Consider the following 57,671-nt stretch of genomic DNA (forward strand, 5'->3'; position numbering starts at 1 on the left):
AGACCGTATTTCGTTTTATGATCAGCGTGTTACCGAAGCGATTGCACATCTGGCCACTGAGTTACCGGCACAATGCTTAAACGAAACACTGTGGCAACAGGTAAAACAGCACTATATGGAATTTCTGGCGTTTCACCCCCAGGCTGAACTGGCAGAAACCTTTTACAACTCAGTGTTTTGTCAGTTATTTGAGCGTAAGTATTTTCATAATAAGAACATCTTTATTGAGTCTACGCTGAGCAAACAACATTTACCTGCGCCGGTGGCCTCGGTATACGACAGCTACTTTCCGGCCCAGGATGGCTTAAAACAAACTATCCGCAATATTGTCTCCGGCTTTGGTTTTATTACGCCCTTTATTAACCTGGACCGTGATATCCGCCTGATTGTAAAAAGCTTTATGGCGCAGTCCAGCCATGGCCGCCATCCGGTGTACCAAATTCGCTTTGATATTTTAAGATCAGTGTTTTACCGCAATAAAGCGGCTTATATTGTTGGCCGCGCGGTAACGCCGGATGGCCAGCAGCCGTTTATTATTCCGCTGCTGCACCGCGAAGGCGCCGGCTTGTATATCGATACCCTGGTAACAGATGCCAAACAGATGACGATTATTTTCGGCTTCTCGCGCGCTTATTTTATGGTGGCTACCCAGGTGCCATCAGCATTGGTGCATTTTTTACGCGAGTTACTGTCGCATAAAACCCTGGCCGAGCTATATGCCAGTATTGGCTTACACAAACAGGGCAAAACCGAATTTTACCGCGAGCTGCTGGGCCACCTGGACAACAGCAATGATCAGTTTGTCGCCGCACCGGGTATTCGCGGCATGGTAATGATGGTGTTTACCCTGCCATCGTTTCCTTATGTGTTTAAAGTTATTCGCGATAAGTTTGCTCCCAGCAAAGAGTTTGGCCGCGACACGGTAAAAGCGCGCTACCTGCTGGTAAAAAAACATGACCGGGTTGGCCGCATGGCCGATACGCTGGAATACTCTTATGTCGCCTTGCCGAAAAAGCGTTTTTCGGCTGAATTACTCGAAGAGTTACAGCAGGTTATTGGCGACTCACTGAGCTTTGAAGACGAGCTGGTGGTAATTAAACACCTGTATATTGAACGGCGGATGATCCCGCTGAATATCTATCTGGAAACCGCCTCGCTGGCGGAAAAAAGCCATATTATGGACGACTATGGCCAGGCGATTAAACAAATGCTGGCCGCCAATATTTTCCCGGGCGATATGCTGCTGAAAAACTTTGGTGTAACACGGCATAAACGCGTAGTGTTTTATGACTACGACGAAGTGCAGTATATGCTGGATGTTAATTTCCGAAGCTTTCCGAAAACCGATAACTATGAAGATGCGCTGTTTGCCGAAGGCACAGTGTGCGCCGCACCGGGTGATGTATTCCCCGAGCAGATGGCCACCTTTGTTACGCCGCAGCCGCAAATCCGCGAGTTGCTGTTTGGCAAACACCCTGAACTGCTTGATGCTGCCTACTGGCGGCAGAAACAACAAAACATCCGCAATGGCGTGGTAGAAGATATTTTCCCCTACCCCGACAGTATTCGTTTTTATCATCAGTATCAGGATGACAGCAGCGCCCAGACAAACTAGGGTTATGCTATGAAGTCAGCCAGATGAATTGATACAGTATGAGCAGCAACATTCAAACCGTCGATGCACATTGGGTAAAACGTTTACTGCCAGCCAGACCGGCCCAGGCTCACAAAGGTTACTTTGGCCATGTGCTGGTGATAGGTGGCGATTATGGCTACGGTGGCGCTGCGATTATGGCGGCGCAAAGCGCTGCGCACTGTGGTGCTGGCTTGGTCAGTTTATACACCCGCCAAGAACATATCAGCGCCATGTTAAGCCGCCAGCCAGAAGTAATGGCCAACCATCAGCACTTTACCGAGATGCTAAACCGCGCCACGGTTGTGCTGGCAGGCCCAGGGCTTGGCCTGAGCAGTTGGGGCAAAGCCCTGCTGGTACAAGTACTCAGTTGCGACAAACCGCTGCTGCTTGACGCCGATGCGCTGAATTATCTGGCATCACTGCCAGCAACTGATCAGCAGCGCATGCAGCGTGATAACCGGGTGTTGACACCTCACCCGGGAGAAGCTGCTCGTTTACTCGGCTGCACAACGCCTGCAATAGAGCACGACAGAATAGCGGCCGTGCAGCAGTTGCAGCTGCAATTTGGCGGCACGGTATTATTAAAAGGCCTTGCCAGCCTGATAGCCGGGCCAAAGCAGCAACTGGCGCGCCTTAACTGCGGCAACCCTGGCATGGCCAGCGCTGGCATGGGCGATGTGTTGTCCGGTATTATTGCCGCCTTATTGGCACAGGGACTAAGCAGCTTTCATGCTGCGGCACTGGGCGGTTGGCTGCACGGTAGCGCCGCTGATGCAGTAGCCGCTAAACGGGGTGAGCGCGGTCTGCTGGCAACTGCTATACTGCCGCCGCTGCAAAAACTGCTAAACGGAAAGCCTGTTAAATGAAAATATACGTGGATGCCGACGCCTGCCCGGTAGTGATTAAAGACATTATCTTTCGTGCCGCTGAGCGCAAAAACATTATCACTTTACTGGTCGCCAACCAGCTAATCAGAGTGCCGCCGTCGAAGTTTATCTCGGCTATTACGGTGTCCAGCGGCTTTGATGAAGCCGATAACGAAATAGTACGCCGCTGCGAAGCCGGTGATTTAGTTGTCACCGCAGATATTCCACTAGCCGCCGATGTGCTGGCCAAAGGCGGCTATGCACTAAACCCACGCGGCGAGCTATATAGCCACGATACAATTAAACAAAAGCTAACAATGCGCGATTTTATGGACACGCTGCGCGGCAGTGGCGTGCATACCGGTGGGCCGCCGCCGCTGAGTCAAAGCGACCGACAGGCCTTTGCTAACCAGCTGGATACCCTGTTACAGCGCAATACTACACCTTAAAACGGCCTACCTGATTGTTGACCACCTGTACCAGCTGCCGCACCCGGTTGCCGTCATTGCCGGTGTCCCGGGCTAAATCTGACAGTTCTATCGCATTCTGGCTGATACCATTCACTGTTTGATTAACGTGCTCAGCGACAGTTGACTGCTGTTCGGTTGCGGCGGCGATCTGGATTGCCATATCATTGATGCTGGCAATGCCCGACACGATACTGTCCAGAAACTGACAGGCCGATTCAGCATGCTGCTCGGTTTCTGATACCTGCGATTTTGCATTACTCATCGCACTTACGGCACTGCTGACACCATTTTGCAACCGCGTAATCATTTCGTGGATGTCTTTTGTCGACTGCTGAGTACGCGAAGCCAGTGTCCTGACTTCGTCGGCAACCACAGCAAAGCCGCGGCCGGCATCCCCGGCACGGGCGGCTTCAATGGCAGCATTAAGCGCCAGTAAGTTAGTTTGGTCAGCAATACCACCAATCACTTCCAGCACCGACACTATATTACGGCTCTCGGTTTCCAGATTACTAATGGCCTGCACCACCTGATCAATATCGCGCGCCAGCACGCTGATTTCACTCATCGATTGGCGGATCACCTTGCCAGAACTGTCAGCGGCAGTGTTGGCTCGTTCTGTAGCACCACTGGTTTGTGCAGCATTACCGGCGATTTCCTGCACTGCATGTTGCATCTGATGAATAGCGGTCAACACCTGATCAATATGCATAGTTTGCTCGCCGGCTTTTACGCTGGTCTGGTCTGTTTTGCTGGCAATGTTGGCTGACGCTTTCTCCAGATCTGCAAGGTGTCGCTGCACCTCTTGCATCATCGCCTGCAAAGTAGTGATAAATTCATTAGTCTTTACGGCGACATCGCCAATTTCATTGTCACTGCTAACCGGCAACCGCCGGGTTAAATCGCCGCCGACACTGGCCAGCTCGCTGACCATATTTTTCAACTGCTCCAGAGGCTTTACAATCAGGTTGGGGCTGAACAGCACGGTAATTCCCGCAATCGCCACAGCAATGATCACCAGTACGATAGTTAACGACTTTTGTTTATCAACATAGTGCGATAACTCCTGCCCCAGCGTTAGCATACGCTGATCAATACGCTCTCCCAAGCCGTTATATTCTTCACGCAAAGATGCAAACGCCGCCCCCTCAGCGCCTTTTATCAGCGCCCGTGCCTGTAAGGTGTCGTTTTGCTGTGCCAGCTGAATAACCTGCTCGGCTAAGTGGAACCACTGGTTAAATATGCCGGAAAATTCTGCTGTCGACATTGCCTGTACCCCAAAACCCCGTACCAGGCCACTGGCGGTTTCCATCCGCTCAAAAGCCTGGCGCACATTGTCATCGAAGTCTTTGCGCACGTCAGCCACTGGCTGACCTGCAGCGGTCAGCACAACAAATTCACGCAGTGCCAGCTCTGCCTGATATAGATCGCGGTCAGCATTTAGCACAGCTGTAGTAGCCGGGCTTAAATTATTAATAGCAATATCAGTACGGTCGACTACGCCGTTGACCATAATCAGGCTTTTCCCCCCCACCACTGCAATCAGTATCGCCAAAATTAAGATGGGTAATGCAATTTGCATTTTAACAGACAGGTTTTTCAGTGTATTCATGACGGCTCTCACATCCAGTAACGTACGGTAAGCCAGAGATGGCTAAGTGATATACCCACTTAGCATAGTTGAGTTTATCAGTAACATAATTGAATTTTATCAGTATCCTAGCGAATTATTGCCATACAAGCTGTGTTATTGCCAAGTGCTTCACGGCGCAGTGCCCGGCAACACCTTAAGACTAAAGCCTGAGCTAAACTGTAGCAGTTTATTGCTATCCGGTTGAATAAAGCCCAGGCTGGCAGCCAGTAACTGCAGTGGTTTATCAAACTGCGGTGGCTGCTTGGGCAGTAACTCAGGATAGTATTTATCATGCAATATTGGCATACCAAGACTAAGCATGTGCAGCCGCAGCTGATGGGTTTTACCACTGTGCGGGCTAAGCTGAAACAGACCGATGTCGCCGGCTTTGACGACCAGACTGATATCTGACACCGCATTCACCGGCCCTGGGACTATGGCATTGAGGAATCGCGGCTGGCTTTTTTCAATTCGATTGGCGATGTGCCAGTGCCGGGGCAATGCACAGTGCTGTGCTTCTGCGCTTAGCTTTGCTACCGCCTGATACTGCTTTTGTACCCTACCTTCGCTAAACAGCTGATAATACTGCGCCCGACTGGCCGCATTTAGTGAAAACAGCACTATGCCCGCGGTTTCCCGGTCCAGCCGGTGTACCGGTACAATATCACTAATGCCGGTTTCGCGTTGTAAGCGCGCCAGTAAGCACTCATTAACGTATTCACCACCTGGCGTAACCGGCAAAAAATGCGGCTTGTCAGCCACCAATATATGCTCGTCCTGATAGACAATTTGGTGCGCAAACGGGATAACCGGCTCGGCTGTTACTTCACGGTAGTAGCACAACCGTTTGCTGGGCGAAAAAGGGGTATGTTCGGTAATCGACTCGCCGTTAAACCAATACACCTTGCCTGTAGCAATACGCTGACGCCAGATAGCCTCGCTGATAAACGGAAACTGGCTGCAAAGAAACTGCAGCACAGTATGCCAGCCGTTATTGACAGCAGGCAGGGTAATTTCAGAGGCTTGGCGGGCTATCGACACGGTAGATTCCGGCAGAAAAATCAGCGCGCAGTGTAGCATAAAAGCGGCTACAATAGCCGCCCGTTGCCGTTCAGATGCTGTTGGAACCTGCATGTCGCATATTAATTCTGTCCTTAACCTACGCACACAGGAGCTGGCAAAAGCTACCCGGGTGTTTAACGCACGCGGCAGCAAAGTTAAACGCTGCGAGCAGTGCCTGCTGCCGGCCACCGACTGCATCTGCGCCAGCAAACCCAATGTCAGCAGTAGCAGCGCCTTTTGTTTTATTATGTATACCGGCGAGTGCTATAAACCCAGCAACACCGGCCGCATTATTGCCGATGTTATCGCCGACAACCATGCCTATGTTTGGGACAGAACCCGGCCCGATGCCAACATGCTGGCACTGCTGGCCGACGCACGTTATGCACCTGTAGTGGTATTTCCGCAGCAATATGCTGAAGCTGAGCGTTGTATCAACAGCCCGCTTGAACTTAGCGCCGTGCAAAACGGCAAAATACCGCTGTTTATTATGCTGGACGGCACCTGGCGCGAAGCGAAGAAAATGTTTAGAAGCCCTTATTTAGCCAACTTGCCGGTGCTGGGTATTCAACCAGAGCAGGGCTCAAGTTATCAGCTGCGCGAAGCAGCGCATCTGCACCAGCTGTGCACCGCCGAAGTGGCGGTTGAAGTACTGACTCTGGCGAACGATAACGTAGCCGCTGTAGCGTTGGCCGAATACTTTGCTGTATTTCGCCGCGCTTATATTGTCGGCAAACCCCACCTTAATTTTACTGAATCAGCAGAGTAATCTGCCAAGGATCTGATATGCGTGATGTAATACTGAGTAAACCCGCAGTTGAACTGTATAAAATACTGAAATTTGAAGGCCTGCTCAGCAGTGGCGGCGAAGCAAAAGCCGCAATAGACAGCGGTTTAGTGAAAGTGAACGGCGAAGTAGAAACCCGTAAACGCCGCCAGATTAACGCCGGCGATATTATTGAAATTGGCAGCGAAAAGCTGCAAATGCGCTTAGAATAATGCCGCAACTACACCGTTTGCAGAAAAGCAGCCAACTGCGCAACCAGCCAGTTGGCGTCATCTAACGGCACATCATGTCCGGCCCAGGGGTGCTGAATATGTGCCGCCTGCCAGTAGCGGGCTAAATCGGCTGAACATTGCGGGCTAACCAGCGTATCACCCAGGCTGCTAAGCAATAATGCAGGGCATTGCGGTGCGGGTGTTACCACAAAACGACTGGCCGCCCATAATTGGCGCAGGGCATTTAATTTACTTACCGGTCTTTGCTGCTGCCATAACTGCCAACTGCCAAGTATATCGGTATGTTCTGCAGGCCTGGCGCTGGTTAACTGCAAAATAGCCTGTTCGCGCTGTGCGGCCCCCAAGACGATACTGCGCAAAATAGCCGGATAGTTACGCCAGCACAAACGGCGGTAAAACGGCGACAACGGCTTGGCACTGCTGTTAATCAGCGTGACTGAGGCCACTTCATGCGGATATTGCGCTGCCCAGTCGGCTGCTAACATAGCCCCCAGTGAAATAGCCAGCAGATGCACCCTGCCGTTGTATTGTGGCGCCTGCAACCATTGCTGGCGCACCGACTGGCACAGGCCTCTGATGCTGCCAGGCGAACGCTGCTGGTACAGCTGGCCCGAGCCGGCAAAATCAAAGCTCAGCACAGGGTTGGTTACAGCCTCAGCCAGTAAAGGTTTGAATTCACCCCAATGGCGCTGCTCACGGGTTAAACCGCGGATCAGCAGTACCGGTGTAGCCTCGGCTAATACCATAAGGTTTTGGCCTGAACCTGTAACTGCTCGCGGTTAACCTGCGGCAACCAGTTTTGATATGACATGGTGCTGTTAATAAGAAAGTTAATCAGAATAAGGTGACTGCGCAGCACCCTTTTTACACGGTGCGGCTTTACCGGATGAAACATGCCCAGGCTGGATAACAGCTGAAACGGGTTTTTCCGCACCCAGTTCCACGAGCCCATTTCCAATGTTAACGGCAACATAGTGGTGTTATGCGCCAGCGATAAATCGTAAAGGTAGTCCCATAAATCACCATGGCACAGGTAATGCTGCGATTGCGGCTCAAAAATATAATTCTGGTGTGGGTAGGTTTGAAACAACAGTTCACGCAGCCGGTACATTTCGGCCAGATGCGCAATCGGCTCGCGGCGGCTTTTCGCATAAGGGAACCACAACCGATCAGTAGTGCCGAAGCCGGAGTGGCAATCCAACACCAGCGAAAAGGGCCGGTTAAACAGCTCACGCTGAATAAAATCGGCTACGGCCTGGCTTTCTGTTTCCATTTTGTCGGTGCGACCGCGATGCCATGGAATGGTGCGGCTGATACGCTGGCCGCCAACCAGCCAGGCGGCGCCTTCGGCGCACTCCACCGGCGCATTGCGCATTAAATCAACACTGTTGCCATTAGCGCGCCAACCATTGGCCATGCCGGCCGGGTTAACCAGCGGGATAAAATAAATACAACAATGTGCCAGCGTATGTTGCAGGCAAAGATCCCAGGGTAAGCGGTTTAGTAAAGTTTGCAAATAAGCCAGCACCACTTGTGTGCCAATACGCTCCAGACCGTGAATCCCTCCCACCAGCACGACTGCCGGGGCTGAAGCGTTGCGGTTGCCAAGAGTCAGACCATATAACGGCAGGCGCTCTGCCATATGCGGTATGCTGGCCAGTAATTCAACCTGTAATTGTGGCGGGGCCGTATCAATTAACTGTTGCAGCTGAGCCAGCTCGGGCAGCATGGTATCAGTATCAACCAACAGCTCACTCCGTTAGTGAAAGTTATATGACAGCATACCCGATGCCCGCCAGACAAAAATGGCAGTTTTATGAAGATTAAGTAAAACGCCGCCAAAGCGGCGGCGTGGTTAGCTTAGCAAAAGCTAAGTTTAGTTGGCGGCTGTATCAAGCGGAGCAAAACTTTTTACTAAGTCATCTACTGCTTTCATTTGCAGTAAATAATCTTCCAGCTTGGCCAGCGGCAAGGCACAGGGGCCGTCACATTTAGCCTGGTTTGGGTCCGGGTGCGCTTCAATAAACAATCCCGCCAGCCCCAACGCCATGCCAGAGCGCGCTAGCTGTGCTGCCTGGGCACGACGACCGTCGGCCGAGCTTTCGCGGCCACCTGGTTTTTGTAATGCGTGGGTGGCATCAAAAATAACCGGTCCGTAGTTTTTCATTTCATCCATACCCAGCATGTCTACCACCAGGTTATTGTAACCGAAACAACTGCCTCGCTCGCACAGGATCACCTGTTCATTACCGGCTTCTTTAAACTTGGTAATAATATGGCGCATTTCATGCGGCGCTAAAAATTGCGGTTTTTTTACATTAATTACCGCGCCGGTTTTCGCCATTGCCACCACTAAATCGGTTTGCCGCGCCAAAAACGCCGGTAACTGGATCACATCTACCACTTCTGCCACCGGTGCGGCCTGATATGGCTCGTGTACATCGGTAATTAAAGGCACGTTAAAAGTACGCTTAATTTCTTCAAAAATTCTTAAGCCCTCCTCCATGCCCGGGCCCCGGTAAGAATGCACAGACGAGCGGTTAGCTTTGTCAAACGAGGCTTTAAATACATAGGGAATGCCCAGCTTAGTGGTGACTTCCACATAGTGCTCGGCAATACGCATGGCTAAATCGCGTGATTCCAGCACATTCATGCCGCCAAACAGCACGAAAGGTAAATGGTTAGCCACTTGCGTGCTGCCAACCCGAATAATTTGCGCAGTCATAGTTTTTCCTAAAAACACAGGCACAACGCCTGTGATGCTCTTATCAGAATGCAGTTAAAAACACCGGCTGTTTGGTCATGGCTACCCGCAGTACCAGGCCCAGCCAGCCCAGCGCACCTAAAAAGCAAATCCAGCGGATGGCAGCAGTGCGGCCTTTAAATGCCATTACACCCAGCCCGATATAGGCCAGCACGGCAAGAAATTTTTCTGTCAGCCAGGCATGCACAAACGGATATTGCTGTAGTGTGATCATTAGCAGCACCGCACTTACCAGCAACAGCGTATCAATAACATGTGGTGCTATTTTAAAAAATTTAGTTTGTAACATTGCAGCCGGCTTTAGGCTCATGGCATAACGCACTAACAGAAAACTAACACTGAGCACCACCATTAACAGGTGAAAATGCTTATAAGCCATATACATAACGCTTGTCCTTCCTTTATTAATAAAACAGCCAGCGTAAGCTGGCTGCAGTTACTCGTAGCTGTCCGGGTATTTTTGCAGTATTGCTTCCAGTTTGTCGACCCGGCTTTTAAATATTTCTACCAGTTTGGGGTCAAATTGCTTGCCGGCTTCTGCTTCTATTGTTGCCATTACCTGATCCAGTGGCCAGGCTGACTTATAACAGCGCCGGTGGCGTAATGCATCATAAACATCGGCCAGAGCGGCAATACGACCGTAAATATGAATATCTTCGCCTTTTTTACCAGTCGGGTAGCCTGTGCCATCCCATTTTTCGTGGTGATCCTGTGCAATCACCGCACCGGCCTGAATAATGCTGCGTTTAGAGTTTTTCAGTATCTCATAGCCGATGCTGGTATGGGTTTTCATCACTTCCCACTCTTGCGCCTGCAGCTTTGCCGGTTTATTTAAAATACCATCCGGAATACCTACTTTGCCAACATCGTGCAAGGGCGCGGCAAACATTAAACGTTCAGCTTCCTCTTCAGGCATGCCATAAGCTTTGGCCAAATCATAACAAATAAAGGCCATCCGTTTCACATGGTTACCGCTTTCAATTGAGCGATGCTCTACTGCCTCGCTTAGGCGATAAACAATTTCGCGCTGGGTGTCTTCTACTTCATGCTGCAGTTGCACATTTTCATAGGCTATTTGCACATTTTGGGAAAATAACTCAATCAGCTTTTTCTGATTCTCGGTAATGGCGCCCGGCAAACCAGAGATATACAACAAAGAGCCATGGGTAAATTTACTGGTGCAGTAGGCCACCAGGTAATTATCGCGGTACACAATACCGCGTGATTTAAGGGCGGTATCAAAGGCGTCCATTAACTCTGGAGCCAATACCTCCTGCACCGGTTTACCTTCTTTGCTTTCAAACTCGCCCTGGCCGGCAAATACCACTAAGTTATGTGGCTCAGTTACTTCACCGGCAACATTACCCGCCACCAGCGATGAGCTGACCAGCAAAGCGTCTTCATTACAGCCCAGAATAGAGGTGAGTTGCTGTAAAACGCCATCGATAAACTGCTCCATCGAGTGCGATGAAAATAAGTCGGCCGAGGCGTTAATGATTTTTTCCAAACCCTGACGGCTTTGCTCCAGTGACATAATATCGCGGTAGGAACGCAGGCTGGACATAATAACGGTAAACAGTTTTTGTGCGGTAAGCTCGGTTTTAGATTTATAGTCGTTGATGTCGTAGTTAATAATCACCTGTCGCTCGGGCGCCTGCCCCGGCTGGCCGGTGCGTAAAATAATGCGCACATGTTCATTGTGCAGCTCTTCACGGATATAACGCGCTACCAGCAAACCGGCATCGTCGGTTTCCATGACTACATCCAGCAAAATAATAGCGGTGTCGGGGTGTTGTTTAATCAGTTCTTTAGCTTCGCGGCCAGAGTAGGCACTGAAAAAGGTCAGATTTTTACTTTGAAAGGTAAAATCACTCAACGCTAGTTTGGTAACAGCATGCACTTCAGGCTCATCGTCAACAATCAATACTTTCCAACTGCCGTTAAGCACTGCAATTATCGGTTCCGGCTCTTCGGCAAATAAAAAATCATCGCTCATCCGCTTTTCCTTTAGCTTGATTTAGTCTGAATAGTTGCTGAATTAGTTATATGCCCTATCCAGAGCAGGGTCAAAGGAAATGGATAAAAACAACTCTTAATCTGGCAAACAACCGCCACTGATACGCCAGTTATTACCATAATCGCGCTTTGACTCAACCTGGGTAAAACCGGCTTGTTGCAGCAATAACCGCACAGCACCAGCCTGATTATAACCATGTTCCAGATAAAGCCAGCCATTGGCATTCAAGTGCTGCGGCGCCTGGCGTACTATCTGCTCAATATCAGCCAATCCCTGCTGTTCAGCAGTCAGCGCAGTTATCGGCTCATATTGCAGGCTGGCTAAATGCGGGTCTTGCGGATCAATATATGGAGGATTGCTGACAATCAGATCAAACTTTGCGCCGCCCAGTGCGCTAAACCAGTTACTTTGTACCACGCTGCAGTTTTTTATCTGCAGTTTTTTCCGGTTACGTTCCGCCAGTGCAGCAGCTTCGGCAATATAGTCTACCGCTGTTAGCTGCCACTGCGGTTTATTGTGCGCCAACGCCAGGGCAATAGCGCCGGTGCCGGTGCCTAAATCCAACACTGTTGCCTGTGCTGGTAGCGGCAGCGCCAAGGCTTGCTCTACCAGCAGTTCGGTATCTGGCCGCGGGATCAAGGTGCTGGGAGCGACTTCAAGCTGTAAGTCAAAAAAGTGCCAGTAACCAAACAAATAAGCCAGTGGCTGGCCCTGCAGGCGCGCGCTTAGCAGCTCAGTTAGCTTTGCCAGCTCTGCACTGTTAAGTTCGCGCTCGGGGTAGCTGTATAAATAGCCGCTGCTAACATTCAGCACATGACACAGGCATAACCGGGCTTCAATATCCGCCGTTGGGCTAATTGCTACCAGTTGTTGCTGCGCCTGTTTTTGCCACTGTGTCAGTGTTTGTTGCACTTTTTGCCGCACTTAGCGGTTCTCGTCGGCCAACGCGGCTAACAAGTCTGCCTGATGTTCGTGTTTCAGCGGCTCTAATACCTGATCTAAATCACCTTCCATCACTTCGTTTAAACGGTAAATGGTAAGGTTAATCCGGTGATCGGTTAAACGGCCCTGCGGGAAGTTATAGGTGCGGATACGCTCGGAGCGATCGCCACTGCCCACTAACGAGCGGCGGGTAGATTCTTCCACGAGACGACGTTTCTCGTCTTCTGCCGCCTGAATACGCGATTGCAGCACGCTCATGGCCCGGGCGCGGTTTTTATGTTGCGAGCGTTCGTCCTGACACTCCACAACTATGCCGGTAGGTAAGTGGGTAATGCGAATGGCAGAATCAGTGCGGTTAACGTGCTGGCCACCAGCACCGGAGGCACGGAAAGTATCCACTTTTAAATCGGCCGGATTAATTTCTATCGCTTCGCTTTCCGGCACTTCCGGCATAATAGCCACGGTACAGGCCGAGGTATGCACCCGGCCCTGAGATTCAGTGGCCGGTACACGCTGCACACGGTGGCCGCCTGATTCAAACTTCAGCGTACCGTAAGCCCCCTCGCCCTGCACACTGGCGATGATTTCTTTATAGCCGCCATGCTCACCATCACTGGCGCTGACAACTTCGAGCTTCCAGCGGCGTTTTTCGGCAAAACGACTGTACATACGAAATACATCACCGGCAAAAATAGCCGCTTCATCGCCACCGGCACCGGCACGAATTTCTAAAAAGCAGCTGTTGTTGTCGTTCGGGTCTTTGGGCAGCAATAAAATTTGCAGGTGCTGATCCAGTTGCTCAATGCGTTCTTTGGCTGCTTTATATTCTTCCTGCGCCATTTCACGCATATCAGGATCGCTGTCTTTCTGCATGTCTTCAGCCGAGGCTAAATCCTGCTGCGCCTGCTGATAGTCGGCAAAAGCTTTGCTGATATCTTCCAGTTGGCTGTACTCTTTTGACAGCTCGCGAAATTTGCTTTGATCACTTATTACGCCTGCATCACTTAATAATGCCTGCACTTCTTCGTAGCGCTCAGCCAGGCCTTCCAGCTTGCGGTATACCGATTCTTTCATGGTGTTTTATTTGCCTGATTACAGATCTAACAAAGTGTTGATCAAGGTTTGTTTATTCAGTTCGTCGTCTTGCACTAACTGGCGGATGGCTTTGGTTGGGCTGTGCATCAGCCGGTTACTCAGTTTAGTTGACAGCTCAGCAAGCACTTTTTCGGCATCTTGTCCGGCGGCCAACTGGTTTGCAGCTTTGGCCAGTAATTCTGTACGCACCTGCTCGCAGCGCTGGCGGTAATCGCGCACCCAGTCAACACTGCCTTGCAGCGTTAACCACTGTGCAAACTCAGCTGCGCCAACTGATATCATTTGCTTGGCCTGCTCAGCAGCCTGCAGGCGGTTATTCAGGTTTTGCGCCACTATCGACTGTAAATCATCTACTGTATACAGGTAAGCATCCTCCAGCTCTGCCACTTGCTGCTCAATATCGCGCGGCACGGCTAAATCAACCAGAAACATCGGCTTGTGCTTTCGCTGCTTTAGCGCTTGCTCTACCATACCTTTACCAACAATGGGCAAAGTGCTGGCGGTAGAGCTGATCACAATATCTGCATCAGCCAGAGTTGACGGCACCTGTGCCAGCGTAATGGCAGAGGCACTGAATTGCCCGGCCAGATGTACCGCGCGCTCATAAGTGCGGTTAGCTACCGTTAGCTGCCCGGCGCCCTGTTCTTGCAAATGCTTAGCTACCAATTCAATGGTTTCACCGGCGCCAATCAGCAGCACCCGTACTTTGGCCAGGTTACCGAAAATTTGCTTGGCCAAGCTTACCGCGGCAAAGGCGACAGATACCGCATTGGCACCAATATCAGTCTCGGTGCGCACCTGTTTGGCTACTGCGAAAGTTTTTTGAAATAAGCGTTCAAACTGCGGGTTAACGGTACCAGCACTGCGGGCCTGATTATAAGCCTGTTTTACCTGACCGAGAATTTGCGGCTCGCCCAGCACTAATGAGTCCAAGCCGGACGCCACTTGCATCAGATGCTCGGCAGCCGCATTGTCCTGATGTAAATACAAATGCGGTTGCAATTCACTGCCCTCAATCGCATGAAATTGTGCCAGCCAGGCAATTACCTGTTCCGCTTGGGTAGCAGTACCGTTAAAATACAACTCGGTGCGGTTACAGGTAGATAAAATCACCGCATCGGAAATACTGGTTAAGGTAGTCAGTTCGCGCAAGGCTTCAGGCAACTGCTCAGGCGCAAAAGCAACTTGTTCGCGCAGGGCAACCGGTGCCGTTTTATGATTAATGCCGAGTGCGAAAATGGCTGTCACCTGTATCATCAGAATTGTCAGGGGCGAATTGTACAAAAAGCCCCAACTTAATAAAAGCGAAGAAAGCTCAGTGAAGGACTTTAGTGTGGTACATCCGTTTATTCGTCCGTTATTTATCAGTATTGTTATTCTATTGCTAAGTGCCTGTACTATATTTCAGCGCCCGGCGCCGGCTGAAACGCCGCTTAGCACCAACGAGCGTGAACAACAAATACTGGCTATGCAGCAATTTTCGATACAGGCCAGTGTCGGCATTAAAACGCCGGACGAGTCACTTAGCGGTAATTTACACTGGCAGCAGGACAGCGCAACTTATAACGCCCGTTTAAGTAATTTTCTTGGCATTAGCCTGTTTGAGCTGAGCGAAACTGAACAAGGCAGCGCTATTACTGTTAAAGGTGAAACCTACCGCGCCGTAGATACCAGTACCTTATTACTGCAACTATCAGGCTGGTCAATGCCGTTGCATGATATGCCGCTATGGCTACGAGGCTTACCCGGCAGTAAAGGCCGCGACATAAAGCGCGACGAATTTGGTCGGGTGACGGCGTTTAATTTAACTGACAGCACCGGTATCGTCTGGCGGCTGGAATACCAGGGCTTTTTCCCCGACAGTCTGGCGCTGCCCAGACGCATGCTGCTGCAAAGCAGCGACAGTCAAATTAAAATTGTTATCCGGAGCTGGCAATGAAGTGCCTTACCTTGCCAGCAGTGGCAAAACTGAATTTATTTTTGCATATTACCAGCCGCCGGCCTGATGGCTATCATAACCTGCAAACCTTGTTTCAATTGCTGGACGTGGGCGATGAACTGACATTTACGCTGCGCCAGGACGATGAAATCCGGCTTGATTGCAATAACAGCGAACTAATCAACGAACAAAACCTGGTACTGCGTGCTGCCCGCCTGCTGCAGCAATACAGCAACTGTGCACAAGGCTGCGATATTTATCTGGATAAACGCCTGCCAATGGGCGGCGGTTTAGGTGGTGGCTCATCTGATGCCGCCACTACGTTGCTGGGGTTAAATAAATTATGGCAACTTAATTTAACCAACGATACGCTGGCCGGGCTGGGGTTGAAACTGGGCGCCGATGTTCCGTTGTTTGTCCGCGGTTATACTGCTTTTGCTGAAGGCGTAGGGGAAAAATTACAACCACTGCTCATGGCTGAGAAAGTTTACCTGGTGGTTACACCAGATTGTCATATCAGTACGGCAGAAATATTCCAACACGCTGATTTAATACGTAATACACCATCTATAGGCTTTGAACAGGTGTTAACAGCATCCTGGCACAATGACTGCCAGCCATTGGTAGAACAGCTCTACCCTATTGTTGCAATAACCTTACAGTGGTTGGTAGAATACGCGCCGTGTCAAATGACGGGTACTGGCGCCAGTGTGTTCGCCGCATTCCCGGACCAGACCAGTGCTCAGCATGCTCTTGCGCAATTACCGCCGTCCTGGCGTGGTTTTATTGCCAAAGGGGTCAACCAGTCGCCTGTATGGGCTGCGTTGGCAGATACCGAATAAGTAACCGCAGCGGTGTTGTTGCCGCTGTTAATTGATGAACCGGACTCACCACCGCCCTGAGGATCCTACCGTGCCTGACATGAAGGTTTTCGCTGGTAACGCCATACCAGAACTCGCAAGTAAAATCGCCAGCCGTCTGTATATTAAACTTGGAGATGCAGAAGTCGGCCGTTTCAGTGATGGGGAAGTTAGTGTCCAAATCAATGAAAACGTGCGTGGTTCTGATGTATTTATCATCCAATCTACCTGCGCTCCGACTAACGATAACCTGATGGAACTGATTGTAATGGTCGACGCCCTGCGTCGTGCCTCAGCTGGCCGTATTACTGCAGTAATGCCGTACTTTGGTTATGCCCGTCAGGATCGCCGTGTACGTTCAGCCCGGGTGCCGATTACCGCCAAAGTCGTCGCCGACTTCTTATCCAGCGTAGGTGTAGACCGTGTATTAACGGTAGATTTGCACGCCGAGCAAATTCAGGGTTTCTTCGATGTACCGGTAGATAACGTGTTCGCAAGCCCGGTGCTGCTGGACGATATGCGCAAAAAAGGCTTTACCTCGCCGGTAGTGGTATCACCGGATATCGGTGGTGTGGTACGTGCTCGTGCTATTGCCAAATTGCTGAACGACGCCGACTTAGCCATTATCGACAAACGCCGGCCAAAAGCTAACGTTGCCCAGGTAATGCATATTATCGGTGACGTAAAAGACCGCGACTGTATTATTGTTGATGACATGATCGACACCGGCGGCACTTTATGTAAAGCCGCTGAAGCCTTAAAAGAACAAGGCGCCAAGCGTGTATTTGCTTACGCTACCCACCCGGTATTCTCCGGTGGCGCGGCAGAAAATATTGCCAATTCTGTCATCGATGAGCTGATTATTACCGACACCATTCCGCTAAGTGCTGAAATGAGAGCAGTGTCTAAAGTACGCCAACTGACGTTGAGCGAAATGCTGGCCGAGTGTATACGCCGTATCAGCAATGAAGAATCTATCTCTTCGATGTTCGACTAAGCGCTAAGCTATACGTTTAAAAGGCGCTGCGGCGCCTTTTTTGTTTGCTCAGGCTGTTAATTTCCGCGCTGTTTTCGTTTGCAGCTTCAGCGACCCGGTGGTAATATGTCGCGCCCCTGAAAAGGGCATCCAGCCTGAGACTGGTCGCGAGTCTTGGGAAACCTTAATTTTTGGAGTACACCATGTCTGATGCAATTTTTACATTAAATGCAGAAGTCCGTACTGACGCGGGGAAAGGTGCGAGCCGCCGCCTGCGTCACGAAGACAAAGTACCAGCTATCATTTACGGTGGTAGCAAAGCCCCGGTTTCTATCACTTTAGAGCATTCTAAACTGTTAAAAGCTCAAAGCTTCGAAGCGTTTTACTCTCACATTCTGACTATCAAAGTCGGTAAAGAAGACGTAAAAGCTATCGTTAAAGCTATGCAACGTCACCCGTACAAGCCAAAAATCATGCACGTTGACTTCCAACGCGTTGAAGCTGGCCACGAGCTGCACACTATTGTTCCTGTTCACTTCTTAAACGAAGATGCACCGGTCAAGAAAGGCGGCGTAGTAGTACACGGTGCTAACGAAATCGAAATCTCTTGTCTGCCAAAAGACTTACCAGAGTTTATCGAAGTTGACATGAGCAACGTTGAAGTAGGCACTACCCTGCACTTATCTGATCTGAAAGCGCCTAAAGGTGTTACTTTCGTTCAGTTAACTAAAGGTGCCGGCCACGACTTAGCCGTTGTATCTGTGAACAAACCAGCTGGTAAATCAGCTGATGCAGAAGAAACTGAAACTGCTGAGTAATGTCTGACACTACTCAATCAGCCATTCAGTTGATTGTGGGCCTGGGTAATCCGGGCCCGGAATACAGCCAGACACGGCACAACGCCGGTGTCTGGTTTGTTCAGCAGCTGGCCCACGCCTTTAATACCAGCTTAAAGAACGAGCCGAAGTTTTTCGGCTACACTGGCAAGTTTGTCTGCGCCGGGCAAGAATTCAAGTTACTGATCCCCTCTACTTATATGAATTTAAGCGGTAAAGCCGTGCTGGCTATGGCACAGTTTTACAAGCTGACACCTGAGCAAATTCTGGTAGCGCATGATGAAATGGCGCTGGAGCCGGGTGTAGCAAAATTTAAGCTCGGTGGCGGCCACGCCGGCCATAACGGCCTGCGCGATATTATGGCGCGCCTCGGCAATAACCCGAATTTCTACCGGTTACGGCTTGGCATTGGCCATCCGGGCCATAAAGATCAGGTAACTGGCTATGTATTGGGTAAAGCCCCTGCCAGTGAACAGAACCTGATTGAGCAAACTATTGATGAGGCAACACGTTGCTTTGATATTCTGGCCCGTGATGGCCTGATTAAAGCGCAAAACCGCCTGCACAGTTTTAAAGCCGGCTAAAGCAGCTGGCGCAGCAATTTCCAGCACGTAAAGGATAATAATTATGGGTTTCAAATGTGGCATCGTCGGCTTACCTAACGTAGGCAAATCCACCCTGTTTAATGCGTTAACCAAGGCAGGCATTGAAGCGGCTAACTTTCCGTTCTGTACTATTGAACCGAATACCGGCGTAGTACCGGTACCGGATCTGCGCCTGGATAAGCTGGCGCAAATTGTTAACCCACAGCGCGTGCTGCCTACTACCATGGAATTTGTTGATATCGCCGGTTTGGTAAAAGGCGCATCGCGGGGCGAAGGCCTGGGCAATAAATTTTTGGCTAATATCCGCGAAACCGATGCTATTGGCCACGTAGTGCGCTGCTTTGACGATGACAATATTATTCACGTAGCGGGCAAGATTGATCCGGCAGATGATATCGACACCATTAATATGGAACTGGTACTGTCTGATATGGACAGCGCCGAGCGTGCTATTTTCCGTGTTAGCAAAAAAGCTAAAGGTGGCGATAAAGACGCCAAAGCCGAAATGGCAGTGCTGGAAAAAGTAAAAGTGCACCTGGAGCAAGGCCACACGCTGCGCCAATTAGAGCTGGATAAAGAAGAAAAGGCTTTAATTGCCTATATGAATTTCTTAACCATTAAGCCAACGATGTATATCGCCAACGTAATGGACGACGGCTTCGAAAATAACCCTTACTTAGACATAGTACAGGCCATTGCTGACAAAGAAGGCGCTATCGTTGTGCCAGTATGCGCTGCTATTGAGTCGGAAATCGCTGAGCTGGACGAAGATGAGAAAGCCGAGTTTATGGCCGATATGGGTTTAGAAGAGCCTGGCTTAAACCGGGTTATTCGTGGCGGTTACTCGCTACTAAACCTGCACACCTATTTTACCGCCGGGGTAAAAGAAGTACGCGCATGGACAGTCGCCGTAGGTGCCACGGCACCACAGGCAGCCGGCGTTATTCACACCGACTTTGAAAAAGGCTTTATCCGCGCTGAAGTGGTTGCCTATAACGACTTTGTCCAGTTTAACGGCGAAGCCGGTGCCAAAGAAGCAGGTAAATGGCGTTTAGAAGGTAAAGATTACATCGTAAAAGATGGCGATGTAATGCATTTTCGCTTTAACGTTTAAGGCATTTAAGAATCTTAAACAGCTGGCAAATAACTGTCAGCTGCTTAAGATCTGTACGTCGTTGTCAAACTTAATTATTGGGGCATCGAAACCAAAGAGCTCAAACCAGTACTTTTCCCAGTCAACACTTAGTGAGAAAAATTTAACATCATCTCGTATATCTCTAAACAACCATTTTTGAGCAAGGAAATAATCTTCTCTCAATTCTCTAGATATGTTGTTTGATTTCTTTTGAATACCTGAATCAACAAGGTGAGAATTTATTTCCCTTGTTATTTCACTTCCTCGTGAATGCGTGGATCCATGAGCTAGTCTGATAACCAAAGCGGCGAATATAAGAGGTACGTATACAGATTCCCATTTCTTTTCCTGCTCAATAACTTTTTTGACCCTTTGAATAAAATCTAAGTCAACGACTCTCTCTGCCTTCGCTTCTCTACTCAAAGTTGAAGTAGGTTGACAAATATCACTCATAGCCTCGTACAAAGGGAGCCTTCCAACTCTATAAAAATCATCCAGATTGAGCACAGAGCTGCGAATGGACCTATAATCATTTTTAGGAACATCACAAAAGCTCATCACTGACTCATCCATCAGAAGCCCTTTCGGTGCTGACTTTGTTGACATCAAATCTACATAACAACCATAGTCAATTGCATAAAGGTTGAATCGCTTTCCAGGTACATTTGCCGCTGATATCCCCTGTTTAAGCAAATGTAAGATTCTTGCATCATACAAATAGTCAATTAACTCGTCTTTAACTCCAGAAGCAAGTAGAAACCCTCTGGTTTGCCTATTTTTGATTACTTCATGAACTATCCAATCCAATAAATTTAATATTTCACTCATATTTTTGATAGCTTCATGTTTATTTCTATAAAATGAGTCTCTAGCCGACTCTCTTACCAAAGCTATCGACAACTTATTATCCACTGCTTTCTGTGCGGCAATTCCGACTATACTAATGGCGTCTCTAGGTATGCCCTCTGATGCTCTAGCAAATTCCTCAAATGCGGGATACTGGGTAAATACTTCATTAATGAATTTATCAGCAGTCGGGTAATCAACAGCCTTCAAACCCAATGCAAGGGCATGTTTATACAAAAGGTTTTTGAAAAAGCCTTTTGCCAGTTCACTGTTGTTATCAAAAACCATAAAATCATCAAGATCTATGACAGATGAAGCATCAGCTCCAACTTCTATTCCGATATAAGAAGAGTTTTCAGAATTGTGAACTCTGAAATTACTTCTGTGTTGAATAGCAGCAACCTTCAAGGTTACACCTCTAACTGGCAATACCGTCCGACGTAATAAATCTGCTAAATAAGGCTGAAGATCCAGAGGTAATTCACTCCACTCGTCAATGAGAATCCAAAGCTGCTTCCCATGTAATTTGCTCACAATACTTTGCAACACTTTTACTACTGTCGAAAAGTGAATCCTTATTTCTTCTTTGCCTTTTCTAGATAAGCTATCTTCATGCTTCAAGTTGCGGTAGCTTTTTTCGGACAACTCGAATAATGGCCCCCCTGAGTAACCTATACTTGCGTTTTTCTGTTGTTCACGGTCACTAACTCTCGAATGTCCTAATTCAGTCTCTCCCTGGATAACTATGTTAGTCGATTGCTCTATAAACTCGTCTAGACATTCTAAAACCCCAGTGTCTAACAATGAGTCATTGGCAACTACAATTTGTCTAAGAGACTCGTGGATACAACAGAGCGTATCGGATAATAACCTCGTCCCTCTGACAGAGAGTGGCAATTTTCTATCCCCATAAAAACCGCCACTTGAACCGACGACTCTCATGTCGAGAGTAACACTAACTATCCCTTGTTCTCTTAAGTTACTATCAAGGTAATAAAGAAGATGGGTTTTCCCTGTTCCCCGTCTACCAAATATGATTTGGTTATCATTGCTAGATAGAGTGGCGAAGAGAGGGCCAACATCCACAAAAGACTTCACTAAGTGCTCTGGAACTGACTTTTCAGCCCGCTTTGCTACCCGCATTAGCAATGAGTTAATACTCTTCATACAAAAATCCCGATATTCAGTAATTAGAAACCTAGCAAAGTTAGATTAGTTAATCAAACCCCCATCTACCGCTCAGAGTGCAAGCAACAACGCTCCGAATTGCAGATTAATCAGCTTTTTAGATTCAACTTCGGCCAATATGCGCATAAAACCAGCAAACGGTTCTGTATAAGTGATTTGCGAAAAAAAAACGGTTGACGCTATAGGGGCAGTTCTGGATAATACGCGCCACTTGCTTAGGTCAAGTTAGCGTGGCTACATAGCTCAGCTGGTTAGAGCACAGCACTCATAATGCTGGGGTCGCAGGTTCGATTCCCGCTGTAGCCACCACTTAACTTTACCTGTGCATGCGGGGATGGCGGAATTGGTAGACGCACTGGATTTAGGTTCCAGCGCCGCAAGGTGTGAGAGTTCGAGTCTCTCTCTCCGCACCACTTTTAAAGTGGTTGCACACAAGTTTTTGCAGGGGCGTAGCCAAGCGGTAAGGCAGCGGGTTTTGATCCCGCCATGCGTTGGTTCGAATCCAGCCGCCCCTGCCATTAATTCAGTGAACGTAGTTTTCGTAAAATCCTGCCAAACGACGATCACATAACCGTGTTTCAGTAGGGGCGTAGCCAAGCGGTAAGGCAGCGGGTTTTGATCCCGCCATGCGTTGGTTCGAATCCAGCCGCCCCTGCCATTAAACAGAAAAACCCAGCTTAGGCTGGGTTTTTGCTTTCTGTTTTCAGCTGTGTTGGTTTAGCTTAAACTTGCCGGTTACAACTTCTTTTGTGCTCGCCACAGCAACTCGTCCTTATGCCTACGGCAGGACTCAAACACTCTGTGGCTGCGCCAAAAGAGTTCTAACCTACTTTGCAGATGAGGTTGGAACCCTGCAGCGCACAGCCACAGAGTGTCTGAGTGGCGGCGCAGCCGGCACGAGTTGCTGTGGCGAGCACTGTAGGTGTTGCAACCGTATCGCTGGGCTAAGAGTTCTAACCTCCTTAATCTGAACCCACCGCATAACGCGCCACAAAAGTTTTTAACATAGTGCTGCGCGCAGCCACATTCAGCACTAGCTGGCGTAGCTTACGCACTGGTGTTATATCGTTACCAAATACCTGATAAAAGCCATCCATCGCGCTCATCATCAGTAAATTCGCCGGCTTACGTTTACGCTGATAGTTACGTAGCAATTGCTCACTGCCAATATCGTTGTTATGCCGTCTGGCGTCGATAATCAGCTCTGTCAGCAGTTTGGCATCCGCAAAACCCAGGTTAACGCCCTGCCCCGCCAGCGGGTTAATGGTATGAGCAGCATCACCTGCCAGTACTACCCGGCCGGCGTAATAGCGGTTAGCATCCAGCCGTGCCAACGGGAACCAACTGCTGCTAACAACCTCTACCGCACCTATTTGTGCCGGAAAAGCCTTGATTAACTCTTTCGTCAACTGTGCCGGGGTAAGTGCCGCCAGCTGTTTAACTTTAGCCGCCTCTTCATACCATACCACTGAGCCTTGTTGGCCGCTCAGCGGCAAAAACGCTTTTGGCCCGCTTGGCGTAAATTGCTGCCAGGTCACATCTTGCTGCGGGTAAGGCGTATTCACCAGGGCGACCAAACAAGCCTGCTGGTATTGCCAGCCATTAGTGCCAATGCCGGCTAACTGGCGTAGTTGTGAGTTACCGCCATCAGCGGCTACCACCAGCTTACTGCTAAGCAGCTCACCACTATCCAGCGTTAATATCGCGCTATCTGCCTTTTGCTCAAGTGCAGTTACTGAAGAGGGGCAAAACAGCCGCACATTAGCGCCAAACTGCCGCCACAGCGCCAGCTGCAGCAGGTTGTTCTCCACTATATGGCCCAGGTGGCTGCGGTTAATATCTGCCGCATTAAAACTGACGAGGCTGTGCGACTGTTCAAACGCCTGTAAGCGCTGATACGGGCATAACCGCATTTGCTCTAAGGCTGGCCAGGCTCCCAGCGTTGTCAGCCAAGCTTCGCTGGCCAGATTAATTGACGATACGCGTAAATCAGCCGTGCTGTTGCTGTCAAAGTCTGGCGGTGACTGCTTTTCTATCAACGCCACCTGCAACCCCGCCTGGCTTAGTGCCACAGCAATAGCAGCACCCACCATGCCACCACCGACGATACTGATATCAAACTGTTGTACTGTTTTCTCGTTGGTCATAGATAAGAGTCTTATTAACTGATAAAGCATTGTACGTCAGGCGGCAATAAAAACGAAAACCGGTTTTTTTTCTGCCGCTGAAAGCAAAACAGGTTTAACCCTGTCTTTGTTAGTCACACAACGCCATCTGACAAGGAACCACTATGAAAACTTACCTTATTACGCTGAGTCTTTTTTTGTTCAGCATCAAACTTATGGCTGCTCCCGCCATTGCGCCCTCACCAGAGCAGGTAACACCGCTACTGAACGGTTTAACCATTCCGGCAGTCACTTTAACCGGTGCAGACAACAACCCTGTTGCCTTGCAGCAACTTGTACAGCAAAAGCCGTCTGTGCTGGTATTTTACCGTGGCGGCTGGTGCCCTTATTGCAATGCGCAACTGTCTTCGCTGCGGGATATAGAACCACAGCTTAACAAACTGGGTTATCAGCTGATTGCCATCACGCCGGATAGCGTGGCGTCAATCAACAAAAGCTTAAACGATACCGGCGGCCAAAAGCTGAACTATACGCTGTTGTCTGATGCCAATTTTGCCGCCAGCAGTGCCTTTGGTCTGGCTTATTATCTGGATGACAAAACTGCAGCGGCTTATAAAGGTAAGCTTGGCAGCCTGATCACTACCGAAGCCGGCACTGAGAAAGTAGTACTCCCGGTGCCGGCAGTGTACATCCTTAACACTAAAGGCGAAGCGCTGTTTAATTATGTGCATATTAACTACAAAACCCGGCTGGAAGGTGAATTGCTGTTAAAAGCGGCTGAGTTGGCGTTGCAATAAACTTCTCTCTTTTCAGGTCGTCTCTCACCTGTTTACAGCAGCGGACAAAGTAGTATTTTCCGCTGCTGTTTTTTTATTAAAAAGCGTTGACGCAACGCTAAAAATACGGCATTTTCGCGCCCTGTTTGGCAAGCGCCTTAACTGATGCTAGCCTGTTGGTTTTACCCTCTGTCGGAGATAACTAATGCGTAATGTAACCGTTGCTGCCACCCAAATGATTGGCGGCTGGAATGTTGATGAAAACATTGCCCGTGGCGAGCGTCTAGTGCGCGATGCGGCAGCCAAAGGCGCGCAGATCATCCTGCTGCAGGAGCTGTTTGAGCGTAATTATTTCTGCCAGAAACAAAAACCAGAGTATTTAGAGTTTGCCACCACAGTAGCAGAGAATAAAGCCGTAGCGCATTTTACTAAGATTGCCAAAGAGCTGAATGTAGTGCTGCCTATCAGCATTTACGAGCGCGCTGGCCACTGCCTGTACAACAGCGTGGTAATTATCGATGCCGATGGCGAAAACCTCGGTACTTACCGTAAAAGCCATATTCCGGATGGCCCGGGTTACAGCGAGAAGTACTACTTCACACCGGGTGATACCGGCTTTAAAGTGTTTGCTACCAAATATGCCAAAATCGGTGTCGGCATTTGTTGGGATCAATGGTTCCCGGAGTGCGCGCGCAGCATGGCATTAATGGGCGCCGAGTTGCTGTTTTACCCTACGGCAATCGGCAGCGAGCCACACGACCCGACAATCAGTTCACGCGACCACTGGCAGCGTACGCAACAAGGCCATGCTGCGGCTAACCTGACACCGTTAATTGCCTCAAACAGGATTGGTACCGAGACCGAAGGTGATTACCATATTACCTTCTACGGCAGCTCTTTTATTGCCGATGAAACCGGTGCCAAGGTACAGGAAGCTAATGAAACCGACGAAGCTGTGCTGGTGCATACTTTTGATTTAGACGCTGTAGCCGCCACCCGCAGAGCCTGGGGTATGTTCCGTGATCGGCGTATCGATATTTACGGCGCTGTTATGACCAAAGATGGCGAAACCAAACAACCTGTTAAACAAGGTGGTAACTAAGTGGCCTTTACAATCCTGAACAGTACACCACGCGCCGATGGTTTTAGTATGCCAGCTGAGTGGGCTGCGCATAAACAAACCTGGATGGTGTGGCCCGAGCGTACCGACAGCTGGCGTTTAGGTGCCAAACCGGCACAGCAGGCCTTTGTTGCGGTCATTAAAGCCATTGCCGGGTTTGAGCCGGTAACGGTAGGTGTATCAGCCAATCAATATGCGAATGCGCTGGTGCAACTAACCGATGCTGGTACAAAGTTTCCTATCCGCGTTGTGGAGATATCAAACAACGACGCCTGGTGTCGTGATACAGGCCCTACATTCGTTACCAATGCACAGGGTGAAGTACGCGGTATCGACTGGACCTTTAACGCCTGGGGCGGATTAAACGGTGGTTTGTACTTCCCGTGGGATAAAGATGATCAGGTGGCCAGCAAAGTGCTGGGCATAGAGCAACTGCCGCGCTACCGCACTGAAGGCTTTGTGCTCGAAGGCGGTGCTATTCATGTTGATGGCGAAGGTACCCTGTTAACTACTGCAGAGTGCTTACTAAACAGCAACCGTAACCCGGATTTAAGCCGCGAGCAGATTGAACAGCAGATGCGCGATTATTTGGGCATCGACAAAGTATTGTGGTTAGAAGACGGTATCTTTAACGACGAAACCGATGGCCACATTGATAATATGGCCTGTTTTGTTAAGCCAGGCGAAGTAGTACTGGCGTGGACTGACGATACAACCGATCCGCAGTATGCCCGCAGCAAAGCGGCTTTGGATTACTTAGAAGCAGCCACCGACGCCAAAGGCCGTAAAATAAAGGTGCATAAGCTGCCGGTACCGGCACCTATTATCGCCAAAGCGGAAGAATACGCCACGGTAGATGCCACCATGAGCGCCATTCCACGCGAGGCTAATGCCCGTTTGGCCGGCTCTTACATTAACTTCTATTTGTGCAACGGCGGCTTAATACTGCCTACTTTTGACGACCCGAATGATAAGGTAGCAGCAGATATTCTGCAAAGCCTGTATCCGGAGCATAAAGTAGTAACAGTGCCAGGCCGCGAGATCTTGCTGGGTGGTGGCAATATTCACTGTATTACCCAGCAACAGCCTCGCTAATTAAAGTACTCTGCTGACGTGGATAGCAGATGCGAAGTAGTCTTTTCTTCGACCGTTGAACGCCTGGACGGCGTGACAAATTCGCAAGGAGCGAATTTGAACAGCTTAGCTGGCCGGAACGGTGAATTTCAGGGATGAAATTCATAAACGAGCCCCCAGGGATGGGTTCACGGCGTGTCGAAGCAAAGATCTACGTAGTAGCTGCGGTATCGCTGAGCTGGTTCATTGAGCGAGCAAGCTCCGATTGCAACACCCGCCCCGGCTCGTCACAGCAACTCGCGAGTGTTAACACACTCACTCAGACACTCTGTGACGACCGAAACGGGGTTCCAATCTACGTATAGCCAACTCTATTGAGGATTCATGAATGTCCAAAGCCTGCGCCTTACATATTCTGGTAAAAACCCGTGAAGAAGCGGAAAAACTCAAACAGCAACTGGCCAAAGGCGCTGATTTTGGCAAGCTGGCCAAACAGCATTCGCTGTGTCCGTCGGGTAAAAAAGGCGGCGATTTAGGTGAGTTTCGTAAAGGCCAGATGGTAAAAGCCTTTGATGATGTTGTATTTAAAGGCCCGCTTTTAGAGGTACAGGGGCCGGTGAAAACCCAGTTTGGTTTTCACCTGATCAAAACGTTGTATCGCAGCTAAATTAGCTAAAACCTGAGCAGGATGGCTATGCGCAACTGACTATCTGATTAATAGCGCTGATACTGCCATTTTGCCAGATCATCTCATAATGGCCGCACTGAACAATTTGCCTGACATACTGCGGGCTAAATAAGCCCCAACACACAGCACCGCTGTTACGCACAGAATAGTACTGCACGCCGGCACTACCTTGCTCGCGTAAATGAATACCCAGTGCACGGGCCGCACTGTAATCCTCTTTCGCATAAACAGCATGCTCTGGCGACAAAGCAGTTAAATCTGCCAGGCTAACCTCAGCAAACTGACAACTTAAGGCCCGAAACACAAAGCGCTCATAAGCAAGCCCTGGCACTTTAGCCCAGTAACGACACTGATGATAAGCCACTTCGCTAATAGCTGTTTGCACACTATCGGCCAGATATAACACACCAAAACGGCCATCAGAAAAGCGGCTGCCTGCCGGGTTTACATGAGTAAAAGGCGCTACCGCATAAGAGCAGCCGGCAATGCCAAACGGGATCTCAGTGCGAGGCAGCAAACTTAGGTTACCTGCCTGCGCCTGTAACCTGGGGTTGGTTAATGCCTGCAGTGCAAATAAAGCGTCAAACTCATCGACGTCGGCTACGTCGTCAAACACCGACTGCGGCGGATATTTTGAATTAATCAGCCGGTAGCTTTGTTGGCGCTGCAGCTTAACCTGGGATAAATTATCCGGCCCTGCGCTAACCTTTATTACCACATGCCACCACGTAAGGCATCGATATGCTTAAAGGTTTCGTACAATGCAGCAAACTGGCCGCTGCTGATAATATCCAGCGGGCTGTTGCCGTTAAAGTAAGGGTTATGGTTGGGCAGCGCCATAAAACCATACAGGTTTTGCGGGTTATCAAACAACAGCCGTAAGCTGCTATGAATATTCAGCAGGTAGCTTATGCGCTCTATCTGGTCCTGCGTTAAGCTGGCGCAGTAAGGGTCGTTACGGTACTTATAATACGCCGCTTTGGAGATCTGTAAAATGCGCTGGACCTGCTCTGGCGAGCATTGCCATTTATCCAGAACTGCAAATACCGCTTTAAGCCCTGTTGCGGCGACTTGCCGCTGGCTTTGTCTGTCGAGCTGTACTGCCTGCATAACAACCTCGTGCCTGACCAAATTATTATCAATATAGACTAATAATAAAAATATGTCCACATGGAGAAATGCGCGAGATTGACACCATTCAGCTGTACTGACGAACCGGTTTGCCCACATCAACACGCCGTGAACCCATCCTTGGGGGCTCGATTCAGGCATCCATGCCTTCAACGGTTGACTTAGGGCAAGCCGATTCTCACTTAAGCAACCGTACTTAGCTCTTTATTCTGCTTTAAAGCAGAATTTTAAGCTCTACCCAGAGCCTTAGCGCGCAACTTGGCTTTAAGCATGCCTTTCTTTGCCGGCTTTTTCGGCCCGTCACCGTGGCGTGCCTGTGCTTGCTCCGGTGAAACATAAGTAGGGTCGTGCTCGTAACCAGGCAGTATTTGAGCCGTAATCACCTGCTGAATAAGCCGCTCTATATCCTGCAGCGCTTTAATTTCTTCCGGTGTAATCAATGTTAACGCCACACCACTGTTACCGGCACGGCCGGTGCGACCGATACGGTGCACATAGTCTTCCGACACTTGCGGCAGGTCATAATTAACCACATAAGGTAGCTCGTTAATATCCAAACCACGGGCGGCGATATCAGTGGCAACCAGAATTCGTACGGCACCGGCTTTAAAATCAGCCAGTGCTTTGGTACGGGCGCCCTGGCTTTTATCGCCATGAATGGCTGCGCTTTTTAAACCGTCTTTTGCCAGTTGCTTAGCCAGGCGGTCAGCGCCGTGTTTGGTGCGGACAAACACCAGCACCTGCGGCCAGTTATTTTTACCAATTACATGCGATAACAGCTCACGCTTACGGTGCCGGTCAACTAAATACGCCAGCTGCTCTACCCGCTCGGCGGTGGCGTTAGTAGCGGCAACTTCAATCAGTTTTGGGCTGTTTAACAGCTCATCGGCCAGCTGCTTTATCTCGTTGGAATAGGTAGCAGAGAACAGCAGCGTTTGCCGTTTGGCCGGCAGCTTAGCCATAATACGTTTGATATCAACAATAAAGCCCATATCCAGCATGCGGTCGGCTTCGTCCAGCACCAGTACTTCCAGCGCGGATAAATCCAGCGTTTTCTGATGCAGGTGGTCAATAAGGCGGCCTGGGGTGGCAACCAGTATATCCAGCCCCTGCTCGGCCTCATCATATTGCGGCCTTATCGATACACCGCCATAAAACACTGCTGAACGTGTGTTCAGGTACTGGCTATATTTACGTACATTGTCATACACTTGCTGCGCCAGTTCACGGGTTGGTGTTAACACCAATACCCGCACCTGGTTTGGCGCTACGACCTTAGGCGCATTGAGCATTTGCTGCAGCAACGGTAAAGTGAAAGCCGCTGTTTTACCTGTACCGGTCTGAGCACCAGCCAGCACATCTTTACCGGCCAGAATCACCGGTATACTTTGCAATTGCACCGGCGTAGCAGCAGCATAGCCTTGCTCTGTCAGCACGCGTAAAATAGGCGCGGCCAACGCGAGAGATTGAAATGACATTAATATTCCTGTTTTGCCAAACATTACCAGCGCCCGTTACTGTGTTAACACAACACGCCGCGCAGCATAAAGCGCGCATTATAACAGAACAGTCCCCGGCGGAGTTAGCACAGTGAACAACTGGTATTTGTATATGGTGCAAACCAGCAATGGCTTGCTTTACACCGGTATCAGCACTGATCCGCAGCGTCGCTTGCGGCAGCACAGTGGCGAGCTGGCTGGCGGTGCTAAAGCGCTACGCGGTAAAGGGCCATTGACGCTGGTGTATCAGCAGCCTGTTGCTGATAAAAGCACTGCAGCCAAAGCAGAATACCAACTCAAACAACTATCCAGAAGTGCAAAACTGGCGCTTGCCGCCAGCTATAACCGAAGTGAGATTTAATGGACAACTTTCTGCTTATCCTGGCTTATCTGTGCATCGGCGTTATGTTGCGCCGTTTACCTGCCATGCCGCAAAACAGCGGTATTGCGCTGAATATGTATGTGCTTTATGTCGCACTGCCTGCGCTGATCCTGAAAAACGTACCGCAGTTACAATTTTCTGCTGAATTGCTTATTCCGGCCGTTACACCCTGGCTGTTGCTGCTGGCGGTAGTAGCAACAGTATTATTACTCAGTAAACTATTGCACTGGCCACGTGAGGTAACCGGCGCCTTGTTAATCGTGCTACCGCTGGGCAATACCTCGTTTTTAGGCTTTCCGATGACAGAGGCGTTATTTGGCAGCGACGCTATGCCTTATGCCGTGGTGTACGATCAGTTGGGGTCATTTATTGCGCTGGCAAGTTATGTCACGGTTATTGCTGCGTTGTACAGCCCAACCGCAACCAAACCTACTGTTAAAGGCATCATTGTTAAAATTATTACCTTTCCGTCTTTTGTGGCTCTGGCACTGGGTTTACTGCTGCGCGGTACTGAATATCCGCCCTTTGCCACACAGTTAATTGATAATTTAGCAGCAACTCTGGTGCCGGTGGTGATGGTGGCGGTAGGCTTTGCCCTGAATATCAGGTTTAGTAAAAGCGAAATATCCCCGCTTATTTGTGCGCTGCTGATTAAACTGGCGCTGATGCCTGCGCTGGTGGCTGCGCTGTGGTTTAGTGTTGGCCAACGCGGCATTGCGGTGGATGTCAGTATTTTTCAGGCGGCAATGCCACCGATGATCTCCGCCGGTGCTATTGCCATTATGGCGGGGCTGGCACCGCGCCTGGTTAGCGGCATTATCGGCATTGGTATCTTAATGGGCTTGGTTAGCTTACCGGTAGTGTTCTGGTTGCTGCATTAATCATCATCAGGCTGGTCTTTTGCCGGTTTTAACCGACCGGCTTTTTTCAGTGCATCGTTCAGTAAAAACTCAATCTGGCCATTAACACTACGAAACTCATCATCTGCCCAGCGCTGCAAAGCGCTGAGCATTTTTTCGTCAATACGTAAGGCAAAGGCTTTTTTAGCCACAACAACCCCTATTGATACAGGCTGCCGGTATTAATTACCGGCTGCACATGATGATCTCCACACAATACCACCAGTAAATTACTGACCATTGCGGCTTTGCGCTCGTCATCCAGTTGTACTACGTTACGTGCAGACAACCTTTCCAATGCTGTTTCTACCATGCCCACTGCGCCCTCCACAATTTGCTGACGTGCAGCCACTATTGCTGCTGCCTGCTGGCGCTGTAACATGGCGCTGGCAATTTCCGGCGCATAGGCTAAATGGCTGATACGGGCTTCCAGTACCTGCACACCGGCTTTATTCAGCCGGGCCTGAATTTCGCCTTTAAGCAGTTCTGTGACTTCATCTGTGCTGCTGCGCAGGCTGATAGCCTCATCATTGCCGGCATCATAAGCATAACTGGAGGCTAAATGGCGGATAGCCGACTCGCTTTGAATACTGACAAAGTTCTCGTAATTATCCACTTCAAATACCGCTTCAGCACTGTCTACTACTTTCCATACTACTACAGCAGCAATCTCAACCGGGTTACCGGCGTTATCGTTTACCTTCATTTTACTGCTTTCAAAGTTACGTACCCGAAGAGATACTTTTTGCTTGCTGTACAAAGGGTTAGACCAGCGTAAGCCATTATTCAGATCGGTACCGACATAACGGCCAAATAACTGCAGCACTGCCGACTGGTTCGGATGCACCATATAAAAACCAAACCAACAGATAAACACCACTATTGCCAGCAATAAGGCTACAACTTTCACCACCCCCGGCAACACGACAACCCCTGCTAATGTCAGCAACTGCGCCAGTAGCAAAACCCCAATCATGCCAAAACCGCCTTTACTGTTAATCATGCGTTCCTGCAACATAGTCAGCCCTCTTAAATTGATATTATTTTGATATCAATTTAGCGCATCTATGGAAAAATGCAACTGTTTCTCTGTTCAGCTATCAGGCTGCACAGAGTGATGGGCGACAACGCGCTTTTCTGCTAATGTAAAACAACAACTTACTTAGCTGAATAACTTATATGACCGAAAAGCTTTTAGTCTGGTGGCAACATGTTGTTACTCAGTTGCAGCAAGCAGAACTGTGGTATCAGCTACCTGCAATAGCGTGCTGTATTGTACTGGCAGCGGTTATTAACCGCCTGGTGGGCAAATTCCTGATTGACAGCGGTGGGGAGGGCTTACGCCATGTTGCTATGCGCAGCTCGCACCGCATCTTACTACCTTTTAGTCTGGCGGCGTTACTGGCAATTAGTAGTGAACTATTCAGCCTGTATGAGCTAAAGCATAACTTTATACAACTGCTTATCCCCATTGCACTGGCATTGGGAATGATTCGGCTGCTGGTATATATATTACGTAAGGGGTTTTCGTCCGGGCCTTTGATGAAATCTGTCGAGCCGGCGGTTGCCGTAATTATCTGGCTGGTAGTGGTGCTGCATTTGGCAGGCTGGCTAACGCCGGTGCTGAACGTTATGGATTCACTGGCTTTTACGCTGGGCGAAAGCAGGTTTTCATTACTGAATGCAGTAAAGCTGACGCTGGTGATTATTCTGGCGTTTACTCTGGCGCTATGGCTGGCTGAACTGTTAAACCAGCAAATGAAAAAAGCCCAGCATATCAGCCCCAGTATGCAGGTCGGTTTTAGCAAGTTTAGTAAATTTTTGCTTATTACCATCGCGTTTTTAATTGCGTTAAATGCGGTGGGTATTAACCTCAGCTCACTGGCAGTGTTTGGTGGCGCACTGGGTGTAGGGTTAGGTTTTGGCTTACAACGTATCGCCTCAAATTTTATCAGCGGTTTTATTCTGGTACTGGATCGCAGCATTAAACCCGGTGATGTTATTTCAGTGGGGCAGAATTTTGGCTGGGTGCACGAACTTAAAGCCCGTTATGTGGTGGTGCGCAACCGTGAAGGTGTCGATACGCTGATCCCAAATGAAAACCTGATCACATCAGAGGTAATTAACTGGAGTTATGAAGACCGTAATGTACGGGTAAAAATTGTCGTGCAGGTAAGCTACGAAGACAATCCTGAGGAAGCAATGGCACTGATGCTGTTATGTGCGACAAAATCAAAACGAGTGCTGAATACGCCAGAGCCAACGGTAATGTTAAAAAGCTTTGCCGACAGTGGCATTGAATTGGAGTTACGGGTGTGGATAGCCGATCCGGAATACGGTGCTGATACGGTAAAATCAGATATTAATGTCGCCATATGGCGTGCCTTTCAACAAGCCGGTATTACCATACCTTACCCACAGCGCGACTTACATATTAAATCAGGTCAATTGCCGTCATCTGAACCCTGATATGGTAAAACGCCTGCTATTTACTAGCAGGCGTTTTTTCAAAGCAGCTGACTATTACGCTTCGCCTATCATTCTGCGCAACACATAATGCAAAATGCCACCATGCTGGTAATAGGCCAGCTCGTTGCCGGTATCAATGCGGCAAATAACGTCCAACTCCTGCTTGGCGCCATCAGCGTAAGTAATAATTAACTCAAGTTTTTGCCGTGGTTTCAGGTTGTTTAAGCCGCGCAGGGTAAAGCTTTCCTCACCGGTTAGTTTCAGGGTTTTACGATCGGCCCCCGATGGAAACTGTAACGGCAAAACGCCCATACCAATTAAGTTAGAACGGTGAATACGTTCAAACGATTCTGCCAAAACCGCCCGCACTCCCAGCATCAGCGTGCCTTTAGCGGCCCAGTCACGTGATGAACCGGTGCCATACTCTTTGCCGGCCACCACTATCAATGGCAGCTCCTGCTGCTGATAACGCATAGCGGCATCGAAAATTGGCAGGGTTTCACCCGACGGATAATGCTTAGTTACACCACCTTCAGTGCCGGGCACCATTTCGTTACGGATACGCACATTGGCAAAAGTGCCTCGCACCATCACCTCGTGGTTACCCCGGCGAGAACCGTAAGAGTTAAAATCAGCTTTATCAATATCGTGGTCGAGCAAATATTGGCCAGCAGGGCTACTTTGCTTGATCGAACCGGCTGGTGAAATATGGTCGGTCGTTACCGAATCGCCCAGCACAGCCAACACACGGGCATTAACAATATCGGCTATCGGCTTAGGCTGGCGTGCCATACCCCGGAAAAAATCTGGCTGGCGGATATAAGTCGACTCCGGCCAGGTATAGGTTTTTGCCTCTGATACTTCAATAGCGCGCCAGCTTTCATCACCATCAAATACTTGCGCATATTCTTTACTGAACATAGTGCTATTTACCTGCGCCACGGCAGCAGCAACGTCTTTGCTGTCAGGCCAGATATCTTTTAGATATACATCTTTGCCATCTTTGCCCTGCCCCAACGGCTGAGAGCTTAAATCAATATTGATTGTGCCAGCCAGCGCAAATGCCACCACCAGTGGTGGTGAGGCCAGCCAATTTGATTTAATTAAAGGATGTATCCGGCCTTCAAAATTACGGTTGCCCGACAATACCGCCGAGACATTTAAATCAGCACTGCTAATGGCATTTTCTATCGGTTTGGCCAGCGGGCCGGAATTACCAATACAGGTAGTACAACCATATCCCACCAGATTAAAACCCAGTTGTTCAAGTGGCTGCATTAAACCAGCCTGCTGCAAATAGCGGGTAACCACTTTGGAGCCTGGCGCCAGTGACGTTTTTACCCAGGGTTTACGCATAAGCCCTTTAGCAACCGCATTTTGGGCCAGTAAGCCCGCAGCCATTAGCACACTGGGGTTTGAGGTGTTGGTACAAGAGGTAATTGCTGCAATAACCACGGCATGATTGTCCAGCTGTATCCGGTGGCCATCAAGCTCAAAGCTGCGATCCGGTTGTTTTGCATCTGTCTGTGCCGCCCCCTCATTTACCATTTCAGCATCACGCTCTTTGCTTACTTTTGGCTCAAGTGTCAGCGAATCATCACAGTGTTGTTTAAGCCCGCTTAGTGTCACTTTATCCTGTGGTCTTTTCGGGCCGGCCAATGACGCCACAACCGTATTTAAATCCAGATGCAGCGTATCGGTAAATATCGGCGTAACACCTTTTTGCCGCCACAAGCCCTGTTCCTGGCTGTAGGCTTTAACTCTGGCAATAACGGCTTCGTCACGGCCGGTAAGCTGTAAATAATCCAGCGTTACCTGATCAACCGGGAAAAAGCCACAAGTTGCACCGTATTCCGGCGCCATATTGGCAATAGTGGCACGATCTGCCAGCGCTAACTGATCCAGACCATCACCGAAAAACTCGACAAATTTGCCCACCACACCATGTTTGCGCAGCATTTGCGTAACAGTAAGCACTAAATCGGTTGCCGTAATACCGGCATTTAACTTGCCGGTGAATTCAAAACCTACCACTTCAGGGATAATCATCGATACCGGCTGGCCCAACATGGCTGCTTCAGCTTCAATACCGCCAACCCCCCAACCCAGAATCCCCAGCGCATTAATCATAGTGGTGTGGGAATCGGTGCCCACCAGTGTATCAGGGTAAGCTAACTGGCCGTCAGTAGTTTGCTCTGCCCAGACTGTCTGGCCCAGATATTCCAGGTTCACCTGATGGCAAATACCGGTACCCGGCGGCACTACACGAAAATTGGCAAAGGCTTTGGCGCCCCAGCGTAAAAATGCATAGCGCTCGTAATTGCGCTGCATTTCAATATCGACATTCTGCGTAAAGGCTTGCTCTGTAGCATAGCGGTCTACCATTACCGAGTGATCAATCACCAAATCAACTGGCGATAACGGGTTTACTTTGTCAGGGTCTTCACCCAGCGCAGCCACTGCGGCACGCATAGCGGCTAAATCGACCACCGCCGGCACGCCGGTAAAATCCTGCATTAACACCCTAGCCGGGCGAAAAGCAATTTCGCGCTCAGAAGTGCCGGTTTTTTGCCAGTCGACCAATGCCTGAATATCAGTATCGGTTACGGTATCACCATCAAGGTTACGTAACAGATTCTCCAGCAAAACCTTAAGTGAAAACGGTAAACGGCTGATATCACCAAACTGGGTCTCAGCCTTATTCAGACTAAAAATACGATACTGCTGTTTATCTACCGTAAGTTTGTCGGCGTAGGGGTTGGGAGTGGTCATAACATACCTCATACTGATTACTGTTAACTAAGTGTAGCTCATCAGCATTACAGTACGAGGGTTAAACGGTGAGCGGGGTAGCAGAAGAGATGCAACCACCGAACAACTCCCCAGAAGTATTAGCAAATTAATAGAGAGCGCTGTGCTGCAAGGCTATCAGATCATTTTTTGTAAAATTCTTCCCGTTTTTCAACCATTCCCTTACCGCGCGCAGATTCTCCGCTGTCGTAGTCAGTTTTGGGCCCTTCAGCTCCATCCCAGGTATGCTTGACAGCACTATTAGGAACATTCGCCGTAACAACTTCCATATTGCGATAACCACTTGTAAGTACAGTTTTCTCTCTCTCTGCAGCTGGCACTGCCGAGTCGCCGCTAGCATCCCCTTTTCTGGCTTTAAATCCCAGGCTTGCAAGTTTGCCTGATGCCAGAGATTTCTTGTGTCCGTCTGCCGGATCAATTTCCCACTGTGCTGCAATGTTATTAGTATCCAAGCCCGATAGATCCGTTAGAATGGCCCCATTCGGATCCGCACCGAAACTCTTGTGATCATTACTCAATATCGGCCTTTTTGTTGAGGTATGACTAAAGGCAAACTGATTACCACCACCACCAGCACTTTGCTGCAAAAACTCCCTATGCTCCCATGACAATGGAGCATCAGGACTATTCCCTGCCACATCAATATTCTTTTCTGAATCTAGTTTACTATAAGTACCAATTCCGGTTGGAGTTAAATCCTCTCCTCTTTTATCTCTTTTATTTAATTCCCGCCGCACATATCTGGGAACAAAAGTTCCCCTTTTATCTTTGACGTACTCTTTGCTGTTATCTGGCCGTTTATAAACTTTAGAGGTACCCGGCAGAAGATTACCGTAATAAGCGGCACCCGAAACTAACGCGCCTTCTCCCGCAGTGGCAGCAATCGCTTTAATTTTTTGTTCATATTCTTGTCTGGCTTTGAGAATTTTATCGTTGTACGACTCATCTCTGGATATATCTTTCCCGTCAGCCTTTGCCCATTCAGACGTTGCAATTTTTTTGTCATTTTTCTTTTTCGCTTTAGCTTGTTCAAGCAGCGTTTTAATTTCTTCTTTTTTGTCTTCCTGTACTTTAGATAAATCTATGCGCCCTTTACGCTGCATGGTTATACGCAAGTGCCGACCATCAGCAACAGGAGTACTGTCAGCAGCTTTACGCTGGAATGCCCTCGCCCCCATCACATCAGCTTCATGCTCTAAGCCCAGATCGTCGTTTATCGCTTCACCTTTTAGCTGGGTGGTGGCTTTCACCCTGCCCTGCTTTTGCTGTACTACATGCCAGGCTTCGTGTGGCAGGTGTTGTTCCTGCCCCGGCGCTATATGGATATCGGAGCCCTGCGCATAGGCATGGGCTTGTATAGTGGCCGGTTTGGCCGAGTTATAATGCACTTTTACATCGTCCATCGCGTAGCCGGATAAACTTTCAATGCCGCTTTTTAGCTGATCCGGCATACCGGTGTTATTAGCTGGTGCCGCATCTGCCTGACGCTGATTAACAGCACCAGGCTCAAACTTTCCCTGCAACGGATCCTCTTCATCCGGCTGCCGTTGCACTGTCGCATCAAACTTGCCCTGCATAGGCTCTTCATCTTCCAGCGCAGCTTGCTGGCTTACCGTGCTTTCATCTAGCTTGTGCTGAATCAAAGCAGCGTTACCGTGTTTTAGCGCCTTTAGCTGGCTGGCCTGTTGTTGTTGCCGGCTACTTTGCTGTAAAGCTGTGCTGGCAGCACTGCCTGGCGCCATGGCTGCAGGTTGTTGCGATTGTGAGGTACGGCCAACAGCAAATTTCATGGTGGTTTCCTTAAGTTTGCAAAGCCAGTACTGCGGCTGCAGGTTAATAAAGTGTAGACGCTAATATTGCCCGCTAGGGATAATGTTCCCGCCTTTGCTGTAAGCGGCGATATAACACCAGACCCAGCACTACAAATGCCAGCACAGCCACTAAAATCAGTGCCTGAAATTGATGCCAGTATGGGTCACAGGACAAAATCAGTAGTAATCCGATAGTAAATACACCGGGTACGCCATACAGCATAGCCGGATGCTCCAGCCAGCGTTGCAACGGGTAGTAAAACAACGTAGCCAGCAGATATAGCCCTGCCACCGCCAGCAGCAACAGCACCAGCACCAAACGCCAGAACCAGCGTTTAGGGCATACCCGGTCACATATCTGTTGCATATATTGCTGATAACCATAACTGTCCTGGATGGCAAAAGCTCGTTGTACTTCGGCATATTGGCTGCTGGTCAGCGGTAGGGTCCAAAAGGCCGCGCCGCTGAAATTCCAGTTGGCGTAGGTTAAGTCATTGCGCAGATCCTGCGTGGCCAGTTGGCCGCTTTGCTGTAGCGGTAAAACCTCAAACAGCGGCAGTATTTTTTCCAGCAGTAAGTTAGCTTTGTCAGTATCAGGCATTGCATCTATTGCGCTTTTTAACAACTTCATTTCACGGCGAAACGGATATTTGTCCTGCCCGCTGGGCATGCTACGGCTTAATTTGGCTTCTAAGCTATGGTCAAACTGCACCAGCAACAGGTTTACCAACGGCGCCAGTGCGGTTAGTTTGTCTGGGGCGTACAGCGTATCTGAGTTGTATAAGGTTAGTGCCGGCATGCTGTTGGCTATTTCTTCCGGTAACTTAGCACCGCTTAATACCGCTTTTGCCGGTACCTTTAAGTTAATAAAATACCCGTCGGTATTGGTCGCCTGTGGCGGCAGCTTAAGATCAGCGCGCAGTTCCCGTAAGAAAGTAATAAAATTTAATTGCTCTGCTACAGTTAGCGCTGTCAAATCCAGATTAAAGGTAATGCCATCGGCCAGAGTGCGGCGTGAACTGGCACCAAAGCTCAGCCAGGGCTGCAAGTTATTCAGCGCAAAACCAGCCATCGGTGTGGTAAGTTCAGTCACCAATTGCTGACGTAGACGATGCAAGTCAACCTCCCGATAACTGATACGGTCAAAAGCGGTAACCACGATATCCAGATAAGTATTGTGGGCCTGAGCGGTGTTGATAAAGTCATTAAAATGGCGATTGTTGCGCCAGTTAGGCGGGCTTAACAGTTGGTTGTCATCACCCAGGGTAAACGAGTACAAGCCAATACGGTTAAAAGCACTGAATGTAATCTGGTTAGTACCACTTTGCCAGTAAGGCACAAAACCATAGCTGAAATTGGTAAAGCGTTCCTGTTTAACAATTTCCGGCGCACAGCCACAGCGGGGCGAGGGTTGTAAATTCAGTGGCAACGGTGCTTGCTCAGGCCAGTGGCCAGCTTTAAAGCTGTTGTTAAATACCAACTGGCGTAACGTTGCCTGCTCTGCAGCGTCAGGCGGCAACGCGGTTTTATCAATGCTTGCAGCAAAGCCGATGCTATCGAGCGCTACGGACATAATGCGCTGATTGCGAAAAATATGCTGCTGTAACGTTTTCAGCTGCGCAAACTGAGCAGGTGGCAGACTGGCAAATTCGGCCTGCTGCTGCAAACGCGCCAAATCCTGTTCTGTCAGTTGGTAGTAACCAATAGCACTGACCGAAGCCGGGGTAGCTGCAGCCATAGCCGCATTCACCGGCCACACTAAGCTGCATACCGCCAGCCATACAACGCTCAACAGGCGCAGTAACTGTGTCATACCATCATGCCCTCTTTGCGCCGCTCGCGGCTTATGCCTTGCAGTAAATCAGCTTGCGTCAGGGCTTTATCGTTGCGTAATAACGCCGCAACAGCGGCGTAACGCACTACGTTGGTCATAGCGCCGCCAGCCAGTTCAAATTCATGGGCCAGATAATTCAGGTCGACATCGCTGCTCACTGCAACATGGTCCCCCAGAATATGCTGCCAAAGCCTTAAACGCTCAGAAATATCCGGTAACGGAAAGTACACCATCGACTGAAAACGGCGGGCAAAAGCTTCATCAATATTGGCTTTAAGGTTGCTGGCCAGCAGCACTACGCCTGGAAAGTCTTCAATGCGCTGCAGCAGGTAAGATACTTCCTGATTAGCGTATCTGTCATTACTACTGCTGGTTTGCGTACGTTTGCCAAATAACGCATCGGCCTCGTCGAAAAGCAAAATCCAGTGTCGCGCCTGCGCCTGATCAAACACTGTGGCAAGGTTTTTTTCGGTTTCACCAATGTACTTGGATACCACAGCAGATAAATCTATCCGGTAAACATCGGCGCCGGTTTGCTGGCCAATTAAGGTAGCGGTAAGGGTTTTGCCGGTGCCGGGCGGGCCATAAAACAACGCCCGGTAACCGGGTTTTATACTGCGGCCCAGTTGCCATTGCTGCATTACCGTATGCTGATGCTCTGCCCAGCCGATAATATGCTGCACCTCAGCCATTACTGCTGCCGGTAAGACCAAATCCTGCCAGTTTAACGGCGTGGTAAGCAGCTTGGCCGGAAAGTGAATGTTGTAATCGGGCTTTTGCCTGGTACCACTGCAAAACAGCTGCAAATATTCCGCACTAACCGTTAGCTGCGCGCTTAAAAAAGGCTCTTCTGCCACGTCATGGCGCAGGCGGATAATATTTTCGCGGCACAGCGGCTGGTCTGGCTGTAGTAGTTGTATTACTTCCAGCCGGGCAGATAAATCATTAGCGGCCAGTAAAAATGCTGCCGTTTGCGCACTGGGCAAAAAGCCCTGATGCTGCTTACTGTTGCAGCCGCCAAATTCACTGAAATTACGCGCAAGGTTCTCATTGCGCACAAAGAATGTATCCAGTAATTGCGGCTGTAAATGTGGTGCCAGCGCCAGCAATAAGATCAGCCGCTGCGCCGCGCTCAGCTGTTGTTTAATAACAAAAGCGGCATAACTGCCCTGCGCAGCATCCAGTTGTGGGGCTGGGGCCTGTTGCAGCATATTCAGCGGCTGTTGCTGAAAATAACTATGCAACCTAAGCTCAATGCAACGCGCCAGCCAGTCCAGCTCTTGCTGCATGCAGGCGGCGTTATCAGGCGTTACGTCGTTTCTTAGTTTAACCGCGCCAGTGAACATACACTTCTCCTTGCATCCACGGATAACGGATCAGTGAATAAGACCACGGCAAGCCGTCGAGCAGCATATCGTAAGGCCCGCTGTCGAGTTGCAACTGCCAGCCGGAGCCATTGCCAGCGCGCTCCAATGTACCGCCACGCTGTAAGAAACATTCGCGTAACGTGGTTACTGAGCTATTGGCCAGCTTTGGCCACTGCGCCAGTATGCCTGCCAGCAGGCTATCAGCCATGGCAAGTGCTGCGCCGTTCAGCTGTGGCACAAACCCTACCGGACAAGGCGGCTGTACGCCGCTTAGCAACATAGGCAACGGCCATTGCTGCCAGTAGTCCGGTACAAGTTCCGCCGGCCAGTGTCCTGTGGTCATATAGTGTAATAAAGCGCACGCCTGCCAGGCCTGTTCCGTACTGGTAAACCGTTGCGCCGATACCCAACCCAGTCGCTGCAGCAACATGGGTATATAAGGCGCTGCCAGCACTATACCGGCGTTGGTAACCCAGTGCGCTTGTGCCGGTGTTTGCCCGTCGATAAACCCGCCAGAGGTATGAGCTTGTGCTACACCGGACACCAGCGGTGATGATGCCGGTAACGCTTCCGGGCCAGATGCCGCGGCTTTTGGCTCTGCAGCTAAAGCAGGCAGCGCTGCCTGAGTAGCTGTAGCGGCCATGCCAGCCAGCTGTACCTTTAACTGTTGCAGCAATTGTGGCCTGCTACCCTGCGCTGCATTACCGGTGTAATGTTGCAGTTGCTGCGCCAGTTGCTGCAACAGCGTGCGGCTGGCGGCACTGCCGGTTTCAGCTGCTAACCACAGCTGTAATTGGCTTATTAACAATGACAATGTCAGTGGCTGGCGCTGCAGGCTACATTGCAACAGTGGCTGCCAGCGCGCCTGCCGATACAACGGCAAAGGCAGGCTGATACCAACTAACCCCCACTGCAACAGGCTGGTATAAGGCTGCATACTGGCAAAGCTGGCGGGCTGTAACTGCTGAAACAACCGCTGCAAATGATCGTCAGACGCATACTGCACCAGGCGCGCTAATAACGAACTGCCAGACAACTGCTGGCGTAAACCGTCCAGCCACAGAGCATTGGGTTGCTGCAATAATTGGCGCAACAGCAGGTTAAACTGCCGCTGCTGGGCCAGTGTAAGCTGCCCTAGCAATAACAACTGCTGCCACTGCCGCCAGCGTCTGGCCTGATGCTGTAACGCGCTGCGCTGCGCCGGCCGCGCTGTGCCAACCTGAGGTAAGGCGGTTACCGGCTGTGCCAAACGATAACTAAAGTAACCCGGTAAGGCGGTAAAGCTGTCGGCCAACCTATCTGCCGCCAATGGCGTGGGTTCTGCAATACCCGCCAGCAGCTCAGTCAGTTGCAGTAATAACGGGCTATGCCAGGAAAACAGCTGGCGGCTGCGCTGTAATACCCGTTGCATATGCTGCACCAGGCTTTGCACCGATAAATTGTCATGCGCGGCCATTTTGCGCAGCAAATAATGCAGGTAGCTGCGCCGGTTAAACTGGCTACCACGCTCTACCAGCAAATAACTCAGGCTAAGCTGCCACAAATGGCGCTGGCGTTGCTGCAATGCATCTGGTGGTAACAGCGCTGATTGAGATTGAGGCTGAGTTTTAACACTGCTTTGCACCACACTGAATAACTGCGGTTGTGCCATTAGTTGCAGCATAAAACGCTGCTCAGACGGCGCCAGAAGTTGCAACAGCTGCGCCAGCATGGCATGGCTTAAACCAAAAGCCAGCACCTGACATAAGTCGCTATGGCTGGCCAGTTGCCGCAGTATGGTTAGTAGCTCAGCGCTATGCTGCAGGTACAAGGCCCAGTTTCGCTGCAAGGCTGTGTTGTCTGCCAAACGTAATGCCAACAGGAGTTGCTGATGCTGAGATACTGTTAAACCACTTTGCGGTGCCTCTGTGGCAGAGGCTATTTTAGTTACCCCCGGCGGCTGTAACGGAGCGTCTGCCATACCGGTTAGTAACTCTGTCAGTTGCAGTAATAACGGGCTATGGCGGGCAAACAGCTGACGGCTGTGCTGCAAAGTCAGCAACATATGCTGCACCAGGCTTTTCACCGATAAATTGTCATGTGCGGCCATTTTACGCAGTAAATAATGCAGATAACTGCGCCGGTTAAACTGGCTGCCGCGCTCTACCAGCAGGTAACTGAGGCTAAACTGCCATAAATGCCGCTGACGTTGCTGCAGTGCTGGCGGTGGTAACGGTGCGTGCTGATATCGAAAATCCGCTTTGCTGCTGCCCGGTACCACACTGAATAACTGTGGCTGAGCCATCAGCTGCAGCATAAAGCGTTGCTCTGACGGCGCCAGAAACTGCAGCAGTTGCGCCAGCATGGCATCCGTTAAACCAAATGCCAGTGCCTGGCATACATTACTGTGGCTGGCCAGATACCGCAGTATGCTTAGCAATTGTGCCGCGTGCTGCAAATACAACGGCCAGTGTTGCTGTAATGCTTTACTGTCGGCCTGCTGCAACACCATGATCAGTTGCTGTTGTTGCGCAGCAGTTAAACCTGGCCGTTTCGTTACATCTGGCTGCGGCACAGCCGCTGGCAATAACAACCATAATTGCTGGCGCAGTGCTTCGCGAAAGCAATGCAGCAAAACATAGCGATCAGCAGGCAAATGCAGCGGCGGCAATTGCAGCTGAATTTCATCCAGCCGCACAGCCATACCAGTGTCAAACTCGTCTAATACCTGCTGGGCCACCGGCAGCAGCTCGTCAACAAACAGCTGCTCGCCAGCTGCGTTAAACCACTGTGCCATCGTTGTTGAATGGCACTGAAAATCAAGCTCAACCTGCATCAGCTGGTGCATCGGCATCCTCCACTGGCTGATTTAAGCGGTAAATAAACTGCGCCAGTGCCCGGCGTTGTTTATCCGCACCTTGCCGGTCAGCTTTTAGTGCTGAGCGCCAGTATTTAAACAAGCGCTCAAACCGGTTCATTTGGGCAAAATCAAGAAAAAACACCCGGCAGTTTAAATGTGCCGGGCAGTTCATCTGCAGTGTTTCGCACACCAGTTGCTGAAAACTGGCATCGGCAAAACGTGCGGTCCAGACTGGGCATAAGATGCTGATATTGCCTGCATAAAATGGAACTGGCAGTTCCGCTTCGCTGTTTTGTGGTGGCAGCAATAACAGGTGTTCCATTACGTGCAGGCCTTCAGATGCACGGCTGACATGAGATAAAAACATCACCAGGCTGTTGGCCATAATTAACGCCCGGCGGTAATAACGGTAACTACCGACCAGCCACCATTCATCCTGCCTGCTGTGTGGCACCTTAAGTAACACCTGATAGCGGTTTTGCTGCAGCAAAATACGGTAATTACTTAGCTGAATACCGGTTTGCAGCAGGATCTCAGGCAGGCAGTTACCGTCAAAACAACAGGCATCGTCCAGTTTGCGCCGCAGCGCCTGGCTATCCGCGGCGTAGCGTATACGCAGCGGTGGCACTTGCTGCAGTGCCAGGGCGCTGCTGCTGGTTTCATCCAGATAAAGCTGCTGCAGCTGATCAGTATCGCTGCGCAGCCGCAACTTATGTTGCAGCACAGCCGTGGTTAATGACTGGGCCGTTTGTGCCAGATCCAGCACTAATGCCTGTTTGCGCACAAAGCCGCCCACAGCATCACGCCACAGCGGCGCATGATGATCCGGCGCGGCCACCCGATCCCGCGTCATCAGCACAATCTGTTGTAAATAACTGACTTTTTGCTGCAACCGCCTAAGTGCCGCTGACTGCGCTGTGTGGTAATAATCAAAATGCTGCAGGCTGTGCTGATGCAGGCTTTCACCATACAGCGCCAGCAAATAATCCAGCAGCCGGTGTTTACGCTGCAGCACATTGTCCAGCCGTTGGTAAAGTTGCGCCTGGGTGGTGTCCATTTGCTGGTATAACAGCGCATCCAGATCGCGGATACCGGCATCGCGCAACGACTGATAATAATAACTTTGCGTAATATGCTGCGGTGAAAACAGTGCAGGCAACTGCTGCAACTGCGCAAGAAAATTAGCCAGTAGCTGTTCAAATAACACTAAGTAGCCTTTTAGCTGCAACTGCCGCGGCGAACTTTGCGCCAGCGGCCGTTGCAAGCCGTAATTTTGCGGCAGCAGTGTCTGCAAGGAATGATAGCGCCCCAACGCCCGGTAACGGCCAGCCGGTGGCGGGCACAGCGCCACCATATCTGTTTGCCAGCGGCTGTATTGATGAAAACGCTTTTGCTGGTAACGCTGCACCACTGCCGGCCAGTCAATATTGATGCTTTTATTACCCATACTCAGGCGTACCTGTGGCGGATGCGTGGCATCAGGCAAGGATAAATAATATACCGGTAAGCCCTGTTGCAATGGCAAATTATCGTAACAAGGGCTGCCTTCGCAGCGCAGATGAAACTGCCGCAGTTGCACTACACCATCAATATGCTGCAGTGGCTGAAAAAAGTCGGTGATATGCAACTGGCGCTGTTCACTTTCACTGTATTCCAGCACACCGCCTGCAGTTAGCGGTCCGGTAAACAGCTGTTCATAATCAGCGCCCTGTGCCAGCAAATCGGTATAACTGCGCCGGGCACTGCTGCGCTGCAACAGCTGCTGGCAGCGGTAGTAAAATTCTGCCAGCAGCTCTACCGCATCGGCAGATGATTGCACATCCAGCTCTGCCACCGGCTCACAGTACAGCGGAGCAATAATATCTATCTGCCCCAGTTGCTCACCTAAATTGCGTTGTGCGCTGTAACAACGCCTGATGGCGGCAATAAGGGGGGCCGTTGGCTCATCAGGCTCTGCAGCCACGGCAACAGCACGGTACAAGCCCAATACAGCGCCAGGCAGTAAATAAATGTCGGCCAGCTGCGGTAGCTGATCCAACAGGTAACGGCGGTAATCGGCAGCGGTGGTTGGCCTGCTGCTGAGAATTTGCTCTGGCGATACCAGGCCCAGGGCGGCAAAGTCTATTTTGCCATCCGGGCCACTGAGCAAATCAGCCATAGAAAAATTACAACGGTACTGCAGCTCTGTCAGGCTGAAACATAATTGCTCCAGCAAGGTAATACCGGGGTCATGCAGGTTGTAGTCGGTCCAGCGTTTACCGGCCAGTTGCTGAATATCGGCCAGCGCTTGCTGCTTTAAGGCTGTAAAGCTGTCTTTCTCGTGCGTCTGGCGCCGCTTAATATTGTACTCAGCCACCGGTGCCTCCGCTGCCACTGGCTGGATCTTGCCAGCACTGGCTCATATCGGCGTCAAACCAAAGCTGGGTCAGGTAGTAGCTGATGCGAATATTAGCCCCCAGATCCGTGCGGGAGCGCAACTGCAAACAATAGCCCTGCTCCAGCGCCTGCCAGCGTAAATCCAGCTTGCTGCTGCGTGACAAATAATACGCCTGCTGCACACGAATACGTTTTTTACGGTTGAGAAAATTAAACCACCAGCCACCCGGGTTATGCGTGTTAAGTGCCACCGCCTGCAACAAGGCATACTTGCCCGTGCCTTTATTGCCGGTACCGGCCATTACTTCAAACGCCTGACAGCCCTGCAAAGGTCCACTGATATCGTGCCATTGCCCATTGGCCGGCACCTGGCGTTTACCGGTGGGTTGATACCCCTGCCGCCCCTGCTGCGTGATCACACCGGCAACCTCCAGTGTACTGGCAGGATTAGCTGTACCAATACCCAGCCGTTGCTGGGGTGTCAGGGTTAGCAGGGCTTGATCAGCGTGCTTAAATTGCAGCGCATTGCTGCGCTCATCAAAGCTGATACTCCACACCGGCTGCTCGCTGAGGTTATCGCGGAAAAAACTGAGTAACTCGGTGTGTTTACCCAGCACCGTGATTTCAAAACCATAACGGGCCGATTTATCAAAACCGTCTTCCAGTGTATTTAATGACGAGTCTATCAGATCAGAAAATTCCTGCGCCGAGGGCATAGCGCCATCGCGGAAAAAGTTTTTCAGCGTATTACGGTTACGTTTAGCCATCGCGTGCTTCCTGCTGAATAATAAAGGTATGGCCAATTTCCAGTTCGCTAACTCCGGTTCGCTGCGCCAGTTCAGGCTGAGGCACTGCCAGCACACGTAAACTGTGCTGCCGCGCCGGTGTCAGTAAATTCCAGGGCCGCGCCGGCTGTAATACCAGTTGTTCGGTATGCTGGTAGCTGGCACTGTCCTGCAACTGATACTGACGGCTGCCATACTGGCTGATATGCAGCAGAGAAAAGTCTGTCACGTAGTCAACATAAGGTTGTTGCTGAATAAAGGATTGCACTAACTGTGGCCTTAACTGCCAGCCAAAGCGCGCATCCAGCCCCTGTTCATGCCAGGGGCAAAGATAGTCAGACAGGGCCTGCTGCAGGCGCTGCAAGCCATCGCCACTGTGTAAGGCCTGATTAAGCTGCACAGCACAGCGTACCTGTAACTGTTCAAAGCCGGGATTCGCCACTTCGATGCTGGCAAAAGGCGATGCCAGCGCTGCAACATAGTGTTTAATCTGGCGTAGCAACTCGCCACTGACCAGGCTGCGCTGGCAAGCCAGATGCTGACAGCCCGGCGGTTTTGCCACCACAATAAGCAACAGCCGGCCGGGTATAAGGCTGTTTTGCTCCAGCGCGGCATTAGGGAAACACTTTACCTTAGCCAACTGCGGAAAAGCCTGCAGCACCAGGCGTTCAAAATCCCATGCGGTGCTGGCGCGTTGCTTGTGGCTTAAGCGCTCGGCAATACGTTGCACTCTGGCTACGCTGCTTTCCTCACGCGGGGTTTGTTGTAAAACGGGCAAATAACCGCTAACCGTAATACCTGCCTGCTTGCTTTGCAGCGCCCACTGCAAGGCACTGTGGCTTAGCATAGCGGCATCGGGCAATGGCTCTGTTGCCAGCAATTGCACGGCATTTGGCATAATGCGCCTCAGGTTGCCATAGCGCCGGCTTTGCCCGGCGCAGCACAGCCTTAACCAGGCCTGCCCCGAGGGCATTAACTGATGCTGTTGTTGCAGGGCATGCGGCAATTGCAATATCACAGCACCACTTGATGTCAGGCCACGGCTGCTATCTGTCAGCAGCGCCTGATCGGTGAAATCCAGCCATTCATCATCATGCAGATACTGCCAGCGCAGCGCATTTTCCGGTACGGTATTGCTGCTGCCACTGGCGGGTTCAATATCAAACAACAAACTAAGCTGGCCGTTGACGCTTGCCCCGGTTAAACCAATAAACACATAAGCCTGATGCGCAAAATGCGGTAACAACCTTACAGCGTCACGCCGGGCGCTGGGGTAGCTTTGGCGCTGGCCAAACGGATACAACTGCAGCAGGCGGTCACGGTTGCCACTGGCGGGATCACGGCTGGTATGAATATCGCAATAAGCGCTGTAACTTACACTTAGCAGTTGCAACAGCGGCGCATAGGCCGGCTGCGGCAATGGCCGCGTTTTTTTGTGCTTAGCGTTATAAAGCAGGGTTTCACTCAGGGCAGTGCTGTAACGGCCATGGCCAAAACCGCTGACCGGCTGGCTGAGGCTAAGGCGGAAAAAGCCCTGACTGGCTGCAGGATGATACGGCTGGGCAGCCTGTGCCGCCGTTAACCTGAAACCACTGACAGCACTGAAAACCAGTTGCTGCTTAGGCTGCACGGGAGCATGGCTGTGCGCTGCAGCAAACAGGCAAAACTCAGCCTGGTGTTGATAATCTTCAGTTACCTCTTGCCAGCGGCCCTGATCCAATAACGCCAGCCGGGCCTTAAAACTGTAGTTGCTGATATCTTCACCGTATGCCGCATAATGGCCAGCCAGCCCTTCGCTGGCAACCGGCAGTTCAGCCCAGTCCAGTTCAAGTTCAAGCTGTTGTAAATGTTTGTGTTGCCAGTCACTGTGGTTAAACAACAGATAACTGCCAGGCAGTGGTACCGGGCCAAACGGCCAAAACGGTTTAGTGGCATCCAGTGGCCCCAGCTGATTACTCAGGTTAAGGCTGCGGCCATTTTTAACGCTTACGTCTAGCCGGCATTGAGCAATGTCAAACTGGCTGCACAGCGAGTAACCGCACAGCTTCGCCATGGGATTTAATGTCAGGCGCATACTGGCGTCAGTGTCGTTAAATGCACATATCGCGGCAAAGCTGCTGCTAAGCTGACAACGTAACTGCAGCCCCAGTGTAGCCGGACCCAGCGGCTGGATAGAATATTCCGCCACACTGACAAAACCAGTGGCGGTAGATAGCGATAATAAAAATAAGTCGCTGCAGTAACGGTAAAACACCGTCATCCTGTCGTCACTCAGCAATTGCTGCACACACTGGTAACTTTGCACATTGCCATTTTCCAGCGCCAGCAATTCGGCCTTTGCCAAAATGGCCTGGCTGTCTTTTGCGCTTAACCAGTTGTCGGGGCCAAACAGATAATAACTAAACAACATACCGAACAGGCTGCTGAACTCTGGCTGTTGTTCAGTACGCAACAGCAACAGCATCAGCACCTGCTGATAAAACGCCTGCCAGCGCGCTGCCACCGGCATTACCGGTAAATCTGGCAGGCTGCTGGCAAGCGCAGTAGCGTCCTGCTGCAACTGTGATGGCAATATTGCATAGTCCAGCGCGGTTAAAATTATCGCCAGCGCCTGCAGTAAACGTTGCGGCCAGCTGTAATCTGCCCGCTGCAGCAACTCGGTTAACCTGGCAGCCAGTTGCTGTGGCGGCGTTAAGCGCAGTTGCAGCTCTATGCAACGCTCGCCCTCGCTAAGCTGCAAAGTAGGCGACACTATGGCAAACCCCGGCATACGGGGTATGTCGTCATTAGCCACAAACAGCGCCCGCCCGCCGGATGCATCAATACTGGCGCCACTGCTGTAAATACGGCTGACAAAACCCAGTTCCTGCTCGGGTGAAATACGTTTACTGCTAAGCAAACTCAAACTGTATAGCTGTTGTACCTGCACGGCCTGCAGGTATTGTGGTGCGGTAGTATGAAACAACAGCGGCGTACCGTCGGCTGTTTTACCGGCACTAAAGCGGGTGTTGGCTGGCAATAATACTGCAGTTGCCGCAGGTTGCAGGCTAAGCCAGATACTTTGCGCTATCGGTTTACGCCAGGGCATTTTCAGGCAGTCGTCATAGTAAAATGCCAGATGACGCTCAGTTAACTGGTTTAGCTGGTGCTGGTTGCCCTGATACAAGCGTAAAAAGGCCAGAAACAGTGCCAGCGCCGGCTCATTTTGCTGTGAGCGTAATAACTGGTTAAGTTGCCCGGCGGTTTCCTGCTGCAAATAACGGCATAGTTGCAAGCTACCAGCTACACTGCGTTGTAGCGCTTCATCCACACTGCATGCTGCAGCACTTGACGGCGCAAACTGCAGCAACGCAGTAAAGTCTGCCGTGCCGGGCAGGCTTGCTGTGGCTTGCTGTAATAACGGCAAATAAGGTGCCAATTGGGTTTGCCAGCTGCTGTGTAATTTGTCGGCCAGTATCACGGCAGATTCAGAGCCCAGTTGCAGCAATTGGTGATACCACTGGTGATATTGCTGTAGCAGCGTCATTACAAAATTAAATTGCCGCAGCGGCGTTTGTTGCTGCAGTATGTCCAAGTCCTGTTGCAGCCGGTTTGCATCCAGTGCGGCTATCTGTGCCAGAATGGCCGGTTCGCTGCGGCTAAAGAGTTGGCGCCAGTTGCCCTGCGTACTGCCGTCCAGATCCACAAAGCGAATATTCTCTGCCAGCCCGGCGGCAAGGCTCAGCAACTGGTTAAAATTCAGCGTGTCGGGCTGAAAATAATCGCTTTGCAGCGGCGCATAACGCTGCTCACTTTGTGCCGTGCCGTCAGCATGAAACAATGCCGGCCAGTGTGCATATGAGCTTAGGCCGACTGTCACTGCGCCACCTCTGTGCCTTCAAGTAAGTAAAACGGATACACCATATTGTGCCGGCTGTTAGTGCCGCGGATCTGATAACTTAGCTGCAGCATTAACACACCATCAAAAATCTGCTGCAAATCTGACGTTACCTGCAGTAAGTGAATACGCGGCTCAAAAAACAGCACCGCATGGCTGATGGCATCAATAATATTGGCCAGTGCATGCTCATCCAGAGTGCTAAATACATAGCGCTGCAAGGAACAGCCATATTCCGGCTGCATTACCCGCTCACCGGGGCGGGTAGAAAACAAAATGCGCAGGCTTTGCTCTATATCCTGCTGATCTGTCACCATTTCACTGTGGCAACTGCCACGGCTAAAACCGGGCGGAAAAGCCCAGCCAATGCCTAAAAATGCGTTATCCGGTTGCTCGGCGCTCATTTAGCCTCCTATCATCACGGTGGGCGCACCCATGACTACTGCACCGCCATGAGCACAGGTATCACCAAGGCGGGCGGCCGGTTTACCGCCAATCATTACTGTGGCAGAACCTTTAATAATGCTATCTGGCGGGCCCACACACACGCAGCTGTCACCCAACACAGCTGCGGGCAGTTTTTCAATCAGCACTGTGGGTACACCTGGCCCAATCACCGGACCACCGACATGCGGGATCGGCGGCAGGCCGGGCGTTTGCATCGGGCACTGGTGCATATCGGTTAAACGCGCTGCTGGTGGCATACAAAGCTCCTAGTTAATCATTACCATGGCACCTTTCACCGTAGTCTGGCCGCTGGCAGACAATTCGGCGCTGGCATTACCTTTGGCAGTAAAACCGACATTGGCCTGCTGGCTGATATTAAGTGCTTCGGCCTTAAAATCGGCTTTGGCGGCCAGTTCAATATTAGCCATCGCCTGCAGGCTGATTTTGCCTTTGGCGGTTAAGCTGATGTCTTTGGGGCTATCAAGCAAAATGCCGCTGGCTGACAGCTCAACCTTGTTGCCATGCTGGTCTTGCAGCAAAATGGTTTTACTGTCGTCGTCCAGCACGGCTTTATTACCAGCCGGAGTCCAGATACTGATTTTTTTCTTCTCTTCATCGTATTCCAGTGTCAGCTTGGTGCGGCTGACAAAAGCTTTAATGTTGTTATCTGCAGCTGCGGCATAAGGCGGCTGTTTATTGCTGCTGTATACGCTGCCAAGGATCACCGCATAACAGGGATCATTATTCAGATAGCCCAGGATCACCTCGTCTCCCACTTCCGGCAGGCAAAACTGGCCAAAGCCGCTTGAGGCATAAAAACTCAGTAAACGGGCCCAGATGCCTTCGGTTTCAGCCTCCAGTAACGGTACTTTGACCTGAATACGGCATTCGCCCGCCGGATCATCAGCCAGTTGCTGTACTACGCCAATTTGCAGGCCACTGACACCGGGCAACACGCCGCCAGCCAGGGGAGCGCTGATATCGGTATTTTGCGCAAACCACTGCGCCGACATACCAAAACTCACTTGCGATATCCAATCGCCATCCGCAATAATATGCCGCACCTGAGACACAAAAACGTCGCCGTTAAAGCGCTCGCCTACCCCATTCACTGAAATTAATACACCGGGTTTTAGCAGCGCAGAGCCCTGACAGCGCAATTCACCGCGAATACGTGCCAGTGCGGATTTCAGCTGCTGCGCTTTCGCCCAAGTGGTTAAACTGGCATCAGTAAGCGGGGCATTACTTTGCAAACGAAATTCTTTTACTGCTGCGACATCGGCCAGCGTGCCGGCAGCTATATTTCCCTGCGCAGTGAGGGTTGCACTGGCGGCTTCTTCGCTTTGGATCTGCTGGTGGGCAGGGTTCCAACTGACTGTTTTCACCGAGCTAAACTGCTGGCTGGCATCCAGGCTGGCGTTAAAGCTGAGTAAATCATCACCGTAAGTTACGCAAAGTACCGCTGCTGCAGTGGTATCCGGCGGCGCTATACTCAGCTTGCCGTCATCGGCGCACAGCAGCATGCCGTTTAGTTCGGCACGCAGCAGCATAAAATCCCAGTCTGTGCTGTAATATTGCACCAGCTCGGCATGGTGTTCAGTAGTGGCCGTGGCATTGCAGCTAACGGCATATTTACCGGCCAGTTGCTGCCAGATATCACTGTCTGTCGTTTCGGTATAGTTGGCATTATTACGCGCCAGCGTGGCGGCAAATACAGGGTCGCGGCACTCAACAATAAGCTGAGCCTGATTATTACCACTAATCGCCAGACTATGCTTTACCACTACGCCGCTAAAGATCTGTTGTTCATCATCACTATAACCGGCACTGACCACCAGTTTGGCGCCCGGCACCAACGACGCCTGATTAGACAGTGGAAAATCTTTCGCCGGCATATCGCCGTCACTGAATGTCAGCACAGCCAGCGGCACCCGGTTTAGCGCCTTGGTAATATCGACACTGATAATACTGATGCTGTCGGCCAGCGCAGTGCCATCGCTGGTTATGCTAAGCCTTACCGGCCCGTCGGCACCTTGTAACGGGGAATTGGCCATAACTTACCTCAGTGGTGGAAAATACAACTGGCGGCCGGGCGTAAGCACGCTGACACTGTCCAATTGATTAAATTCAGCGACGGCCAGGTAGTAACTGCTGTCACGGTAGATGCGGTAACACAGGTTAGGCAGGGTATCACCAGCTTTTACCAGTACCTGATGCGTCAGATCCGGCGATTGCCTGTCGGCTTTTAGTGCCTCTTGTTTGTTTGACATGTAGCTGCCGAAATTCAGCTTAATTTTTGCCCGTAGCGGGTCGCCACCGGGTTTGAACAGGGTGTAATCCACTGTCATGCTATTTAAGCGGCCGACAAAACTGAAGCTCTGGCCCCACTGCAGCTTTACGATGCTGGGTTCGTGTTTTTCCCCAACATAGTGATACACCACGTTTTTCAGCTGTTTTATCTGCTTGCTGACATCGGGCTCCTGTTGCGCTGAAACCGGCACCACGCCGGTGCCATCCAGCACCAGATCAAAGCTGAGTTTTTCTTGCTGGTACTGGCTAAGTTTGCTTTCTACTGCCGATTTACCCACCGGCAGATTGTTGCTGTTATCGGTGTTATAACTAATACCCAACTGATGATTCAGGCTGGCCGGGTTAATCATGGCCTGAAACTGCCCTTCGCCCGTGGGCTGGCCATTGTTGTCGCAACAGCTGATGGTTAACAGCGACTTACTGCCACTCATCAGCGCGGCCTCTGCTCATACTGCGCCTGTTGCAGTAGCCGCTGGCATTCCTGCAGGATGTCCTGCTTTAATTGTTGTAAATCCTGTGCCGGGTAAGGTGGGCGTGCCGGGCTGTCGCTTGGCGGCTCCAGCAGAGTAGATTTTACAATCAGTTTGGTGACTTCAATCGGCATAGTGTTAGCGCTCCCGGTTTACGTACTGATAACTGAATTCCAGCTTTTCTATGGCCACCTCGTTTTTACTGGCGTTAAAGCCTTCTACCTGCCAGCTAACGGGGTAAGCGTTAACAAAAGACCAGCTGCGGGCGGGTTGCCCGGTTTCATCCAACAATTCCACGGTGATTGTCATCGGTGTAATGGCTATATCCACCCCTTGTTCAAACACCTTAATGCACCATTGCACCAGCAAAGAGCTGTTTGGTGCTATGCCGCGTTTTAATACCAGATTGCCGTGCTTGACCGCTTTGGGCAGTTTATGCACAAAACGGTTTTCACCGCCCTCCACCACATCTTCGGTATCCAGTTGTGCACCTATACCCGACACTTCCTGAAAGGCCGTGTCGGCGCTATCACCGGATGAAGCAAACTTCACCCGGAAATAAAACGCCGGTAACGGATAATCTGACGTGGCCAGTTCACTCATACTGCGTATTACCTGTTACGGGTTATCAATGGTGATACCTTCATGCACAATTTCGATGGTTTCTATTGCCACCTCATTGCCGTCTGATTTCAGATCAGTGCCGGTGATTTTAGTTGGCCAGGCGTTGGTTAAGGTCCACACCATAGTGGTGCCGCCTGCTTCATCCAGCAAACTGATGGTGATGGGCAGACGCTTGATGGTGTTCATCTTGATCTGGCTAAACCAGGCCCAGAATTTGTTATCCGATTTATACACGCCTTTTTTCATCGTCACGTTGCCGGACTTTTTCAGCCCCGGCATTTTGGTGGCAGAAAACACCGGGTTATCACCGGCGCGGTATTCAATAATTTGCGCCTCGACATCCAGGCCGGATACCTCCTGAAACGACATTACTTCAGAGTCCCATTTCACCTGGAAATAAAACTTCGGTAAGGGCCATACCGAAGTGGATTGGGTTGAACCGTCATCAGCCATTGTTAAGCTCCTTGTATTCGTTTAATAAACCGGTTAGTTAATTAAGATTTCTGCATCTGCTGCTGGAACGTAATTTCAATAAACTCGGCCGGGCGAATCAGCGCCACTAACACCGTGACACGCAAAATGCCTTCAAGAATATCTTCTGATGTCATGGTTTCACCCAACCCCACGCTGACACTAAACGCATCTTCCGGTGACGCACCGGCTAAACCGCCACGTTTCCAGATACCGGTAAGAAAATTACGGATCATGCTTTTAACGGTAACCCAGGTGCTGGCAGTATTGTTCTCAAATACATAGGCTTTGGTGCCAAGCCGGATAGATTCTTCCAGCATGATCATGGTGCGCCGCACACTAATGTAGCGCCAATCCAGGCTGTTACCATCCAGAGTGCGGGCGCCCCACACCAGAGTGCCTTCGCCAATAAAGGTACGAATGGCATTAACCGACTTACCCTGAGTACTAACGTTTAAATCTTCCTGCTCATCGTGGGTAATGTTTACAGCCGGTGACACCACAGCACTTAAACTGACATTAGCCGGGGCTTTCCACACACCTTTGGTGTTATCCACCATGGTGTAAATACCGGCCATTGCGGCAGCGGGCGGCAGCAGGTTTAACACATCACGCATTTGCCCCAGTAACTGGCTATACAGCGGGCTGATAGCTTTTAAGCTTTTGTGCAATAACATCTGGCTGGCAACCATTTCAGCCTGGTCCAGCTTGCTCCAGTCTTTGCTGATATCGTTAATGGCATCCAGTTGTTGTTGCAATTTTAGCTGGGCGGCTTTATCCGCAGCGGTGGCTTTCTCATCCAATGCAGGCAGTTCATCTGGCAGGTTCCGTTCCGTTTTAAGCAACTGCTGTAGCAGATCGGCGGGAGTCAGGTTCAGATAGCTCAGATCACGTTCCTGCACTATGGTGGTGTTGAGCCAGGGGTAATAAGCGCTGGCAAAATCCAGATAGTTAATGCCCAGTTTGCCGCGGAAATTATCAATGCAATCGCCGTCCGGGTGCTGGCGTGGCTTATACCCCTGCCATACATCCAAAATAGCAATACGGTTGCGCATTTTGCCGCCACAGTGTGCCAGTGCCGCTTGTTGTACTGCGATACAATCGTCTTCGGCCAGTAGCACCGCCTCGGGGATCACCAGCATGGTCGGTTCCTGCTCTTTGATCAGTTGATCAATACCGGCCATTAATTTTGCCCCTTCAACATCGTCTGCGTAGTTACCTACCGACACAATGTAACAAGGGCCTCCACCGTTTTGATAAAACAGCATCATGGCGTAGTACAGCAGGTTTTTACCGCTGTCGTGGCTAAGCTGATACGACTTACCGCCAACAATGAAGGTGTTGTCGCCCGGCGCCTTGGCTTCGGCCAAAGCAAACATCGGTGTCGGTGCAAAACCAAAGTAATTATGAAACTCTGACATTGAACTGATACGCATAGGCTGGTTAGTCAGTGACTTATTGCCGTTCAGTGCTTTTTCGGTATAGCCGATAAAAGCCGGCACCGCCGTTGCCACTTCCACCACCGAATTGGGAAAGGCATTTTTCTCTACGATATAAACGCCTGGCGTTTTCATCTGCCCCATGATGTGTTCCTTTCT

51 protein-coding genes and 4 tRNA genes (1 of these 55 only partly in view) are annotated in these 57,671 nt (G+C 50.4%); 22 read left to right on the forward strand and 33 right to left on the reverse strand.

Annotated features, from left to right (window positions below; translation table 11 throughout):
- The 3 genes in view from aceK to MJX74_RS11455 are tightly spaced (at most 38 nt apart) and all read left to right on the forward strand, a layout consistent with a single transcriptional unit that may run on beyond the window.
- Window positions 1-1,615, forward strand: the 3' portion of a protein-coding gene (gene aceK / locus MJX74_RS11445) for a bifunctional isocitrate dehydrogenase kinase/phosphatase (RefSeq protein WP_240222985.1). 137 nt of this gene lie to the left of the window's left edge; the window shows 1,615 of its 1,752 coding nt (coding positions 138-1,752); the start codon falls outside the window, past its left edge; it ends in the stop codon at window positions 1,613-1,615.
- A 38-nt stretch (window positions 1,616-1,653) separates the two neighbouring features.
- Entirely contained in the window at window positions 1,654-2,502 is an 849-nt protein-coding gene (locus MJX74_RS11450; RefSeq protein WP_240222986.1) for an NAD(P)H-hydrate dehydratase, read from the forward strand.
- Window positions 2,499-2,951: a YaiI/YqxD family protein gene (locus MJX74_RS11455; protein WP_240222987.1), complete on the forward strand. Its 453-nt coding sequence runs from the start codon at window positions 2,499-2,501 to the stop codon at window positions 2,949-2,951. The genes MJX74_RS11450 and MJX74_RS11455 overlap by 4 nt, the downstream gene beginning before the upstream one ends.
- On the opposite strand, the gene MJX74_RS11460 is transcribed toward MJX74_RS11455, so the two are convergent.
- Entirely contained in the window at window positions 2,941-4,581 is a 1,641-nt protein-coding gene (locus MJX74_RS11460; protein WP_240222988.1) for a methyl-accepting chemotaxis protein, read from the reverse strand. The genes MJX74_RS11455 and MJX74_RS11460 overlap by 11 nt on opposite strands.
- Window positions 4,582-4,731: 150 nt before the next feature.
- Complete coding sequence (locus MJX74_RS11465) at window positions 4,732-5,736, reverse strand: pseudouridine synthase (protein ID WP_240222989.1); 1,005 nt, start codon at window positions 5,734-5,736, stop codon at window positions 4,732-4,734.
- Here MJX74_RS11465 and MJX74_RS11470 point away from each other — a divergent pair.
- Both MJX74_RS11470 and MJX74_RS11475 read left to right on the forward strand, forming a co-directional pair.
- On the forward strand, window positions 5,735-6,433 hold the full coding sequence (locus MJX74_RS11470) for a tRNA-uridine aminocarboxypropyltransferase (RefSeq protein WP_240222990.1): 699 nt from the start codon (window positions 5,735-5,737) through the stop codon (window positions 6,431-6,433). The genes MJX74_RS11465 and MJX74_RS11470 overlap by 2 nt on opposite strands.
- Window positions 6,434-6,450: 17 nt before the next feature.
- Window positions 6,451-6,663, forward strand: a complete 213-nt coding sequence (locus tag MJX74_RS11475) for an RNA-binding S4 domain-containing protein (protein ID WP_240222991.1) — start codon at window positions 6,451-6,453, stop codon at window positions 6,661-6,663.
- Between the two features lie 8 nt (window positions 6,664-6,671).
- Here the strand turns inward: MJX74_RS11475 and MJX74_RS11480 are convergent, their stop codons facing one another.
- The 8 genes from MJX74_RS11480 to hemA form a co-directional block, all read right to left on the reverse strand.
- Window positions 6,672-7,430, reverse strand: a complete 759-nt coding sequence (locus MJX74_RS11480; protein ID WP_240222992.1) for an alpha/beta fold hydrolase — start codon at window positions 7,428-7,430, stop codon at window positions 6,672-6,674.
- Complete coding sequence (locus MJX74_RS11485) at window positions 7,421-8,431, reverse strand: M14 family zinc carboxypeptidase (RefSeq protein ID WP_240222993.1); 1,011 nt, start codon at window positions 8,429-8,431, stop codon at window positions 7,421-7,423. The genes MJX74_RS11480 and MJX74_RS11485 overlap by 10 nt, the downstream gene beginning before the upstream one ends.
- 129 nt (window positions 8,432-8,560) lie before the next feature.
- Complete coding sequence (kdsA, locus tag MJX74_RS11490; protein ID WP_240222994.1) at window positions 8,561-9,409, reverse strand: 3-deoxy-8-phosphooctulonate synthase; 849 nt, start codon at window positions 9,407-9,409, stop codon at window positions 8,561-8,563.
- Window positions 9,410-9,452: 43 nt separating this feature from the next.
- Window positions 9,453-9,833: a SirB2 family protein gene (locus tag MJX74_RS11495; RefSeq protein ID WP_068229423.1), complete on the reverse strand. Its 381-nt coding sequence runs from the start codon at window positions 9,831-9,833 to the stop codon at window positions 9,453-9,455.
- 51 nt (window positions 9,834-9,884) lie between these two features.
- On the reverse strand, window positions 9,885-11,444 hold the full coding sequence (locus tag MJX74_RS11500) for a response regulator (RefSeq protein WP_240222995.1): 1,560 nt from the start codon (window positions 11,442-11,444) through the stop codon (window positions 9,885-9,887).
- Window positions 11,445-11,540: 96 nt separating this feature from the next.
- Window positions 11,541-12,389: a peptide chain release factor N(5)-glutamine methyltransferase gene (gene prmC / locus MJX74_RS11505; protein WP_240222996.1), complete on the reverse strand. Its 849-nt coding sequence runs from the start codon at window positions 12,387-12,389 to the stop codon at window positions 11,541-11,543.
- Entirely contained in the window at window positions 12,390-13,481 is a 1,092-nt protein-coding gene (gene prfA / locus MJX74_RS11510) for a peptide chain release factor 1 (protein WP_240222997.1), read from the reverse strand. It lies immediately after the preceding gene.
- Between the two features lie 18 nt (window positions 13,482-13,499).
- Complete coding sequence (hemA, locus tag MJX74_RS11515) at window positions 13,500-14,759, reverse strand: glutamyl-tRNA reductase (RefSeq protein ID WP_240222998.1); 1,260 nt, start codon at window positions 14,757-14,759, stop codon at window positions 13,500-13,502.
- A gap of 61 nt (window positions 14,760-14,820) precedes the next feature.
- On the opposite strand from hemA, the gene lolB reads away from it, so the two are divergent.
- The 6 genes from lolB (at window position 14,821) to ychF (ending at window position 19,832) form a co-directional block, all read left to right on the forward strand.
- Entirely contained in the window at window positions 14,821-15,441 is a 621-nt protein-coding gene (gene lolB, locus MJX74_RS11520) for a lipoprotein insertase outer membrane protein LolB (RefSeq protein ID WP_240222999.1), read from the forward strand.
- Complete coding sequence (gene ispE / locus MJX74_RS11525) at window positions 15,438-16,283, forward strand: 4-(cytidine 5'-diphospho)-2-C-methyl-D-erythritol kinase (RefSeq protein ID WP_240223000.1); 846 nt, start codon at window positions 15,438-15,440, stop codon at window positions 16,281-16,283. Before lolB ends, ispE begins: the two co-directional genes overlap by 4 nt.
- Window positions 16,284-16,362: 79 nt before the next feature.
- The gene (locus tag MJX74_RS11530) at window positions 16,363-17,298 is read left to right on the forward strand and encodes a ribose-phosphate pyrophosphokinase (protein ID WP_240223325.1); all 936 of its coding nucleotides are present in this window, start codon (window positions 16,363-16,365) and stop codon (window positions 17,296-17,298) included.
- Between the two features lie 182 nt (window positions 17,299-17,480).
- Complete coding sequence (locus MJX74_RS11535) at window positions 17,481-18,095, forward strand: 50S ribosomal protein L25/general stress protein Ctc (RefSeq protein ID WP_240223001.1); 615 nt, start codon at window positions 17,481-17,483, stop codon at window positions 18,093-18,095.
- Window positions 18,095-18,697 (forward strand): aminoacyl-tRNA hydrolase, encoded by a 603-nt coding sequence (gene pth / locus MJX74_RS11540; RefSeq protein ID WP_240223002.1) that lies wholly within the window; start codon window positions 18,095-18,097, stop codon window positions 18,695-18,697. The genes MJX74_RS11535 and pth overlap by 1 nt, the downstream gene beginning before the upstream one ends.
- Before the next feature lie 43 nt (window positions 18,698-18,740).
- The gene (ychF, locus tag MJX74_RS11545) at window positions 18,741-19,832 is read left to right on the forward strand and encodes a redox-regulated ATPase YchF (RefSeq protein WP_240223003.1); all 1,092 of its coding nucleotides are present in this window, start codon (window positions 18,741-18,743) and stop codon (window positions 19,830-19,832) included.
- A 36-nt stretch (window positions 19,833-19,868) separates the two neighbouring features.
- On the opposite strand, the gene MJX74_RS11550 is transcribed toward ychF, so the two are convergent.
- Window positions 19,869-21,866, reverse strand: coding sequence for an ORC-CDC6 family AAA ATPase (locus MJX74_RS11550; RefSeq protein WP_240223004.1), 1,998 nt, complete (start codon window positions 21,864-21,866; stop codon window positions 19,869-19,871).
- Between the two features lie 253 nt (window positions 21,867-22,119).
- On the opposite strand from MJX74_RS11550, the gene MJX74_RS11555 reads away from it, so the two are divergent.
- From MJX74_RS11555 to MJX74_RS11570, 4 genes are all read left to right on the forward strand, one after another.
- Window positions 22,120-22,196 (forward strand) — tRNA-Met (locus tag MJX74_RS11555).
- 19 nt (window positions 22,197-22,215) lie between these two features.
- A tRNA-Leu gene (locus tag MJX74_RS11560) sits at window positions 22,216-22,300 on the forward strand.
- Window positions 22,301-22,330: 30 nt separating this feature from the next.
- A tRNA-Gln gene (locus tag MJX74_RS11565) sits at window positions 22,331-22,405 on the forward strand.
- Window positions 22,406-22,470: 65 nt separating this feature from the next.
- A tRNA-Gln gene (locus tag MJX74_RS11570) sits at window positions 22,471-22,545 on the forward strand.
- 304 nt (window positions 22,546-22,849) lie between these two features.
- On the opposite strand, the gene MJX74_RS11575 is transcribed toward MJX74_RS11570, so the two are convergent.
- Complete coding sequence (locus MJX74_RS11575; RefSeq protein ID WP_240223005.1) at window positions 22,850-24,034, reverse strand: FAD-dependent oxidoreductase; 1,185 nt, start codon at window positions 24,032-24,034, stop codon at window positions 22,850-22,852.
- Between the two features lie 143 nt (window positions 24,035-24,177).
- Between MJX74_RS11575 and MJX74_RS11580 the strand changes: the two genes are divergently transcribed.
- The 4 genes from MJX74_RS11580 to ppiC all read left to right on the forward strand — a co-directional run bounded on the left by MJX74_RS11580 (window position 24,178) and on the right by ppiC (window position 27,650).
- Window positions 24,178-24,810, forward strand: a complete 633-nt coding sequence (locus tag MJX74_RS11580) for a peroxiredoxin-like family protein (RefSeq protein WP_240223006.1) — start codon at window positions 24,178-24,180, stop codon at window positions 24,808-24,810.
- A gap of 184 nt (window positions 24,811-24,994) precedes the next feature.
- Complete coding sequence (gene aguB / locus MJX74_RS11585; RefSeq protein WP_240223007.1) at window positions 24,995-25,891, forward strand: N-carbamoylputrescine amidase; 897 nt, start codon at window positions 24,995-24,997, stop codon at window positions 25,889-25,891.
- Entirely contained in the window at window positions 25,892-27,004 is a 1,113-nt protein-coding gene (gene aguA / locus MJX74_RS11590; protein ID WP_240223008.1) for an agmatine deiminase, read from the forward strand.
- A 367-nt stretch (window positions 27,005-27,371) separates the two neighbouring features.
- Window positions 27,372-27,650: a peptidylprolyl isomerase PpiC gene (gene ppiC, locus MJX74_RS11595; RefSeq protein WP_068229378.1), complete on the forward strand. Its 279-nt coding sequence runs from the start codon at window positions 27,372-27,374 to the stop codon at window positions 27,648-27,650.
- A 25-nt stretch (window positions 27,651-27,675) separates the two neighbouring features.
- Here ppiC and MJX74_RS11600 read toward each other — a convergent pair whose 3' ends face one another.
- From MJX74_RS11600 to MJX74_RS11610, 3 genes are all read right to left on the reverse strand, one after another.
- Complete coding sequence (locus MJX74_RS11600) at window positions 27,676-28,389, reverse strand: RES family NAD+ phosphorylase (protein ID WP_240223009.1); 714 nt, start codon at window positions 28,387-28,389, stop codon at window positions 27,676-27,678.
- On the reverse strand, window positions 28,383-28,781 hold the full coding sequence (locus MJX74_RS11605) for an MbcA/ParS/Xre antitoxin family protein (protein WP_240223010.1): 399 nt from the start codon (window positions 28,779-28,781) through the stop codon (window positions 28,383-28,385). Before MJX74_RS11605 ends, MJX74_RS11600 begins: the two co-directional genes overlap by 7 nt.
- 248 nt (window positions 28,782-29,029) lie before the next feature.
- Window positions 29,030-30,280, reverse strand: coding sequence for a DEAD/DEAH box helicase (locus MJX74_RS11610; RefSeq protein WP_240223011.1), 1,251 nt, complete (start codon window positions 30,278-30,280; stop codon window positions 29,030-29,032).
- Window positions 30,281-30,392: 112 nt separating this feature from the next.
- On the opposite strand from MJX74_RS11610, the gene MJX74_RS11615 reads away from it, so the two are divergent.
- Both MJX74_RS11615 and MJX74_RS11620 read left to right on the forward strand, forming a co-directional pair.
- Entirely contained in the window at window positions 30,393-30,662 is a 270-nt protein-coding gene (locus MJX74_RS11615; RefSeq protein WP_240223012.1) for a GIY-YIG nuclease family protein, read from the forward strand.
- A complete protein-coding gene (locus tag MJX74_RS11620; protein ID WP_240223013.1) occupies window positions 30,662-31,564 on the forward strand; it encodes an AEC family transporter in 903 nt (300 codons plus the stop codon). Before MJX74_RS11615 ends, MJX74_RS11620 begins: the two co-directional genes overlap by 1 nt.
- Here MJX74_RS11620 and MJX74_RS11625 read toward each other — a convergent pair.
- Both MJX74_RS11625 and MJX74_RS11630 read right to left on the reverse strand, forming a co-directional pair.
- Window positions 31,561-31,734, reverse strand: coding sequence for a type II toxin-antitoxin system antitoxin (locus MJX74_RS11625; RefSeq protein ID WP_240223014.1), 174 nt, complete (start codon window positions 31,732-31,734; stop codon window positions 31,561-31,563). The genes MJX74_RS11620 and MJX74_RS11625 overlap by 4 nt on opposite strands.
- Before the next feature lie 8 nt (window positions 31,735-31,742).
- Complete coding sequence (locus tag MJX74_RS11630; RefSeq protein WP_240223015.1) at window positions 31,743-32,600, reverse strand: SPFH domain-containing protein; 858 nt, start codon at window positions 32,598-32,600, stop codon at window positions 31,743-31,745.
- 161 nt (window positions 32,601-32,761) lie between these two features.
- Here MJX74_RS11630 and MJX74_RS11635 point away from each other — a divergent pair, with 161 nt between their 5' ends.
- The gene (locus MJX74_RS11635) at window positions 32,762-34,051 is read left to right on the forward strand and encodes a mechanosensitive ion channel family protein (RefSeq protein ID WP_240223016.1); all 1,290 of its coding nucleotides are present in this window, start codon (window positions 32,762-32,764) and stop codon (window positions 34,049-34,051) included.
- A gap of 54 nt (window positions 34,052-34,105) precedes the next feature.
- Here MJX74_RS11635 and acnA read toward each other — a convergent pair whose 3' ends face one another.
- From acnA to MJX74_RS11715, 16 genes are all read right to left on the reverse strand, one after another.
- Window positions 34,106-36,823: an aconitate hydratase AcnA gene (gene acnA, locus MJX74_RS11640; RefSeq protein ID WP_240223017.1), complete on the reverse strand. Its 2,718-nt coding sequence runs from the start codon at window positions 36,821-36,823 to the stop codon at window positions 34,106-34,108.
- Window positions 36,824-36,984: 161 nt separating this feature from the next.
- The gene (locus tag MJX74_RS11645) at window positions 36,985-38,505 is read right to left on the reverse strand and encodes an eCIS core domain-containing protein (protein WP_240223018.1); all 1,521 of its coding nucleotides are present in this window, start codon (window positions 38,503-38,505) and stop codon (window positions 36,985-36,987) included.
- A 220-nt stretch (window positions 38,506-38,725) separates the two neighbouring features.
- Window positions 38,726-40,486, reverse strand: a complete 1,761-nt coding sequence (locus tag MJX74_RS11650; RefSeq protein ID WP_240223019.1) for a hypothetical protein — start codon at window positions 40,484-40,486, stop codon at window positions 38,726-38,728.
- Entirely contained in the window at window positions 40,483-41,853 is a 1,371-nt protein-coding gene (locus tag MJX74_RS11655; RefSeq protein ID WP_240223020.1) for an ATP-binding protein, read from the reverse strand. The genes MJX74_RS11650 and MJX74_RS11655 overlap by 4 nt, the downstream gene beginning before the upstream one ends.
- Window positions 41,834-44,701, reverse strand: a complete 2,868-nt coding sequence (locus tag MJX74_RS11660; RefSeq protein ID WP_240223021.1) for a contractile injection system tape measure protein — start codon at window positions 44,699-44,701, stop codon at window positions 41,834-41,836. Before MJX74_RS11660 ends, MJX74_RS11655 begins: the two co-directional genes overlap by 20 nt.
- Window positions 44,679-47,069, reverse strand: a complete 2,391-nt coding sequence (locus tag MJX74_RS11665; protein ID WP_240223022.1) for a hypothetical protein — start codon at window positions 47,067-47,069, stop codon at window positions 44,679-44,681. Before MJX74_RS11665 ends, MJX74_RS11660 begins: the two co-directional genes overlap by 23 nt.
- Window positions 47,062-47,856 carry a hypothetical protein gene (locus tag MJX74_RS11670; protein ID WP_240223023.1) on the reverse strand — a complete coding sequence of 265 codons (795 nt, stop codon included), beginning with the start codon at window positions 47,854-47,856 and terminating at the stop codon, window positions 47,062-47,064. The genes MJX74_RS11665 and MJX74_RS11670 overlap by 8 nt, the downstream gene beginning before the upstream one ends.
- A complete protein-coding gene (locus tag MJX74_RS11675) occupies window positions 47,849-51,733 on the reverse strand; it encodes a hypothetical protein (RefSeq protein WP_240223024.1) in 3,885 nt (1,294 codons plus the stop codon). The genes MJX74_RS11670 and MJX74_RS11675 overlap by 8 nt, the downstream gene beginning before the upstream one ends.
- A complete protein-coding gene (locus MJX74_RS11680; RefSeq protein WP_240223025.1) occupies window positions 51,730-52,155 on the reverse strand; it encodes a GPW/gp25 family protein in 426 nt (141 codons plus the stop codon). The genes MJX74_RS11675 and MJX74_RS11680 overlap by 4 nt, the downstream gene beginning before the upstream one ends.
- Entirely contained in the window at window positions 52,156-52,455 is a 300-nt protein-coding gene (locus MJX74_RS11685; protein ID WP_240223026.1) for a PAAR domain-containing protein, read from the reverse strand.
- A gap of 9 nt (window positions 52,456-52,464) precedes the next feature.
- Entirely contained in the window at window positions 52,465-54,252 is a 1,788-nt protein-coding gene (vgrG, locus tag MJX74_RS11690) for a type VI secretion system tip protein VgrG (protein ID WP_240223027.1), read from the reverse strand.
- Between the two features lie 3 nt (window positions 54,253-54,255).
- The gene (locus MJX74_RS11695; protein WP_082694664.1) at window positions 54,256-54,939 is read right to left on the reverse strand and encodes a CIS tube protein; all 684 of its coding nucleotides are present in this window, start codon (window positions 54,937-54,939) and stop codon (window positions 54,256-54,258) included.
- Window positions 54,939-55,112: a DUF5908 family protein gene (locus MJX74_RS11700; RefSeq protein ID WP_156420199.1), complete on the reverse strand. Its 174-nt coding sequence runs from the start codon at window positions 55,110-55,112 to the stop codon at window positions 54,939-54,941. Before MJX74_RS11700 ends, MJX74_RS11695 begins: the two co-directional genes overlap by 1 nt.
- 4 nt (window positions 55,113-55,116) lie before the next feature.
- On the reverse strand, window positions 55,117-55,581 hold the full coding sequence (locus MJX74_RS11705) for a phage tail protein (RefSeq protein ID WP_068229271.1): 465 nt from the start codon (window positions 55,579-55,581) through the stop codon (window positions 55,117-55,119).
- 15 nt (window positions 55,582-55,596) lie between these two features.
- Window positions 55,597-56,055, reverse strand: a complete 459-nt coding sequence (locus MJX74_RS11710; RefSeq protein WP_068229268.1) for a phage tail protein — start codon at window positions 56,053-56,055, stop codon at window positions 55,597-55,599.
- A gap of 41 nt (window positions 56,056-56,096) precedes the next feature.
- Window positions 56,097-57,656, reverse strand: a complete 1,560-nt coding sequence (locus MJX74_RS11715; protein WP_240223028.1) for a phage tail sheath family protein — start codon at window positions 57,654-57,656, stop codon at window positions 56,097-56,099.
- Between the last annotated feature and the right edge of the window lie 15 nt (window positions 57,657-57,671).

The sequence above is a fragment of the Rheinheimera hassiensis genome (assembly GCF_022436675.1).
Taxonomy (GTDB): domain Bacteria; phylum Pseudomonadota; class Gammaproteobacteria; order Enterobacterales; family Alteromonadaceae; genus Alishewanella; species Alishewanella hassiensis.

Bases quoted from the DNA above. Each gene is read 5' to 3' on its own strand.
- acnA (WP_240223017.1), bottom strand. From the start codon at position 36,823: ATGACCACTCCCAACCCCTACGCCGACAAACTTACGGTAGATAAACAG.
- MJX74_RS11610 (WP_240223011.1), bottom strand. From the start codon at position 30,280: ATGTCATTTCAATCTCTCGCGTTGGCCGCGCCTATTTTACGCGTGCTG.
- MJX74_RS11715 (WP_240223028.1), bottom strand. From the start codon at position 57,656: ATGGGGCAGATGAAAACGCCAGGCGTTTATATCGTAGAGAAAAATGCC.
- kdsA (WP_240222994.1), bottom strand. From the start codon at position 9,409: ATGACTGCGCAAATTATTCGGGTTGGCAGCACGCAAGTGGCTAACCAT.
- MJX74_RS11530 (WP_240223325.1), top strand. From the start codon at position 16,363: ATGAAGGTTTTCGCTGGTAACGCCATACCAGAACTCGCAAGTAAAATC.
- MJX74_RS11685 (WP_240223026.1), bottom strand. From the start codon at position 52,455: ATGCCACCAGCAGCGCGTTTAACCGATATGCACCAGTGCCCGATGCAA.
- MJX74_RS11535 (WP_240223001.1), top strand. From the start codon at position 17,481: ATGTCTGATGCAATTTTTACATTAAATGCAGAAGTCCGTACTGACGCG.
- MJX74_RS11465 (WP_240222989.1), bottom strand. From the start codon at position 5,736: ATGCAGGTTCCAACAGCATCTGAACGGCAACGGGCGGCTATTGTAGCC.
- MJX74_RS11475 (WP_240222991.1), top strand. From the start codon at position 6,451: ATGCGTGATGTAATACTGAGTAAACCCGCAGTTGAACTGTATAAAATA.
- MJX74_RS11580 (WP_240223006.1), top strand. From the start codon at position 24,178: ATGAAAACTTACCTTATTACGCTGAGTCTTTTTTTGTTCAGCATCAAA.
- MJX74_RS11635 (WP_240223016.1), top strand. From the start codon at position 32,762: ATGACCGAAAAGCTTTTAGTCTGGTGGCAACATGTTGTTACTCAGTTG.
- MJX74_RS11670 (WP_240223023.1), bottom strand. From the start codon at position 47,856: ATGGCTAAACGTAACCGTAATACGCTGAAAAACTTTTTCCGCGATGGC.
- MJX74_RS11450 (WP_240222986.1), top strand. From the start codon at position 1,654: ATGAGCAGCAACATTCAAACCGTCGATGCACATTGGGTAAAACGTTTA.
- pth (WP_240223002.1), top strand. From the start codon at position 18,095: ATGTCTGACACTACTCAATCAGCCATTCAGTTGATTGTGGGCCTGGGT.
- MJX74_RS11480 (WP_240222992.1), bottom strand. From the start codon at position 7,430: ATGGTATTAGCCGAGGCTACACCGGTACTGCTGATCCGCGGTTTAACC.
- MJX74_RS11680 (WP_240223025.1), bottom strand. From the start codon at position 52,155: ATGAGCGCCGAGCAACCGGATAACGCATTTTTAGGCATTGGCTGGGCT.
- vgrG (WP_240223027.1), bottom strand. From the start codon at position 54,252: ATGGCCAATTCCCCGTTACAAGGTGCCGACGGGCCGGTAAGGCTTAGC.
- MJX74_RS11655 (WP_240223020.1), bottom strand. From the start codon at position 41,853: ATGTTCACTGGCGCGGTTAAACTAAGAAACGACGTAACGCCTGATAAC.
- MJX74_RS11455 (WP_240222987.1), top strand. From the start codon at position 2,499: ATGAAAATATACGTGGATGCCGACGCCTGCCCGGTAGTGATTAAAGAC.
- ppiC (WP_068229378.1), top strand. From the start codon at position 27,372: ATGTCCAAAGCCTGCGCCTTACATATTCTGGTAAAAACCCGTGAAGAA.
- MJX74_RS11495 (WP_068229423.1), bottom strand. From the start codon at position 9,833: ATGTATATGGCTTATAAGCATTTTCACCTGTTAATGGTGGTGCTCAGT.
- aguB (WP_240223007.1), top strand. From the start codon at position 24,995: ATGCGTAATGTAACCGTTGCTGCCACCCAAATGATTGGCGGCTGGAAT.
- hemA (WP_240222998.1), bottom strand. From the start codon at position 14,759: ATGATACAGGTGACAGCCATTTTCGCACTCGGCATTAATCATAAAACG.
- MJX74_RS11705 (WP_068229271.1), bottom strand. From the start codon at position 55,581: ATGAGTGAACTGGCCACGTCAGATTATCCGTTACCGGCGTTTTATTTC.
- prfA (WP_240222997.1), bottom strand. From the start codon at position 13,481: ATGAAAGAATCGGTATACCGCAAGCTGGAAGGCCTGGCTGAGCGCTAC.
- MJX74_RS11500 (WP_240222995.1), bottom strand. From the start codon at position 11,444: ATGAGCGATGATTTTTTATTTGCCGAAGAGCCGGAACCGATAATTGCA.
- ispE (WP_240223000.1), top strand. From the start codon at position 15,438: ATGAAGTGCCTTACCTTGCCAGCAGTGGCAAAACTGAATTTATTTTTG.
- MJX74_RS11650 (WP_240223019.1), bottom strand. From the start codon at position 40,486: ATGACACAGTTACTGCGCCTGTTGAGCGTTGTATGGCTGGCGGTATGC.
- MJX74_RS11550 (WP_240223004.1), bottom strand. From the start codon at position 21,866: ATGAAGAGTATTAACTCATTGCTAATGCGGGTAGCAAAGCGGGCTGAA.
- MJX74_RS11620 (WP_240223013.1), top strand. From the start codon at position 30,662: ATGGACAACTTTCTGCTTATCCTGGCTTATCTGTGCATCGGCGTTATG.
- MJX74_RS11700 (WP_156420199.1), bottom strand. From the start codon at position 55,112: ATGCCGATTGAAGTCACCAAACTGATTGTAAAATCTACTCTGCTGGAG.
- MJX74_RS11575 (WP_240223005.1), bottom strand. From the start codon at position 24,034: ATGACCAACGAGAAAACAGTACAACAGTTTGATATCAGTATCGTCGGT.
- MJX74_RS11660 (WP_240223021.1), bottom strand. From the start codon at position 44,701: ATGCACCAGCTGATGCAGGTTGAGCTTGATTTTCAGTGCCATTCAACA.
- MJX74_RS11695 (WP_082694664.1), bottom strand. From the start codon at position 54,939: ATGAGTGGCAGTAAGTCGCTGTTAACCATCAGCTGTTGCGACAACAAT.
- MJX74_RS11470 (WP_240222990.1), top strand. From the start codon at position 5,735: ATGTCGCATATTAATTCTGTCCTTAACCTACGCACACAGGAGCTGGCA.
- MJX74_RS11710 (WP_068229268.1), bottom strand. From the start codon at position 56,055: ATGGCTGATGACGGTTCAACCCAATCCACTTCGGTATGGCCCTTACCG.
- MJX74_RS11630 (WP_240223015.1), bottom strand. From the start codon at position 32,600: ATGTTGCAGGAACGCATGATTAACAGTAAAGGCGGTTTTGGCATGATT.
- ychF (WP_240223003.1), top strand. From the start codon at position 18,741: ATGGGTTTCAAATGTGGCATCGTCGGCTTACCTAACGTAGGCAAATCC.
- MJX74_RS11460 (WP_240222988.1), bottom strand. From the start codon at position 4,581: ATGAATACACTGAAAAACCTGTCTGTTAAAATGCAAATTGCATTACCC.
- MJX74_RS11605 (WP_240223010.1), bottom strand. From the start codon at position 28,781: ATGCAGGCAGTACAGCTCGACAGACAAAGCCAGCGGCAAGTCGCCGCA.